Consider the following 56,804-nt stretch of genomic DNA (forward strand, 5'->3'; position numbering starts at 1 on the left):
TTTATTGCTGCAAATTTAATTGGTCGTCCTGTAGCACGTAAATACGCAAAAGGTGCAACTACTAATGTGTCCAAAACGATGACACCAATTAATAAATTAAAATATTTTTGAGAGATACCAAACATGCTAGATAGTTGTTGACTATAAAGCAACATAGCTATTAAAAACAAAAAAGTAGTAACAATTAAACTGATAAACGTAGTAGAAAATATCTTGTCCTTTTCTTTAGATTTTGTAAAAAATCTAAAGAAAGCCGTTTCCATTCCATAGGTAAGTAGCACATTAAAAAATGAGGCGTAAATATAAAATGTAGTATTATCAGAAAAGCTTGTGGTTTTTAAGTTACCTGTGTGAAGAGGTACTAAAACAAAATTCATAAGACGAGGTAATACAGTTGCTAAACCATAAATTATAGTGTCTTTGAAAAACTTTTTTAAAACGCTCAAGAGTTTATTAAAATTTGATTGAAAATATAGGTTGACTTATTTAAATATCGAAACTAAATGAATGACTAAAATTAGTCACTTATTTACCTTGTTTTGGTGGTGCACTAGGAAAATGTTCCATTTTTTTTTCTGGAACTGAATCAATTTTCAGGTACTTAATTGTTCCGTTATCTAAATAGCTTACTACTGCTTCATTTTGCTTTAATTCAAAAGTTGAATCATTTGTGTTTTTTTCTAATGTCTCTTTTTGATTAGCTTCTGTTAAAATACGACCAATATAAAGGTTTGGACTATTAGGCTTAGTCTGTAAAGCTACTTTCTGTCCTCTAAAGTATAAACTATCTAACTTAAACTGTGTGCTAACAGGTATAAAAACATTAATGCCAGAACCTCCACCTTTAACACCTGCTACCCATTTTTGATAGTATGCCTTATCTGTTTTAAAGGCAACATTTTGTTCTAGTTTCTGAGCTGTAGAACATTGCATAAAAAATAAACCCGATAGTATTGATAAACTGAAAAATTTTATAAACTTCATAATAGTAATGTTTGTATAAAGGTAATTAATCAAAATGTATTCCATAAAAAAACCTTATTCAAATTGAATAAGGTTTTTTAAATATTTATTGAATGTATACTAAGTATTAACCTAAGTATACATTTGTTTTAGTTATTTAAAGCTTCTGCTCCACCAACAATCTCAAGGATTTCGTTTGTAATTGCTGCTTGACGTGCTTTGTTATAAGTCAATTTAAGTTGATCTCTTAACTCAGTTGCATTGTCTGTTGCTTTATGCATTGCAGTCATACGTGCTCCATGCTCACTTGCAAAACTATCTCTAATACCCTTATATAATTGAGTTTTTAAAGATTTAGGAATTAATTGCTCAACAATTTCAATTTTTGAAGGTTCAAAAATATAATCTGAATTAGCTTCTTCTTCTGTTTCAACAGGTACAATTGGCAAAAACTGCTCTGTCATTACAATTTGTGTCGCTGCATTTTTAAACTTATTGTAAACGATTTCGATTTTATCAAATTCGCCTGCACTAAATTTATCCATTAGCATCTGTGCTATTTCAGCAACATTATCAAAAGTTAGATTATCAAATATTTGACTTTGATTGTCAATTACAAGACCTGTTTTTGAAAATGCATCATTAGACTTTTTTCCTATTGCTAACACAGAGACTTGTTTTCCTGTATAAACATTAGAAATCAAGTGTTGTGTTTGTTTAATAATGTTTGAATTAAAAGCTCCACATAATCCTCTGTTTGAAGTTATAGATACAATTAATACATTATTAACCTCACGTTGTTCTGCAAATTTACTTCCTGCATCTTCGTTTAAAGTTGCACTTAAACTTTGTAAAAGTTCAGTTAACTTATCTGCATAAGGACGCATTGCAGTAATAGCATCTTGAGCTTTCTTCAATTTAGCAGCAGAAACCATTTTCATGGCACTAGTAATCTGCATCGTTGACGATACTGAAGATATTCTATTACGTATTTCTTTAAGATTAGCCATTCTTTATTTTTATAAAGACTCTTTGATATTTTTCTGCTTAAAGCAGAAAGTCATCCAGAGTGACATTAGTTTAAAATTTAAATTTAGAGTTGTAGCTTATACTACAACTCTAAATCTATAATATTATGCTCTATATTTAGCTGATAATTCTTTACAAACAGTAATTAAAGTGTCTGTAACTTCATCAGTTAATTTACCTGCTTTTAAAGTATCTAAAACACCTCTGTGCTTAGCGTTTAAAAATTCAAGATAGTCTCTTTCAAATTCTTTAATTTTATTAACTGGTACGTCTTTTAATAGGTTTTTAGATCCAGCATATATAATTGCTACTTGATCCTCAACTGTAAATGGATCGTTTTGACCTTGCTTTAAGATCTCTACGTTACGTTTACCTTTTTCAATTACATTTAAAGTAACCGCATCTAAATCTGAACCAAACTTAGCGAAAGCTTCAAGCTCACGATATTGTGCTTGGTCTAATTTTAAAGTACCAGATACTTTTTTCATTGATTTAATCTGTGCATTTCCTCCAACACGAGATACAGAAATACCTACGTTAATTGCTGGACGAACACCAGAGTTAAATAAATCTCCATCTAAGAAAATTTGCCCATCTGTAATAGAAATTACGTTTGTTGGGATATAAGCTGAAACGTCTCCTGCTTGAGTTTCAATAATTGGTAATGCTGTTAAAGATCCACCACCTTTTACGATTGGTTTTAATGACTCTGGTAAGTCATTCATTTCTTTAGCAATACTATCATCGTTGATAATTTTTGCAGAACGCTCTAATAATCTTGAGTGTAAGTAAAATACATCTCCAGGATATGCCTCACGTCCTGGTGGACGTCTTAATAATAAAGATACTTCACGGTAAGCAACTGCTTGCTTTGATAAATCATCAAAAACAATTAAAGCTGGTCTACCAGTATCTCTAAAATATTCTCCAATAGATGCTCCTGTCATTGGTGCATACACTTGCATTGCAGCAGGATCTGATGCATTTGCAGCTACTATTGTAGTATATGCTAAAGCTCCTTTTTCTTCTAAAGTTTTAGCAATTAAAGCTACTGTTGAGGCTTTTTGACCTACAGCAACATATATACAGTATACAGGCTCACCTGCATCGTAAAATTCTTTTTGATTCAAGATCGCATCAATACAAACTGCAGTTTTACCTGTTTGTCTGTCACCAATTACTAACTCACGTTGACCTCTACCAACTGGTATCATAGCATCAATTGCTTTAATTCCTGTTTGTAATGGTTCAGTTACTGGCTCTCTATAGATAACTCCAGGTGCTTTACGCTCTAAAGGCATCTCATAAGTAGTTCCTGAAATAGGACCTTTTCCATCAATAGGATTACCAAGTGTATCTACAACACGACCAACAATACCTTCTCCAACTTTAACAGATGCGATACGGTTAGTACGTTTTACTGTAGACCCTTCTCTAACACCTCTTGCTGTTCCTAAAAGTACGATACCTACGTTATCTTCTTCAAGGTTAAGTACGATTCCTTCTGCACCACCTTCAAGCTCTACTAACTCACCATACTCTGCATTTGAAAGTCCGTAAGCACGTACGATACCATCACCTACTGTTAATACTGTTCCAACTTCGTCTAATGAAGCGCTTGCTTCAAAACCTGAAAGTTGTTGTTTTAAGATTGCTGATACTTCAGCTGGTTTTACTTCTGCCATTTTTTATTTATTTTGAACAGCTATTATAAATCTCTGCTAATTTAACAATGTCGTTTATATCTGAATAATTTAATGAAACAAATTCTTCTTTAAAGCATGCTCCAATATATTTCTTCAAGTTTTCAATATTTTTTTCAGAATTAGAGGTATTAAACTGTAATGCCTTTTTTTCTGATGGTATTTTAATTAAGTATAAATTATCTACAACATCTTTATATATTGTGATATCTCCAATTATTTTATAAACCTCATAAAATTGAGAAGTATCAAAGCTTAAAGAAGATACTGCACCTGCTGCTAATTCTAGACCTTTACCTTTTGAACCAACACCCACAAAACATCTTTCAATGTTATTATCATCTACACAAAACTTAACTTTCTTTTTAGATCGGTAAGAAGATGTACGGTTTTTACCCTTAGCATTTATGTAGTTAATTGAAACAAGCTTACCAATATTTGCTTCATCTAAATCAACAACATTACCCCACTGATTTGGGTCTTTTACGTCTATTTTTTCAAAAACAATAGAAATCTCTCCTTCTACTTTTTCACCTTTACTATCTATAACGTATCCAGGTAATTTGTATAAGTTTTCAGAGTTTTCCTTAGCGGTTTCAAATTCTTCTTTTTGATTTTCTTTAATCTGCTCTACAACTGTTTCAATTTCTTGTTTAGTCAAAAAAGCATAATAAAAATACTCATCAAGCAAATATATTTTTTTCAAGTAGGTATTAGCATCTTTTACTAAGCCTTCGGAATGTGATGAAAAAGACATATTTAAAGGATAAAAAGTATTATTACCTTCTATTCTTCTAAGTTTCTCATTTACTACCGCAATAACTTTACCTGTTAAATTGGTGTAGGTATAAACTTTACCAGATTCTTTAGTTGAAACTCTATTAACTTTACCAATAATAGCTCTTTCTCCTGTATCTGGATCAATTTTAGTATTAGAGACAATTAACATATTTCCTAATACTTCTGGAGAAACCTCTAAAAAATTAGCTTCTAAATCAAGTTGTTGTTTTTCTAATTCTTGAGTTTCTGCTGCAGATTCTCTTTCCCTTTTTTCCAGAAAAAAAGCATCTATTTTATCATAGTTAAAACCTTTTTCATTGAAGAAATCTAATTCTTTAAACAAGAATTCAGTAATTAGCTTTTTTGAATTTAATGAGAAAGAAACAGCTGTAAAATCAATTTCATTAATTCTATCCTTATTTGGCTGTTTCATTGATAACCAAGTGAAAGATTTTGTTTCTGAGATTTTTTTCGTTTCATAGTTAACTAGTAAAACCGTTTCACCTTCAAGTGTCTCTAAAGCGTAATAAAAATCTTCATTTGTTTTATCTTTGGTAATTTTAATAGACTCTTGTTTATCTATCAAAACAACCTCTTTCTTAACTTTCACTTTTTGTGCAACCAAAACATTTACAACAAACAATGCTATTGATAGTAAAAGAATATTTTTTTTCATGTATAAGATTCTCTTTTAGTTTACTGTAAATTCTCTTTTTAACTTGCTTAATTGGTTAGCGATACTTGCGTTATATTGCGTATCTCCAACACGTAATATGAAACCACCTAAAATGCTTTCATCTACAATATTTTTTATTGCTGCTTCTTTACCAGTTAGCTCCTTAACTTTAGCCAAAACTTTAGTTTCTAAAGCATCAGTTAATGGAACAGCTGTTGTAACGGTTGCAATTTGATTACCTTTTTGTGCTTCTAACAAAGTAATGAATTTTGAAGCAACTTGAGGTAATAAATCTGTACGTTTATTAGCAACCAAAGTATCTATTAAATTAACAGTTACTGGGTTAATCTCTTTAAAGATTTCTAATAACGCAGATTTTTTTACACTTGAACCAATTACAGGACTGTAAAGCATATCTTTTAAATCTTTACTTTGCGCAACAGTATTATTTATTAACTGCATATCATTATTTACAACATCTGCTGTATTTTGATCTGTAGCTAAGCTTAAAACTGCTTTTGCGTAACGTATTGCTGCTCTTTCTCCTGCCATGATTTGACTAGTTTAATTTAGCATCACCTAACATAGACTCAACTAATTCTAATTGTTTGTCTTTATTAGCTAATTCTTGACGTACTACTTTTTCTGCAATCTCAATAGACAAACCTGCTACGTGGTTTTTTAAATCAGCCATAGCTGATTTTTTCTCACTTTCAATAGCAGCTTGTGCTTGAGCAATCATAGTGTTTGCTTGAGCTTGAGCTTCCGCTTTAGCGTCATCAATCATTTTATTTTTTAACTCTCTACCTTCTTTAAGCATAGCTTCACGTTCTGCACGTGCTTCTTTTAATAATTTTTCGTTATCTGCTTGAAGATTTTGCATTTCTAACTTAGCGTTTTCAGCTGAATCTAATGCATTTTGTATACCGTCTTCACGTGTTTGTAAAGCGTCTAAGATAGGCTTCCATGCAAATTTTCTCATTAATAATATTAATATTATTAAGATAATACCTTGCATAAAAAACAAGCCTACTGAAAAGTCATTTAATAAAGTTTCCATGAAATATAGATTACTTAAATTTTGTTTTTTGTTTAATTTAAAACAGTTTCTGCAACCAACCGTTGCAGAAAGCTGTTTCTTTTTGTTTTAGGATTATGCTCCTAAGATTAATGCACCGAATGCTAAACCTTCTAATAAGGCTCCGATGATGATCATCGCAGTTTGGATTTTTCCTGCTGCTTCTGGTTGACGAGCAATAGATTCCATTGCTTTTCCTCCAATTTGACCTAATCCGATTCCTCCTCCGATTACGATTAATCCTGCTCCAATTAAATTGTACATACTAATTTGGTTTTATAAATATTAATTAAACAAATTCTTATTAATGATGGTCATGTTCTTCAACTGCCATACCTATAAATAACGATGATAACATCGTGAAAATAAACGCTTGTAAAAAGGCTACTAAAATTTCGATAACCGAAATAAATAATGCTAACACTAATGACATACCTGTTGATGTTACTGCTCCAAAAGATTCTTTCATTGTAATCATTAAAGCAATTAAACTCATAACAACAAAGTGTCCTGCAGTCATGTTTGCAAATAAACGTACTAATAAAGAGAATGGTTTAATTAATACAAAACCAACTAACTCTATCACTGCTAATATTGGACGTAAAATCATTGGCACACCAGGCATCCATAATGTGTGCTTCCAAAAGTCTTTACTTCCGCTAAATAAATATATTACTGCTGTAAAAATTGCTAAACAAGCTGTTACTGCAATTTGTCCTGTTACGTTAAATCCTAATGGTGTTAAACCTAACAAGTTTAATATCCAGATAAAGAAAAACACAGTTAATAAAAAGCCCATAAACTTACGGTACTTTTTCTCACCAATATTTGGCTTAGCAATATCGTCTCTTACGTAGATTACTAAAGGCTCTAAAATACGACCAACACCTTTTGGCACTGTATGTCCTTTTTCATAACCTCTTGCTAAGGCACTAAAACCTAACAACATTAACAACCCTGTAAGTAACATTCCAAACACAGATTTAGTAATAGAAAAATCTAATACTTTGTGTGCATTTGTTGGGTGGTGATCATCATCAAATGCAACAGTGGTTGCACCTTGATCTAATTGATATATCTTACTGTGAAGTTTTACTAAACGTGCATTACCTTTTTCAACAATAACTTGACCGTTATCATCATGGTGAAATGCAGAAGACATAAATGTTTTTAAACCATCTTTAGTCCAAACAATAACAGGTAATGGAAAACTCCTATGTTCACCTGTTTCATTATTTGTATAAAAATGAAAATCGTGAGAGTCTTTTAAGTGATGTTTAATATACTCTTTGATTTCTTGAGCAGTATTCACTGTATTTCCTGGCTCTTGTTTAGTTTCTTCTCCATAAGCAGAAAAAGAAAATAAAGTCAGAACTAATATTGCTATAAAATTGAAATATTTTTTTGCCAACATCATACTTTTTGTAACTAATAAATTTATTGTCTGTAAATTTTGTGCAAATGTAAGTAATAATTTAAAAAGGAAACGCTTTTTTTAATACGAATTTATTTACTAATAAAATTACGCTATAATCCTTTATTACAAAGACTTATTCGCTTTTTAGTAATTTAGCTATACAAGCTGTTTCAATAATTAGAAATAAAAAAAAGGGGATTACAAGTCCTAATCGATGCTCGAGTGTCAGATTTGTAGCCGAAAAAACGGTTGCTTTGAAGATTAAAATAAACATTCCTATTTTAATTAACATCATTGTTAGATAGGCATATCCTAATTGATTTGGCATAACACTATATATGCCTTCAATACTTGAATATACAATTAATGCTGCTATACCATGAAAAAGATATAATTTATTTAAAGAATATGGTAATACCTGGTCGTTTGTGACATATTTATGTATTCCAAAAGAAATTGCTAATACAACAAGCATTAACGATATAACAAACACAATACGTTTATTCATTTTTTTGAATTTTGTTGATTGGTAATTTTAATAACTTGTTTTATTACAGAATACATGGCTAAAAACACAGCTAGTAGTGTGACTATTTTAAAATAAAGTTGATTATTATTTTCTAACTTTTTATCTAACCAGCCACCTAACAAACTACCTAACCAAATGGTGACACCCATTTGAATAGCCATAGTTGTAAATCTAATAAAAGGGTTAAGCTGTTTTTTGTTTTTTTGATCCACCACTAAAATCATTTACTGTTGTTTTCATAACGCATGACACATTAAAAATTGCACCAGGTTCAACAGCTAATTTTTGTGTAATTACGTCACCTTCAATATGTGCGGTAGATTTTAATGTTAAGGTTTCGGTTAGCTCAAGGTTTCCTACTAATTTACCTTCAAAATAAGCATTACTACATTTAAGTGTACCGTTAATTAGGCCATCTTTTCCTATGACAACTTTTCCTGTAGTTTCAATATTACCTTCTACTGTTCCATCAACACGTAAATCTCCTTCACTAAAAAAGTCTCCAGCTATTTTTGTTCCTTTTGCTATTATGTTTTGTATTGAAAACTGTTCTTGTTGCTTATTTTTCATTGTATTTGAGAGGTATTATTTTTGTATTGCTAGATACTTGTTTAAGTTTTTGTGTATTAGAATGGTTTTATAATTATCTGTTGAAATGCCGAAGTAAGGTTTATTTACCTTGTTTTTATCTTCCTCTTTTAATAATTCAACAAATCCTTTTGCTCCTTGTACACTTTTTAATCCATGGATGACTAAAAATGTGGTTTCTGGATTATATATATCTACTGATGTGTCCAAATCATAGTATTCAATTTTTGGAGCAATCTCGTCTAAAATTTCTTTTAAATCAGCAATAGCTTGTTCTTCATTTTGATTAAACTGAAAAACAACTTTAAAACTAGACGACACATTATCTGGTTTAAAGGTTTTATCGCTTACAGATTTTAAGCTAGCAACAATAGCTTCTGCTTGTATTGCTTCTGGTGTATTAGCATAATTTACTGCCACATCATTAAGCCCATCTATGTAGGCCTGATAACCATTTAATCTTCCGTTTGCTGTTGCTTTTAATAACGCAAATTTTGAAACCATAGGATCACCATCAAAAAACCTGATATACTCTATGGTTTTATCTATGACTTGTTGGTAATCTTGATATTGCAATAATTTATAAGTGTCCTCATACAAACTTTCTGGACTGCTTTGATCTCTGGTTGCTGCTAATTCTGGATTTTTTAATATTTCAGCATATCTTGAATCAGGATAACTAGCAATAATTTCGTTTTTAGTACTTAAAGCGTCTTCATTTTGACCTAAAATTTCATAAATTTTAAACAAATTATATTTTGAAGGTAAAACAAGTTTTTCTTCTGGGTTACTTGATAGTAAGTTTAAAAACTTGCTTTTAGAAAGCTTATACTCTTTAAATTTTTCTTTATAAATTAAACCTAATTGGTAATAAGCATAGTTTCGGTCTTTTTTAAGACTGTCCAAAGTTTTTTTAGCTGAAGGAATTTGCTCCAAATAATATTCTGGTTTTAGCAATGGACTCTCTTCACCTTCATCTGTAGTTAAAGCAACATCTGATTGATTTGAAAATCCTCCTGATACATTTGAAGACCATCTCCAATTGTCTTCGTTTTTACGCTCTCCCCAAACACGTGTAAATTGATTTTTACCATAAGCTACAGTACTTGGATTGTAAAAATAAAAACTTGAGCCTACTCCAGGTAAACTGCTACTTCCTGTAATACCATTTACTGATGCATTGGTTGTTGCCAAACCTTGTTTGCGCGCTTCTGCTTCTAGCTTTTCTTGTTCTTTTTCTGCTTTTAATTTTAATTGATTGGTATAGTCTGTAAAAAAGGTAAGACGATCTGCCTTAGACATATTTACCAACCTAAGAATACTGTCATTATTATTAGCAACACCTTCATAATAAATAACGTCGTCTAGATTTTCGCGTTTACGCTTAATAGTTCTGAAGGGTTTACTGTTTTCGACCATACTAGTCATGGTACTATCAAAATATGCTCCTGCAGTTTTATAATTGTTACGATCAAAATAAAAATCCCCTAAAGTCTGATAATTTTTTGCTGTTAAAATTTTGTCTTTAGATTTTTCTCTTAATGACTTATTGTAATAGACTACAGCTAATGAGTCGGATTGAGTATTTAGATAATATTCTGCAATTTGATGATAAATCTTATCAAGAAAAGGACGGTTTTCTCTGTTATTTTCAAGCTTAGTCAAATGCTCTAAAAATGCAAGTTTGTCGCCTGAATCATAATCAAAGTTTTTAGCCTTTTCTACATGAGCAGCCATTAGATAACGACGCGGAGTTTTACGGTTTAAATCTATAACCTCATCAAAAGCCAAATTAGCACTGTCTTTTTGATTTAATATATTATATAATTGTCCTTTAATAAAATTAAAGCGTCCTTTTTCGTCATTATTTTTAGTGGCTTGTGCTGCTATTTTAATTTGCGTTAAAGCACTATCCAAAGCTTTGGTGTTAATGTAAGCTTGTGCTAAAATTGAAGTTGCGTCTGCTAATTCCTGCTTCTTTGGTTCTTCTTGTTTAATTAAACGCTTTAGGTTTTTGATTGCCAATTCATCGTTTTCTAAACGCATGTTGGTTTTTTCTCTCCAAACTTTAGCTGTGTTAATTTTATCTGATGCTGGATATTTGTATAAGATATAATTAAAAGCTTCTAATGCTGGAATAAAACGTTGGTCAAAATATCTGGCTTGACCTAAAAGTAGATACGCTTCGTCAATTTGTGGGTTATACTCTTTACCTTGAATATTCATCCCATGTTTTTGAATTGCTTTTACTGCTTTTTCTTCAGCTCTAGTAAAATCCTGGTTTTTAGATTGTCCAGGCATTACGATGTCTTCAGTAATTTGCATGCGCTCTACTGGTAAGATGTCCCAATAGTTGTCATTATAATTATTGTTTAAGTTGTCTTGACCTTGATTTAAGGCTTCATAACCATTAAACAATGCGTTATACTCTGCAGTAACAGCATGAAAATTACGGTTTATAAAACTATCTGTTTTTCTTGAACAACTAGAAATGGTTGCCAAGATTAAGCCAGAAATTATACAGATTTTAAATGCTATTTTCAATGCGGTTGTATTTTATGTAATACATAACTAAATTACGTCGTAATTATTATTAATAACTACGGACAGGTGCGTAAAAATAAGCATCTTTTTGACTTTTTGCCAAAAAATGAACTGAAACTTGAACTAATAGTAAAATCTAAACTCTATTACACAGGACTAACAGTTCCTGCAAAATGCGCTTCTAACTCTTTTAAAGTTGCTTCGCTAGTTTGAATATCTTTAATTACTTGTCCTTTTTCTAACACTACAATACGCTCACAAACATCTGTAACATGCAATAAATCATGACTTGAAACCAAAACTGTTACTCCTTTCTTTTCGGCTAGATCTTTAATAATTTCTTTTAATCTAATTTGTGTTGTTGGATCTAAATTTGCAAAGGGTTCGTCTAAGATAATAACCTCAGGATTACCTATAAGAGCTGCAACAATACCTGCTTTTTTCTGGTTTCCTTTACTTAAATCACGAAGGTATTTTTTTTGACCTAAGATTTCGCCATGAAAAAAGTCTTCAAATTGTGATACTAAATTATCTACATCTTGCTTATTTTGACCACGTAAATCGCCAATGAAATAAAAATATTCTTCAGGTGTTAAGTAACCTATTAAAAAGCTTTCGTCTATAAAAGCCGACGTAAAGGGTTTCCAATCTTCACTTTGACAAACTAAAACATCGTTATTTTTAATTGTTCCTGTGGTTGGTTTTATTAAATCTAAAAGTAAACTAAAATAAGTGGTTTTACCTGCTCCATTATTACCTACAAGCCCAAAACTTTGCCCTTTTGGTATTTCTAAATTAGAAATATTTAAGACTTCGTTTCCACTATATTTTTTTGAAAGGTTTGTTGTTATTATCATGATGTAGTTGTTGTTAAGTTAGTTGAATTGACTAGTTGTCTTGGTTAAAGGCTTTAATCATTTCGTATTTAGAATTTAAATACTTTTTGGTTATTAATTGCATTAGTTTTTGATGAAAAACGATACCAATAATACCTAATAAGATTAATGCTGAAACACCGGAATAAAAATTTACATAATAGGTTAATGCGCCAAATATTGCTAATGGGACTAGTAACAATGGAATACCAATTAACCATTGTACTGCTCCTGTCCCTTGATAATTAAAGGCTGCACGTTGATTTAAATCTATTTTTTTACGGTTAAAAGATCCACCTAGCATTATAACATAAGTATTGACACCTATGTTATAAATAGCTGCAGCAAAATGGGCTACTAAAATTTTCCACCCAAAATAAACATAAGGTATACTTAGTACAAACATGATAATAACACTTAACATCATTAACGTGTATTTAGATTTTAAATACTGCTCATACTTTATGTTTTGGCTCATTAACATTTTATAATACCCACTATCCCAAGCTGGAATGAATTGTCCAAAATTGATTAAAAATATACCTGTTACAAATACACCAATAAAACCATACATGATTGGCATATCTCTATACATGGGTTGTGGATAAAAAAACAATCCATACAAAAGTCCAATTACCAATATAAACACTGCAGATCTTGGTCTTTTATTACGCCAAATTAATTTTAAATCTAACTGCATAAAAGGGGCTACTTCACCAAAACGCTTTGTCCATCCTAAATCTGAGGTTGACACTTCTTTAATTTTGGTTTTAAGTGAATTGTCTAAGTATAGTTTTTTAATTAATATTTTATGATTAAAAAGATATAGACCAATTAAAATAACCAATAGCACTAGTAAATACAGTGGATTATTAGTTACTGCCAACATTGCAGAAGACAATAATTGCGAAAAATTGACAATATTAAAATGATTTAAACCGAATAAAGTTCCTGCAAAAAGGATGATTGGAAGGAATGAAAACTCGGTTTCAGCAGAAAAACTTTCGATAATAAAATTTAAAAAATTGCTTATTAGCGTTAATATTACCATTGCCACTAACCATGTTGTAACTTTAGTGACCTCATAATCTTTAGTGATTAAAACGACACTAAACGGAACAATAGCAAATAATGGTAAAAAGTTAAAAAAAGATAACGCTGACTTACCTAAAACGTAGTTGACTACACGACTTCTTTTTATTGGCAAGGTTAGTAACGGTTTTACACTCATTACTGGTAATTTTTGCAAGAAAAAACGCAACATTAGGTCGCCTAAAAACCAGAAAAACAACAGCGTATTAACCATTACAAAAGGGTCATTATCAGGAAAAGCTTTTTTAAGTGTTGGATAAATAAATACGCCTAAAGATAAAAACACCAATAAAAAATAGACTGCAAAAAAGCCCATTAATATTTTTATAGCTAAGCCTTTACCAAAATTGGAAGAACGTATAAAAGATTTCCATTCTAGGCTTAAAAATTTAGTAATCATATGCTGATGGTTTAGTTTGGTTTAATAGATAAGTATACAATTGCTTAAAAATGTTACAAACAAAATTCTGGGTAGGTTTCGTTTAGCAGTTTTTCTGCTTTGTTTGGAATGATTTCAAAGCTAATATACATCCAAAGAAAAAACAGTGTCGAAAAAATAGACAGACCCAAAACAATATAAGGATTGCTAAAAATATTATCAGAAAAATTATAAAACTGTGGTAATTGGGATAACAGTATTATAGCAGATCCACCAGCTTGTTTAAATATTATTTCTTCTAACATCCATTTTTTATTAGACAGCGCTTTACGTTGTTTAAATTGCCTCTTAAGCAGAACACTTTTATAGATTACAAAAACGCATATTAAAGCATAAAACCCTATTAATAATGACTTTGCTAACACAGAAGACAATGACATATAAATAATCAAAAACACAGCAATAGTTGTTATTAGTTTAGGAAACGTAAACCATTGTTTTAATTCTGTCCATAAATACTTTATGTAACGTTTATTCATGGTTTTTTGACGACGTTCTAACACATCCATAAAGCCAAAGACTCCAAATTTTTTGAAAGCTTGGTCTCTTGCATCTTCAAAAGATAAATTGGTTTCTGTTTGCCATACAGACTCAATATCGTTTGCTAAGTGATCTACTAACTCGGTTTGTAAATCGTAATGCTCTACGTAATGCTGCCTAGTAAAAGCGTATAGGTTTTGTATTTGAGGTTGGGTTAATTTCATTATCTAACAAAGTTTTTTGAGTACTCTAAAATCTTATTTTTCTTGTTACGAAACTCGATGCCTCCTGCTAGGTTAAATAAAATTGCTAAAAACCAAAAGGCAATAAAAAAATATTGGTTTTCTAACAGTGTTTCAGCTGCTCCCAAACTATATAAAAATAAGGACGGTAAAGTTGTTACTGAATATAAAGGCTGTGCTATTTGCAACTTTTTAAAGGTTTTATAATTTGAATATCCAGAAATAATTGCCCAAAAATGTATAATTGACAGACTAACTACAAGTATTAAAGTAAGAGCTTTATTTGGCTGCAACTGCTGCATCCAATATACTGCAAATCCCATCATTATTGTAAAAGGGATATATTTAGGCTTATAAAAAAACATAGCTAAACGTCGCCACATTTCTCTTTGATAACTCCAATGAATGATTTTTTGACGTTTCTTTTCAAAATCTTGAATAAAAACTATTTTAGATTTTAAGTAGTCTTCAAATTTTACATCGTTTTTAGACTGTTCAAATCCTGATGCTAAATGATCAATAAGTTCTAACCTAACATCTGTAAATTTAACTCCTAACCTTATTAAATAATCGTCAATATATTGTATTTGTTCTTTACTTAACTTCATATTACTCCAAACTTAATTTAGGGTTCATAAACGTTTCCATGGTTTTAATATAATCCTTAAGTTCTTCTAATTTACTAACCGTTTCTTTATTACCTTTTTCGGTAAGTTTATAGTATTTACGTAAACGGTTATCTACTTTTTTAACCTCAACGTCCAGCAATCCTTCGGCTTCTAACTTATGTAGGGCTGGATACAAAGCACCTTCTGTAATATTAAGTTCGCCTTTAGTAATTTGTTTCACTTTTTGTGTCATTTCGTAACCATACATTTTTTCACTTTCATTTAAAAGTTTTAAAATAATAGTGGTCAGACTACCTTTATATAATTTTGAATTTGCCATATTACAAACATACATAATTTTCTTATGCATAAAAAACTTAGGTATTAATTTTTACCTAAATCATATCTTAAACGGTAAAGCTTCATTATTTTTACAAAAAAATAAAACTATGGCTCAATTTCAGACGTTAACAATTTCGGACATAACACGTCAAACAGACCAATGTGTTACATTAACTTTTGACGTACCAGCAAATTTAAAAGCAGATTATGCTTTTAAAGCAGGGCAATATATTACACTAAAAACAAACATAAAAGACCAAGAAGTTAGACGTGACTATTCACTTTGCTCTTCTCCGTCAAGCGGAAAACTGACCGTTGCTGTAAAAGCAGTACCAAACGGAACCTTTAGCACTTACGCTAATAGTAGTTTAAAAATTGGAGATACTTTAGAGGTTGCAAAACCACAAGGACGATTTGTTTTTGAACCTATTGCAACAGAAAAAAGAACCATTGCTGCTTTTGCTGCAGGTAGTGGTATTACACCTATATTAAGTATTGCAAAAACCGTTTTAGATCAAGAACCTAATAGTCATTTTGTATTAGTATATGGTAATAAAACACTAAAAGACACTATCTTTTTACAAGATTTACTGAATTTACAACACCAATACAAAGACCGATTTGATATTCAGTTTTTATACAGTCAGTCTCAAGAAAACAATGCTTTATTTGGTCGTATCGAAAAAAGCACAGTAAACTTAATTGTCAAAAACAAATACAAACATGTAACAATAGACGCTTTTTACCTTTGTGGACCAGAAGGCATGATTAATACTGTAAAAGATGTTTTAGCAGAAAATAATATAGAAGACACAAAAATTAACTTCGAGTTATTTACTGCTGCAACAGTACCAACAGATAAAAACACAGAAGTTGTTACTGAAGGAAACACAGCTATTACAGTTACTGTTGATGATGAAACCCAAACCTTTACCATGTCACAAAAGCAAACCATTTTAGAGGCTGCTTTAAAGGAGGACTTAGATGCACCATACTCTTGTCAAGGTGGTGTTTGTAGTAGTTGTATTGCTAGAGTTACAGATGGTAAAGCTTTGATGAGACAAAACAATATTTTAACAGATGCAGAAGTAGCTGAAGGATTAATACTAACCTGTCAGGCTCATCCTACAACACCAACAATTATTGTAGATTACGACGATGTTTAAACCTAAAAAATACACTTGGTCGTGTTTTTAAAGCAATTCACCGAAAGCACTTTTAAACTCACCTAATTAAAACAAAACTACTAAGCGTAAGATTTATCTTTGACAAAGATTATAACACTAAAATTTGTTAGTTTAAGGGATAATATTAATTTTATGTTAGTAGTTAAAATCATCAAGCCTCAATTAAGTTGAGGCTTTTTTTATGCTTAATAATTACTATTGCTAAATTATTACTGTATTTAAATATAAAACATCAAGTAAAAATTAGTTAATCGATAAAAAAAGCTTTTTATCGAATCTTTTGATTCAACAAACTAAAAAAAATAAAACAGCAAACCTAAGCTCTACCTTTGTAACAGATTATAACACTAGAATTTGTTAGTTTAAGGGATAATATTAATTTTATATTAGTCGTCTATAATCAAAAGCCTTAATATTAATTAGGGCTTTTTTTATGTTTTTAATACAGCTAATACTCGGTTTACAACCTGATCAGACTGTATTGTACCAGCAACATTTTTATAGTCTTCAGGATATTTATTACCATAAATAGACGTTGGTAATTTAGGATACAAGGTTTTATCTGGAATCAAATTATTTATTTCCGGTTGGTTAAAAGCACCAAAACCAGCATAAGGATGCGTAACACCCCAAATAGTAACCACTTTTACACCAAGCATTGCTGCTAAATGTGCATTACCAGAATCCATACTAACCATAACATCTAAATTAGATATTAAATCTAATTCTTGATTTAAGTTGTACTGACCTGCAATATTAAAAACCTTATTATTAATTACTAATGTATTTAATTGCTTTTGATCTGCTTTACCACCAAATAAAAACACAACATGATCTTGGCTTAGACCTTTAACAACCTCCTTCATTTTATCTAAAGGATAGCTTTTTGAGGCATATTGTGCAAAAGGAGCAATACCAATCCATTGTTTTGTATTTTGATTAGCAACCAAATTTAAAACAGCTTGAGGTATAGGTTGTTTTTTAGAAAAAGTTGGACGACTTAAATCCAAAGTAAAACCTAAGGCTTTAAACACATCTGCATAACGTTGATGAGTTGTTTTTAAAGGCTTAAAATATTGACCATTGACTAATTCCTTTTTTTGATTTCGACCTTTATTTATTTGTTTAAATGTTTTTCCAAAGAAAAAAACTTTTAAAATCTTAGTTCTTAAAACATTGTGTAAATCTGCAACAACATCTATATCAAGTGTTTTTAATTGTTTAGATAGTTTGTATAAACCTAAAACACCTTTGTGTTTCTTTTTTAAGTCTATAGCAAACACTTCAACGTTATTAAGATCTCTAAAAAAAGGAGCAAAAAAAGGTCTGGTTAAAACCGTTAATTTAACGTCAGGAAAACGCTGTGTAAATGCACGTAAAACAGGTACAGTCATAGCAACGTCTCCCATTGCAGAGAGACGTATTACTAAAATATGCTTTGGTGTTTTTGACATTTAAAAGCCTTATAACAGCACAAAAGACTGTGCTTATTTTTGGTTTCTTAACACTGGGTTAAGCTCATCGTCATTATACATTTTCATTTGCTTGTACACTTTCATGTACTTATCACCTTTTTCAATATCTGACAATAATGTATCAATTGCTGTACTTAAGTCTACACGTTGTTCTAGTAAAATATCTAATTTAGTTTGGCAAGCTGCTTTATGTGCAGCAGTAGCATCAGCACGCGTAGCTTCTTCTTCCATATGATACACTTTTAATGCTAAAATAGATAACCTGTCAATTCCCCAAGCAGGACTTTCAGTATTTATAGTTGCATCACTTTTAGGAGTAACCTCCTTATATTTTTCTAAAAAATAGCTATCAATATACTCCACCATATCTGTTCTATCTTGGTTAGAAGCATCAATTTGGCGTTTTAAAGTTAATGCTGCAACAGGATCTATTTGTGGATCACGTATAATGTCCTCATAATGCCACTGTACTGTATCTATCCAACATTTACGGTACAATAAATGCTCTAATAAATTAGTACTTTTATCATACTTATTAGTAAACGGTTGATCTACTGTATTTGTAATATGGTACGTTGCAATAACGTCTTGAAATATTTTATTTGCTATATCTGTAAACATCTTGTAATTATTAAGTCTGTAAAATTACATAAATTAAACCGAATTTTAGTTAGTGGACGTTTTGGCTTTTTAAATAATACATTAACTTTACTATTTAAAAGACAAAACACCTATGCAAATTCATAATTTATCTAAAGAAAACTCTGTTTTAAATCAATTTATTGCTGAAATTAGAGACGTTTCCGTCCAAACAGACAGTATGCGTTTTAGACGAAATATTGAACGTATTGGTGAAATTTTAGGTTATGAAATTAGTAAAACACTAGATTTTGAAACTAAAACCATTACAACACCATTGGCTACTATTGAAGCTACTGTACCTAAAAACGATGTCGTTTTATGTTCTATACTAAGAGCTGGAGTGCCTTTACACAATGGATTATTAAATTATTTTGACCAGTCTGAAAATGCTTTTATTAGTGCTTACAGACACCATAAAGATAATCCTGAATCTTTTGAAATTGTAGTAGAATATCTAGCATGTCCTGACTTAACAGGAAAAACATTAATCCTTGCAGATCCAATGCTAGCCACAGGACAATCTTTAGTCGCTACATTTAAAGCTTTAGAACCTTTTGGAACACCAAAAAGCATACATATTGCAGCAGTTATAGGAGCTGAAGCTGGAGTAGATTTTTTAGAAAACAACTTACCTAAAGACACCACTTTGTGGATTGCTGCTTTAGACAAAACTTTAAACAGTAAAGGCTATATTGTTCCTGGTTTAGGTGATGCTGGTGATTTAGCTTTTGGCGAAAAACTACAACATTAATAGTACAAAAGGAATAATAACCAATAAACCTAAGTAAATTTCTTTAAACCATTTTTCTGTAATGGTCTCTATATAATTTGTTATGATCACTGCTAAAGGCGCGAACAAAAATAGTAGTTCGCTTCCGTTTTTTTGAGGAGCTAAAACTGCTAATGCTGAAGCAAACATACAGGTAAAAAACAAGATTTTATAAGAAGGTCTGTAGCTACGTTTTTTCTTTTTAATATCATTTAAATAAAACACAGAAGACCAAATCCCAAAAGACAACAACATGGTTATGGCTACTATAAATTGTAAAGAATTATAGCTGCTAAAATCTAAATTTGATTCTGGATTAATATTTAAAGCACTTAAAAAATTGTTATTCATTAATATGGAATAACAAATAGCTAAAATAATTATTGCCAATAAGCCAATAAAAGGAACAAAATAAGATTTAACTGCGTTTACCGAAAACAACAATAAGGCTATAAATATTAGTGGAAAAAACAATATTGCCCAAAAATAAAAGAGACTAGCTAAGCCTATTAAAAAAGCTGAATCAAATATTTTTTTAACGACCTGTTTTTGCGATCCTATACTAATTAAGCGTCTTAAAGCTAAAAGCACAAAAAAATTAGAAACTACTATATTAAATCTTATAAAAACCTGAGGAACAGCTAAAACAAACAAACCGAATAACAAAATCTCATAGTTGTTTTGCTGTGACAATAAGTTTTTTAACACTATAAAACTAAGTATTAAAACTGACAAAAACAGTAATAAAAACTCTGGGATTTTAACCCAAATAGACAAGTCTGGATTAACTGCATTTGGGTATTTAATGTGTAAAACAACAAAAGCAATTAGTGTAATACTAAAAACAATTAAAAAATTAATTGGTTTGGATTTGCTAAAAATAGTTGTAATCATTAACTCTTTTTGTATTTTTGTACTATAAATATACTATTCTATAATTATGAAAGATTTTTTTGAAGCTATAGCAAGCCTTTTTGTTGATGTATTATTTGCTCCTTTTGATATGCTTAAAGCATTAGAATTAGAAAACTGGTGGGCAGCAAACTTTATGTCTTGGATTTTTATCATTATTGGTTTTGTAGCTTTTGTATACTGGATTATTCAGTTAAAAGGTTACGCTGCAAATAACGACGACGACAAAAGCATTAGCTCTCACTCTTACTTATAACAGTTATAGGTCAAAACCTATATCGTTTCTATAATTCATCTTATCAAAATGTAGTTTTTCTATACTTTGGTAAGATTTTTTTATGGCCTCTTGGTACGTTTCACCATAACTAGTTACAGCCATAACACGACCTCCTGAAGTTACAATCTGATTGTCTTTTTGTTGTGCTCCTGCATGAAATACAATCGAGTCTTCAATAGCATCAACACCTGTAATAACTTTACCTTTTTGGTAAGCTTCAGGATAACCGCCAGATACCAACATAATAGTTGTCGCTGCTCTAGGATCTACCTTAATATCTATTTGATCTAAAGTTTGGTTTGCAACCGCTTCAAAGACCTCAACTAAATCATTTTTAAGTCTTGGTAATACAACTTCTGTTTCAGGATCACCTAAACGTACGTTATACTCGATAACCTTAGGCTCATCTCCTACTTTAATTAAACCAATAAAGACAAACCCTTTGTAAGGTAAATCATCTTTTTGCAAACCAGCAATCGTTGGTTTAACCACTTGCTCTTCTACTTTATCTAAAAAGGCTTGATTAGCAAAAGGAACTGGAGACACTGCTCCCATTCCGCCTGTATTTAAACCTGTATCACCTTCACCAATACGTTTGTAATCTTTTGCAGTTGGTAAAATTTTATAGTTTTTACCATCAGTAAGTACAAAACAACTTAACTCGATTCCGTCTAAAAATTCTTCAATAACCACTTTAGTACTAGCGTCTCCAAACTTAGCATCTACAAGCATGCTTTTTAATTCGGCTTTAGCCTGATCTAAATCTTCTAAAATAACCACACCTTTTCCTGCTGCCAAACCATCTGCTTTAAGAACAAATGGAGGATTTAAGGTTTCTAAAAAGGCATAACCATCTTCAACTGTATCTGCATTAAAACTTTGGTAAGCTGCTGTTGGAATATTGTGTTTATATAAAAATTGCTTAGCAAACTCTTTACTACCTTCAAGTGTTGCTGCTGCTTTTTGAGGCCCAATAACTGCCACGTTTTTAAGCGCATCGTCGGCTAAGAAAAAATCATGAACACCTTGCACTAAAGGATCTTCAGGACCTACAACTACCATTGTAATGTTATTGTTTAAAACCACTTCTTTTATGGCATTAAAATCTGTAACACTAATTGGTACGTTTTTAGCTATTTGTGCAGTTCCTGAGTTACCAGGTGCTACAAAAAGCGAATTACATTTTGGGCTTTGATTAAGCTTCCATGCAATTGTGTGTTCTCTTCCTCCTGATCCTAAAATTAAAATATTCATTGTGTAAAAATGTTGTGTCGTTGTTGTTTTGACAAAAATAATTATTTAAAAGAATTTGATTGACTTTAAATCCAATAGTTTTTTATTTCTTTATTTTACAAAAAATTTAATAGTATTGAAACGATTTGAATGGTCTTTAAGGTTAAAGGGATTTCCTGTAAAAGAAGCTAAAAAAACTCAAGCAATAATTGATGAGTTTGATACTACAGATTATGGCAATTACTTAAGTAAACAACTACAATCCATTGTTGCGTTTCATTTAAAACACACCCCTTTTTACAGTACTTTATGTCAAGATATTAACACGTCTAATTGGGCAGAAATACCTGTAATTACTAAAGGCAATTTACAGCAACCTTTAGCAAACCGCTTGTCTGATAAGTACACTATAAAAACGGTACACAAACACAAAACATCAGGCTCATCAGGTACACCTTTTGAGTTTGCTAAAGATAACTTTGCGCATGCTATGACTTGGGTTACTTTTATGCAACGTTACAGCTGGTTTAATATAGATTTAAACACATTTAAACAAGCACGATTTTACGGAATACCATTAGATACCAAAAGTTACTACAAAGAACGTTTAAAAGACTGGTTGGGTAACCGTTATCGTTTTTCGGTATTTGATTTAAGCGATGTTGCTTTAAACAAAATATTACAAAAATTTAAACGTACTAAATTTGATTATATCAACGGTTACACTAGTGCAATTGTACAATTTGCTAAATTTTTAGAACGAAAAAACATTATTTTAAAAGAGGTTTGTCCAACCTTGAAGGTTTGTATCGTAACTTCTGAAATGTTATTTGATGATGATAAAAAACTCCTTGAAAAACAGTTTAATATCACTGTGGTTAACGAGTATGGTGCTGCCGAATTAGGTTTGATTGCTTTTCAAGACCAACAAGACCAATGGTTAGTTAACAGTAACCATTTATATGTTGAAATTTTAGATGACAACAATCAACCTGTACCTTATGGTACAACAGGAAAAATTGTAATTACAGATTTATATAACAGAGCACATCCTTTTATAAGATATGAACTTGGTGACTTAGGGAGCCTATCCGACAAAAGCACATTACAACATCCAATTTTAGAGTCTTTAACTGGACGAACTAGTGATTTTATTTCGCTTCCAAGCGGAAAAATTGCAGCAGGACTAACCTTTTACTATGTGACTAAAACCGTTATTGATAAAGAGGCAAATGTTAAAGAATTTATAGTTGAACAAACTGAAATTGACACCTTTAAAATAGATTATGTTGCTAACGAAGCTTTAAACTCATCACAGCAAAAAGCAGTACAAACAGCTGTTGACAAATACCTTGAACCTAATTTAAACTTAGTTTTTGAACATAAAGCCATTTTAGAACGTGAAATTAGTGGTAAACTGAAACAGTTTAGGTCTGAGTTGTAGCAACAATTAACTTTGATTTTATAAAAAACTGTTCCCAAACAAAAAGGCACATATAGTAGATAGATTTTACGTATGAAAAGCCTAAACCCTTTTTATAAACTAAAAAATTATATTTAAGTAATCGGATTTTATTTGAAGAGATAGAATTGGATCTTACACGATAATATGCTAAAGGTTTTGAGATACCCAAAGCTGGTTTACCGGACTTTTTAATAGCAGACAACCACAACAACCAATCTTGACGTTTACGTAAGTTAGGTGACGTTATTTTACCTAAAGTAGCAACATTATACATTCCTGTTAAGTTACCAATGTAATTGGTTTTTAAATATTTATTATAACTTAACTTTGGTAAAGCTTTTACAAGCTTGTTTAACGGGTTACCGTTTTCATCAATCTGATAATAACTAGTATAACTTACGTCACAGTTATGTTGTTGCATAAAATCAACTTGAAATTCTAGCTTATTACTTATCCATAAATCATCTGCATCTAAAAAAGCAATAAATTTACCGTTAGCTTGGAGGATTGCCTTATTACGAGAAATTGCTGCTCCAAAATTAACTTGATTTTTTAAGAGATACATATTGGAATATTGCTTTGTATACTCTTCTACTATCTGCAAAGTAGCATCTGTTGAACAGTCATCAACCAAAATTAACTCCCAATTGGTATAAGTTTGATTTAGAATACTATTAATGGTTTGAACTATAAATTTTTCTGAATTGTAAAGCGGAGTAATTATAGAGACTAAAGGTTTCATTGTGAGTAAATATTAATACGCTTCTTTTTGACCTTTAAATACATTAATCAGGGTTTGTAGTATGATTTTTAAATCTAAAACAATTGACCAATTTTCGATATAAAAATTATCATACTTAATACGGTTAATAATGTCTTCATCATTTTTAATTTCTCCTCTGTAACCCTTTATTTGAGCTAAACCCGTTACGCCTGGTTTTACATTATGCCTAAAAATAAAATTTAGTTTATCTATTTTTTTAGAATAGTCATCTGTGTAAGATAGCATATGTGGTCTTGGTCCAACAACACTCATATCTCCTTTTAAGACGTTATAAAACTGAGGAAACTCATCCAAACTTGTTTTACGTAAAAACTTACCAATTTTTGTTACCCTATTGTCATTTTGAGTAATATAGGTCCCTTGTATTTCTTTATTTGTTTTTAAAGATCTAAACTTAAAACAGGTAAACTCTTTATAATTTATACCATTACGTTTATGCTTGTAAAACAATGGGCCTCTAGATTCTAATTTAATTAAAATAAATAACACTGGTGTTAACCAAGATAATATTAGCACTAATATTAATAAAGAAAACAGGACATCAAACATACGCTTAATAGTCTTATTAACTGCATTATTTAATGCAACTTCTGGCATTGATAATACAGGTAGGTAATTATAATAATCTGTTTTAAGTCGTTTGGTCAACAACTTATTGGTTTTAGGAATAAACTTTATATTACAGTGGTTAACCTCAGCATATTTAACATAATCATTAACCTGCTTTTCAGTTAACTCATCAATTGCGCAGTATATCTCATCTATACCTGAACTTTGTTTTAAAAAATTAAAACTATCCTCTATAAATCCGTTAATCTTTTTATTATCACTATCGGCAAACACACCAACTATTTGATAGCCTAATTCTTTACGATTACTAAATAGTTGTCTAAGCTCTTGTGCTCCTGGACCGTTACCCACAATTACTACACGTCTAACATTACCTTTTAACTGTAGTCTATAAGTTTTCAGGGCATAAAAACTAACTAATTTAAGAGTTGATATTAGTAAAAAACTATATAGTAAAAACTGTAAGGTTTGAAATACAGGAACATCTACACTTTTAAAAATACCAAAAAAGGCAAATACAGTAGTACTAAAAACGACAAACTGCTTGATTATTGATGATATAATATTTACAATTGATGTATACCTATATACTTTATAAAACTTAAGAAATGATGTTGTAATTAGCCATAATATTACTGAATAAATAATAAATAGTAAATACTTATTTTTTAAAGCTGAAGCTGAAAAAAATGCAAGATTAGATTTGTTAAAATTAAAAAAATAAAAAGCAAAAACATTGATAGTTAAACAGTCAAAGACAATAAGTATTGGCCTTAAAAGCCAAGAGTACCTACCACGTTTATACTCCATAATTTATTTATTATAATTTGAAAAGTCTTTATGTTCGCTTTTGTGAAGCTCTGCTTGAGTTAAACTTTTAAAGTAATCAAAGGTCTTTTTCATACCTTCCAATCTATTTACTTTAGGCTCCCAATTTAATACATTTTTAGCTAGTGTAATGTCTGGTTGTCTCTGCATTGGATCATCTACAGGTAAATCTTTATAAATTACTTTTTGTGTGGTACCTGTAAGTTTAATAATTTCTTCTGCAAAGTCCTTAATTGTTATCTCGTGTGGATTACCAATATTAACTGGATTTGAGTAATCGCTTAATAATAAACGGTAAATACCTTCGACTTGATCGGTAACATAGCAAAATGACCTTGTTTGCATACCATCTCCAAAAACTGTTAAATCTTCGCCTCTTAACGCTTGACCCATAAAGGCTGGAATAACACGACCGTCATTAAGTCTCATCCTTGGTCCATAAGTATTAAAAATTCTAACAATACGCGTTTCAAGTCCATGAAATCTATGGTAAGCCATGGTTATAGATTCTTGAAAGCGTTTAGCCTCATCATACACACCTCTTGGTCCTATAGTATTGACGTTACCGTAATAATCTTCGGTTTGTGGATGCACTAAAGGATCTCCATACACCTCTGAAGTTGAAGCAATTAACAACCTTGCTTGTTTCGCTTTTGCTAAGCCTAATAAGTTATGCGTACCCAAACTCCCTACTTTTAAAGTCTGAATTGGAATTTTTAAATAATCTATAGGACTTGCTGGAGAAGCAAAATGAAGGATATAATCTAAGTCTCCTTCAATATTTATATAATTTGTAACGTCATGTTGAATGAATAAAAAGTTTGAATTAGAGGATAAATGTGCAATGTTTTTTTGGTCTCCTGTTATAAAGTTATCCATACCAATAACAAAATAACCTTCGTTTAAAAAGCGATCACATAAATGAGATCCTAAAAAACCTGCTGCTCCAGTAATTAAAACTCTTTTTTGATTCATTTACCTTCCTATTGATATGTAATTAAATCCTTCGTTAATAACATCTTTAACGTCATATAGGTTACGTCCATCAAAAATAGTTGGACTAGCCATTTCATTTTTAATTTTATTAAAATCAGGTGTTCTAAAAATACTCCATTCGGTAGATATAACTAATGCATCAGCATTTTTTAAAGCGTCATACATACTACTTGCGAACTTAATTTTATCACCTAATTTACGTTTTACATTTGGCATAGCTTCAGGGTCAAAAGCTGTAATATTACAACCTGCCTCTAATAAAGCATCAATCATGTATAACGAAGGTGCTTCACGTATATCGTCTGTTTCTGGTTTAAAGGCTAATCCCCAAATTGCAATGTTTTTTCCTTTAAGATCATTATTAAAATGATTTTCTATTTTAGGAATCAACACTAGTTTTTGTCTTGCATTAACATTAATGACAGCATCTAAAATTTTGAAGTTATAATTATTGTCTAGTCCAGATTTATGAAGTGCTTTTACGTCCTTTGGGAAGCAAGAACCACCATAACCTATACCTGGAAATAAAAAGCGCTTACCAATCCTTGAATCGGTCCCCATACCTATTCTAACCTTATCTACGTCTGCTCCAACTTTTTCACAAAAGTTAGCAATCTCATTCATAAATGTGATTTTGGCTGCTAAAAACGAATTGGATGCATATTTTGTAAGTTCGGCAGATTTTTCGTCCATTATAATTATGGGATTGCCAGACCTTACATAAGGCTTATAAAGTTTTTCCATCAATTTAGTGGCACGTTCACTACTGGAACCTACAACTATTCTTTCTGGTTTTAAAAAATCATCTACAGCAAAACCTTCTCTTAAAAATTCTGGATTTGAGACAACATCAAAATCTACTTTAGCATGTTTAGCTATGGCCTCTTTTACTTTATCTGAAGTCCCTACAGGAACTGTACTTTTATCGACTATAACCTTATAGTCTTTAATAAGTTTACCTATATCATCAGCGACTCCTAAAATATATTTTAGGTCAGCTGATCCATCTTCATCTTCTGGTGTAGGTAATGCTAAGAAGATAATATCACCATGTTCTAAACCTTCTTCTAAGCTTGTAGAAAATTTTAATCGGTTAGCTTTTATATTTCTTTCAAATAAGACATCCAAATGAGGTTCGTAAATAGGAACCTCACCTGCTTGCATTTGTTTAACTTTATTTTGATCTATATCGATACAAAGTACTTCATTACCTGTTTCGGCTAGACATGTACCTGTTACTAGTCCAACGTAACCTGTACCTACTACTGCTATTTTCATTTAAATTATACTATTTTCTTATCAAAAACCTCAAAATCTGAATTCATGCTTAAAAACTCTGGCACAATTTCTTTCATTTTTTTGACCATTATATTTTTGTCTTCTTCCTTTGCTAAAAGTAATAGTTCTTGAATATCCTTATTTATTTGGAGATGCGAACAATTTTCTACTTTAGCAATCATTATTTTATCATTATAGGTTGGTAGTGTTGTAGATTTGTCACTTAATAATTCCTCGTATAATTTTTCTCCAGGCCTTAAACCAACAACTTTTATATCTATTTCTTTGTAGGGTGTAAATCCAGCGAGTCTAATAATTTTTTTAGCAAGGTCAATAATTTTAACAGCTTTACCCATATCAAATATGAATATTTCTCCTCCATTACCCATTGCACCAGCTTCTAATACTAATTGACAAGCTTCTGGTATTGTCATAAAATACCTAATAATATCTGGATGAGTAATTGTAAGTGGACCACCTTCTTCTATTTGTCTTTTAAATAGAGGGACAACAGATCCATTGCTTCCTAATACATTTCCAAATCTTGTGGTAACAAATTGAGTTTTATTTTTTGTGTCTAAAATAGCCTTATTTTGTAAAGCCTGTACATATATTTCAGCAATACGCTTAGAAGCTCCCATCACATTACTTGGATTTACAGCTTTATCTGTTGATACCATTACAAATTTTTCAACCTTAAATTTATAAGATAAATCAGCAACATTTTTAGACCCTAAAATATTGGCAAAAATAGCCTCTGAAGGATGCCTTTCCATTAATGGAACATGTTTATAAGCTGCTGCATGATATACTACTTGCGGTTTATATTTTTTAAATATATCTTCCAATACTTCAACTTTTCTAACATCTGCTATTATGGCTTCATAATTTAAATCTGGAAAATTCTGTTTAATTTCTAATTGAATGTTATAAAGTGGAGATTCTGCCTGGTCAAGAATCAATAACTTACTAGGTTTATAGCTTGCTACTTGTCTTACAATCTCGCTACCAATAGATCCTGCACCTCCAGTAACTAAAATACACTTATTAAAAATTTCTTTAGCAACTAATTTGTTATCTAGTTTTATAGGATCTCTTTCTAGAATATCTTCAATCTGAATTTTTTGTATCTGATTAGAAAGATTGGTTGTTGTTTCAATATCTGATATTAAAGGTGCTCTAAAAACTTTATAATTATGCTCTAGGCAGCTATCTACAATCTTAATATTTTCTTCTTTAGTAAGCGTTCCATCAGCAATAATTAAAGCCTGAGCATTAAATATTCTTAATAGAACAGCTGTTTTACGTTTTAAAAATATTATTGGTAAACCTAATATCTCTTTACTTTTATTTTTACCTTCTTTATCAATAAAACCTAGAACTTTGTACCTAGAAGGCTTTTCAGATCTTAAAGCGCTTGCTATTGCTATAGCATTTTCATCTGTCCCATAAATTAAAACATTTAAGTTTGCTTCAGATTCACTGTAACGTTGATAAACCTCAAATACTTGCTTAACCATAATTCTGAATAAAAATAATCCACAAAATGATACAATTGAATAAATAAATAATTGAGGAATAGAGAATAATTCATCACCTAAAATTAACAAATAACCATAATAAATGGAGATAGCTGCTAAAATTGTAGCTGTAGTAGCTAAAAAAAACTTAGCTGCATCGATAAAAGTAGAATGTCTTATTAAGCCAGCATAAGTCCTAAACAGTATGAAAAATAAAATATTTAATAAAACAATAATTAACTCTTCATTTGAAAAACCTAAACTAAAAAAAGCTGCTTTTTGTATTTTACTAACTATAATTTTAGTAAAAAACAATGACATAATTAAAATAATACTATCAAAACAAAGTATTGCCCATCTAGGTAAATAATTTACGTTTTTAAAATCTATTTTTTTCTTAGTAGATTTTAATACTTGAATTAAAGCTTGTTTTAATTGTTTTAACATTTATGATTTTAATAAAAATAGACAACAAATATCCTAAATTTTAATGACAATATAATCAAAATTAAACTTAAAGCATCAAGTTGACATATAATGAAACTACTATAATAGACTATTTACTGCTCTAGAAATTCTATCTAAATCTATTTGCGTTAAATTAGAGCCACTAGGTAAACACAATCCTTTACCAAATAAGGTCTTGCTAAAATCATCTCCAAAATATAAACTGTCCTCAAATATTGGTTGCATATGCATAGGCTTCCATAAAGGTCTTGTCTCAATGTTTTCTGTATCCATAGCTTTTTGAAATTCTGCTTTTGTAAATGGTGCATCTTTATGGATTAATATACAGCTTAACCAAAAATTTGAATAAAAATCTGAATTAGGCTGCTTTTGAACCTCGACACCTTTTATATCTTTAAAAAGATTAGTGTAAAACGCATTCATGTCGCGTCTTAATCCAATGTGTTTATCTAAGACTTCCATTTGTCCACGTCCAATACCTGCCGAAATATTACTCATTCTATAATTGTATCCAATTGTAGAATGCTCATAATGCGGCGCGTTATCTCTTGCTTGGGTTGCATAAAAAATAGTTTTATTTTTATCTTTTTCTGTATTGCAAACCATTGCTCCTCCTCCAGAGGTTGTAATAATTTTGTTACCATTAAAGGATAAAATTGAGAAATCACCAAATGTTCCGCATTGTCTTCCTTTGTATGTAGACCCTAAAGCTTCTGCAGCGTCTTCAACAACAGGTATTTGATATTTATTAGCAACTTTTAATAGTTCATCTATTTTAGATGGCATTCCGTATAAATGTACAATAATAATCGCTTTTGGCTTTACTCCATTAGCTAATCTATCTTTGATAGCTATTTCTAAATGCTTTGGACACATATTCCAAGTCTCTGGTTCACTATCTACAAAAACCGGAATTGCACCTTGATAAGCTATTGGGTTGGATGATCCACAAAAAGTAAAGGTTTGACAAATCACCTCATCGTTTAATACGACACCAAGTTGTACTAGAGCTAAATGTATTGCTGCTGTACCAGAAGATAAGCAAGCTACTTTTTTATTTTCTCCTAAATATGTTTCTAAGTCTTTTTCAAAACCATTGACGTTGGGTCCTAATGGTGCTACCCAATTAGTATCAAACGCTTCTTTTATATAATTCTGCTCCGTGCCTCCCATGTGCGGAGAGGATAGCCATATTTTTGTGTTCATTTTCTAAAAATTATTTTAACAACTGTTTTTAATATGATTTTAATATCACCAATAAAGGACTGCGTATAATAGTACTCTAAATTAAGTCTTAATTTATCGGGATATATAACAGAATCATTATAATGTTTTGGGTTATCACTCTTTAATAAAATTTGTTCTTCGTTAATATATTTTAAAGTTGCTGAACTGGTTAAACCTGGTTTTAATTCTAATATTTTATTGAACTCACCTGTTAGTTTATCCAAATATATTGGTAATTCTGGCCTTGGTCCAACAAAACTCATATCACCTAAGAGAATATTAATTATCTGTGGAATTTCGTCTAATTTATATTTTCTTAAAAAAAAACCCACTTTATTAATTTTGTTAGTCTTTAAACAGAAAGTTTGCAGTTTATAAATAGTAAATAATTCACCCTTTTGACCTAACCTTTTTTGTTTAAAAATACCTGTTCCTCCATTATATGTTTTTGCTATAATTATTAAAAAAAATAATGGTAGTAACAAGACTACAAGTAACATTAAAGATAATAATTTGTCAAAAAAAGCTTTCATTTTTTATGCTCTATACAATGGGAAAAAGCCACCACTTGTATCTTTATTTTTTATTTCAACTAAATTGTCATAGACTTCTTGGTCTGATATAAATTGCCAAATTTTATAATTAAAATTTAAATCTGAAAAACCTGCTTTAAATTTGTAAAGTGAGTCTGCATCACTACCTCCAACACCACCTCCAAGATGTAAGTAATCTAAATCTAAGGTGTTTCCCAATAATCTTGCCTCGTCTAAAATTAACTTCATTGGTGTATCTTTAGAAAACTCAGCTTTTGTTCCAGCCAAATGATATTGCATTACTTTATTTGTTACTGTAAAAATAGCCCCAGCTGTAATTATATCGTCTTTTTTAGCTAAAAGTAATTTAGCTTCAAAGGAATCGTTTTTTAAAAATGAATAGAAATAGTCTTTGGTAAAGAAGTAATTATCCGAAGCATTTACCCTTTTCATGGTATCACTATAGATTTCAATAAATTCATCTATTTCCTCATTAGTAGTGGCTTCAATGACCAAGAAATTATTTTTTTTAAGCTTATTTATTTCATATTTATTAGACTTTCTATATTTCTGTCTTTGTATATCAATAGGTAAATTTAAATCTATTGCTATCGTATTGTTTAAGCTAATTGTTTTACCAAATCCGTCTAGCATTTTATGGTTTTCAAAGATTGGATGTAATCTAGAAAAACAGGATACAATTTTAGTTTGTTTAAAAAAGGATAATACATTGTTGTGAAACATGTCTAGAAGAGCCTTACTAACTTGATCAAAAGCGATATTAGAGATTGGTCCTGCATAGCCATACACCGATGTACAGTCTTTAAAATCTGATTCTGGAATATCCCTAATAATAATTGGCAAAGCAATGTATGCGTCATCTAAAGATTGCACCAATAATATAGGTTCTCCTTCTGTCTCTAATACATTATAGGCAAGGGTATGATAAAAATCATAATTTACACTATTAGTAATTATATTAGACCATTCTTGGCTTTCGCTTAGTTTGATTATTCTAATACTATTCATTACTGAAATAACAATTTAATTTATTTATTATATGATTAATATCCTGTGTATTATATCTGTAATCTAAATGTAAAAAAAGGACTCTATCTTCAATTTCTATATCTCTTTTTGTACGTTGGCCAGGCCATAATACTGCCGGATATATTTTATTACTTATTAAATAGGATTTAAGATTGTCTCTATTATTTTTTGACTTTAATTGTAATACTAATCCGGCCCCAAGTCTAACTTTTTGGATATTTAAAACTATGTCTTGATTAATATTTAAATTACTTAAAACTTGATTAATATTTTCTTTTTTTGCTTTAAGTATTTTGGTAATATCTAAATTTTGTAAAATTACCTTAGCTGTTTTAGGTATTTTAGCACTTTTTAATTTGCCCTCCAAGTTTTCTTCACTTTCAATAAATATCCCTCTGTAGGTGTCTTTATCATTAGATAAACCTTCTAAATATCTTTTTTTTAAATACATTGCTGTCAATTTTTTGATAGCTATACTATTTGCTATACGACTTTGTTTTCCCTTAGGTAATTTAAAACCATCAGAGCTTGCTAAAAAGCCACCAGAAGGTATTGGCAGCTCCTTACGTAGAGAACCAAAAATAAAGTCAGCAGTACTAGTCTTTATGGCTTGTAAATTATGAGTTAAATCATCAACTAAAACTGCTTTTTTGATTGCTGGAAACAGGTGATGTTTTAATCCAAAAAAATCTACATTAATAATTACAGACGTAGGACTATCAATAATATTAAAGTCTTTATCTAGTGTGTCTAAAAAGGGATTAAAATCATAAATCTTAACGTCTATAGTTAAATTTTGTATAAACTTTACGACCTCTTGACAATAGTAACTAGGAAAATATACTATTTTCCAATTATGCTTTTTAATGCCTTGCTTTAGCAAGGCATAAAGCGCTGTTCTGCCAGATAAAAATAAGGTTGTGTTTTTTAAGAAAAAATTTTGGTTATTGGTTTGCCACTTGGACTCAGTGCAAAGATGGAAATCTGAACCAAATTCTTTATTTTTCATTTAAAACTAATTAATATAATAAACCCCTTTTTTAATAACAAAACTTAGAGTAGTACTACTTTTTATCAAATCTTTTATTAAACTTATCTCTAGTAACACCAACCATGATTCTGTTATGAAATTTACCATGAACAAAGACGTCATCGATTAGTAAACCTTCTTCCTCAAAACCTGCTCTTAAATCCATTTTTACTGCACCTTTATTGAAGTCCAATATGAAGCCATATTGTCTATTAAATCCTAGTTCATTAAAACCGTAATCTAATAAATAATGTACAACCTCTGTACCGTATCTTTTACCCCAAGCTTCAGTATCACCAATTGCTATAAAAGGTTCTGCTTTACGGTTTAACCAATCAATATTTACATAACCAGCAAACCCTATTGCTTTACCTGTTTCTTTTTCCACTAACATTAGGTCACGTCTAGAGTTGTCTTGTACAACTCTTTCATACCAGGCTTCTGTTTCTTTTAAAGACAGTGGGAATTGAACAAATAGTGTATCTCTCACTATTTTGTTATTTAGCCATTCAACTCTAAGCGGTAAGTCTTCTTTTTCTAGTGCTTTAAATAAAATTCTTTCTGATTCCATAGTTATATAATTGCTCCGTTTAAATCTATGTTAGCTCCATTTAAGTAAGAAGTATCTTTAATATAATTTATCGTTTTAATTATATCTTCTGGGTTACCAAATGATTTAGTAGGAATTTTCTCCATTATGATTTTTTTGTAATCAGCAGGCATATCTAGCCCCATTCCAATTTCAAAATAACCTAAATTTATATTATTTATGGTAATATTTTTTGTTGCATTTTCTATAGCAATTGCTTTAGTCATTCCCCATAAAGCTGACTTAGATGCTGCATAAGCGCTTGTACCATGCACCCCCATTTGTGCTACAACAGAAGAAAAATTGATAATTCTACCAAATCCATCTTGCCTCATGTAAGGAAGTAAGTTTCTAATTATATTAAATGTTCCTTTAAGGTTAACATCCACAACACTTTCCCATAAATCTATATCAGATTTATGAGCAAATGAACTATATGAAGTACCTGAACAAGAGATTAAAACTACATTTGATAATTTATCCTTAATACTTTCTACAAATTGCTCAACTTCTAATTTATTTGATATATCTAATTTATATAAACCTTCTACTTTTGATGAATGGTATGTACCAATTACATCAAATCCTTGAGATTTATAAGATTCGTATAAAAATTTTCCAATTCCTTTTGATGCTCCTGTAATTATAATCATATTATATCCATTTAATTATTGCTGCTCCATACGTCCAACCACTTCCTACTGCTGCAAAAAGTAAATAATCTCCACTTTTTACTTTACCAGATCTTATGGTTTCGTCTAATACTATTGGTATTGTACCACCTGACGTGTTAGCATATTTATCCATGTTAGTCATTACTTTTTCAAAAGGGAGACCAATAATATCTGCTGTTTTTTTCAAAATACCAATACTTGGTTGATGAGGAATCATGTATTTAATGTCATTAATTGACAAGTTAGATTGTGCTAAAACATCATTTATAACCATTGGTAACACCTTTGTTGCTGTATCAAATACTGCTTTACCATTCATCTGAAAATAATGAAGACCTTCTTCAAGAGTTTTTTTAGAAGTTGGTGTTTGAGAACCTCCAGCTGGAATAGTGAAATTGTCTTTTCCAGAACCATCTGATCCTAATTTAAATGCTAAAAACCCTTCAGAATCATTAGCGTTAGATATAACTGCTGCGCCTGCACCATCACCAAAAAACACACAGTCTCTTCTTGTCCAATCTGTGATTTTAGAAAATGTATCTGCTCCAATAATTAATACATTATTATAAACTCCGCTTGCTACAAATTGACTAACTACAGACATACCATATAAAAACCCAGAACATACTGCGGATATATCAAAAGCAACTGCGTTATAAGCCTTTATTTTGTCCTGTACTATACATGCTGTAGATGGTGCTAATCTATCAGGAGTAGATGTAGCGACAACAATTAACTCAATATCGTCTACCGTTAAACCAGCAGCTTCGATAGCTTTTAAACCTGCTTTTGCTGCTAAATCACTTGTTGCTTCATCATCAGCAGCTATGTGACGTTCTTTAATTCCTAAATTTTTATATATCCAATCAGACTTTGTGTCTACAATAGTTTCTAAAAATTCGTTAGTATAAATTTTATCTGGGGTATAAGACCCTGTTCCTTTTATTTTTGCTCTTCTTACTAATTTACTCATAAATTTTTATACTATTTATTAAAACCTAAATCATCGACATCCGTTACATCTTGTCCAGAAACAATACCTTCTGATGATATTATTTTTTTAATGGTTAAAAACACAATTTTTATATCTAACACAAAGGTAAGATTTTCTACATACCAAGTATCATTTATAAAACGCTGACTAAATTTCATTAAGTTTCTACCTTTAACTTGAGACAATCCTGTAATCCCTGGTCTAACTAGATGTCTTTTTTTTTGTTCGTCTGTATATAACTCTAAATAATGTGGTAGTAAAGGTCTAGGACCAATAATACTCATATCTCCTTTTATTACATTTATTAACTGTGGTAACTCATCCAAGGATGTTTTTCTTACAAATTTACCTAAATTAGTTAAGCGGTCAACATCCGGTAATAACACTCCGTTTTTATCTTTGTCCTCTGTCATCGTTTTAAACTTAATAATATTAAAAAGTTTACCATTTTTACCAGGTCTAGTCTGGAAAAAAAAAGGATTTCCTTTATTTACATATGCCAATGACAAGTAGACAATAATAAATATTGGGCTAAAAACTAATAAGCATAGTAATGCTGCTATAAAATCAAAAAATGGTTTAAAGACGTTTTTGTACATTCTATTTTTTTGTATTTTCAATAACTTTAACTACTTGTGGCACTAGGATAGACTTATCGTATTTAGTCTCTGCTAACTGTCTAGAGTTAATAGAAAACGTATTATATAAATCTATATCTTTCTGTAAAACCTGTATTTTTTCAACTAATTGCTGTGGACTTGTAATGTCAGCATAAAAACCACAATTATTATCCTCTACCATGGTTTTAGTCCAACCTGCAGAATTAACTATTATTGGTTTACCTGCAGATAAAGAATCAAATAATTTGTTAGGTGAATTAGTTTTTAAAATTTCAATATTAGCGAAACTAACAAGTGACACGTCACATGCATTTACAATTTCTGACACTTCAATCAATGCTTTTGTGCCTAAAAATTTTACATTATCTAATGCGTTGTCTTGTACATATTTTTTAAAGGTTTCAAATAAAACACCTTCACCTAAAAACACAAAATTAATGGTCGTTATATTGTTGTCTTTTGCATATTTTGCTGCTTCAAAAAGGTGTTCTAAACCGTTAGCCCTACCCATTGCTCCAAAATGAATACAATTAAACTTTTGCGGATTTAAACCTAAGTTTGTTTTTTGCTGGTCTGATACTGTTCTAGGAAAAAACTCATGAATCTTAGACATGTTTGGTATCATGCTAACTTTTGTGCGGTCTTTAATAAACTTTAACACGCCTTTTTCCATGCCTGGTGATAATGCAATAATATGGCTAGCATTTTTATATATTGTTTTTTCAAACCCTACAGCTAATTTTATTAACAGTTTGTTTTTTAAAGCACCCATTTGGATTGGCACTTCAGGCCATAAATCTCTAACTTCAAAAGTATATGGAATCTTTTTAAACCATTTACCTATTAATGCAGGAAATCCAACTGTTAAAGGTGTCGATGTTGCAAAAACAGCATCTACATTTTTTTCTTTTAATAAGTAATAACTTGACATAAACATAAATGACAAGAAAGACTTAATTCTAGCTATGATTGATAAGTTGTTAGAGTATGGTACGTTTAAGTATAATACTTTAATCCCATCAACAATTTCGTGTTTTTTTGAAGTATGCATGTTGTTTTTAGTACTTATAACTAAAACATCATGATTTTTCTTAATTAACTCTTTGGCTATCCAATATGATCTAGTACCTCCAGACTCTGTTGGTTTTCTAAAATATTGATGTATGTAAACTATTTTCATTTCTGTAAACTTTGTTCTCTATCGTAGTTAATAAATAGTACAGACACAAACATGATTACCATTGTATTAACACTTGAAAGTAAATTCCCCGAGAATAATGATGCGAAAATAAGACTAAATATTATGAAATTAGAATACTTAGTAGAACTTGTACAAAGATTTTTGAAGAACGAAACATATGCAACAATGCCACCAAGCCCAAAAAAGAGTATTAAATCAAATAATTCTAACTCAACTCGACTATTTGCAAATTTTGGTCCTCCAAATATATAATTTAAAACACCCCAATTATCATTAATATAAGGAATAAAATACTTTTGTAAAAGTACATTCCTATAAGAAGTGAAAGATGTAAAAAAGCCTTCTTCTGAATACAATCTTACAAATAAAGAAAACTGTTTAGTAAAAATATCTACAATTATATGTCTAAATAAAAAGGTAATAATTAAAATACTTGCTAAAAAATAATAAGTTCCTCTTTTTTTTAGCAACTTGATATTGTCAATAAAAAAATATAGAAAAAATATTAAAGATAGAAATGATGCTTTTTTTGTCCCAATTATAAATGAAGTAACAAAAAGTAAAAGTAACACTCCTCCTAAAAACGCGTTACTATTTTTAAGGTATAAATAATAAGCCATACATATAGCTATAAAATAAATATAACCAGCTTCACTATGATATAATAACAACCCTTGAAACCCAAACCTAGTTCCTCCAAAAAAATAAGATTTAAAAATATTTAAGCTAAAAAAATAGCCTATCAATATTGCCACAGAATTTAATGCCATAAACCAAATGAAAAATTTTATTTGGTAATTTAAAACCCTTAAAATTATCGTTTTATTAAACATATAAACAAATAATAATGCAAATACACTATTTAAAAAATAGTGTCCATTAAATAAAATATTTGCTTGATTTAATGTAGAAGAGAAGGATAATTGACTAACTAAAAACGAAATAGATAGTAAAATTATTGGAGTTAAAAACTTGTAATCAACTTTATATTGATGGTAAGAGATGTAAGCACTAATTATAATTAATATTTTAAAAACAATACCATATCTATAATATGTAAGATTGGCTATATCATAAGATACAAATAATTTTATAATAAAATCGTATGTCAAAAAAAACAGCAAACTATTTTTTAATAGAAAGTTTTTATTATAAATTTTGTCCGTTATTTTACCCATTATAGATACTTACATGTTTATTTCCGAAACTTTCCCATGACAGATTTTGAGAAACTTTAATAACATTATTCTTATAGTGGTTAATTTCATTATTAACAAGTAAACAGGCGTCAGCAAAGTCCTTAGCATTATGCTTTTTTGCTACCTGACCTACTTTATTAATATTTACATACATTTCTAGTTGTCCTTTGGGAGGTACTACTACAGGTACACCGTAGGATCTGGCATCACTTACAGGTCCGCTAGCAGAAGGGAAACTATCACTATGTGTTGATAAAAAAATATCTGAAGCCTTAAAATTATCTTCATATTCTTTTAAACTCAAATATTTAAATGTTCTGGTTACTCTGCTTTCTATTTTAGCCTCTTTTATTAGGCTTTCAATCTCTTCTAACTTATAATCAGATAAACTTCCTGCTATAACAAAATGAAAATTATCTGGTAATTGTTTAATAGTTTGAATTGCAACCTCTATTTTTTTGTCACGTCTTATCATTCCTAAAAATGATATAATAGTTTTATCTAAAGGTACTCCAAGTTCTGCTTTAAGGTTGTCTTTATCAATTTCTGTATACGCATTACTTGGGTAATCAATACCAGAAATTTTGTTTTTTAATTTTGGAAATGCCAAAACTAATCTATCCTTAATCCACTCTCCATGACATACAACATGGGCTGTTTTACTAAAACTTTTGTTTAGCATAGTTTTAATTAGATACTTGTAAACCGATCCAATTGTAAAAGATTGCAAATTAAAATCTGAAGCATGTAATGTGTAAACTAATCTTACATGCTTTTTTTTTAGTTTTTTAGCTAAATACCAATACGATATATATTCTGAATCAAGAATATGGACAACATCATAGTTTTTAATTTTTAAATGTTTTAGTAAATCTTTGTGAAATTTAATACCATTAAAAACCCTGTCGAAACCCCTTTTAACTATACCCAATTTACCATACTTAGCATAGTTTTGCCTTGATAATTTAGAGAAGGTTAAATCACTTTTATGTATGCTGTTTACATCAATATCCGTGTCTCCTAAAATAGCATCTTTGGGTACAAAAATATCTGTATCAATATCCTTTAAGTTTTTATGTATATTGTTTAAATACACTGTCCCATGACCTGAGTTACTTACACTACCGCTTACTAATAAGACTTTCATGTTTTACTTTTTTTGATTGAATAATAATGACTAACAAACAATAATATAAAAAATATTTTGCGGATGTCAAACCTGAAGACACATTAAAGGGAACAAAATAGAATATTGAAAAATATACTAAAACATTGTTTTTATGATTGTAAATAGTCTGTATAAAAAGATATATAATAAATATAAAAAATAGACTTCCAAGAAGATAACCTGAGGTTACGAAATATTCAAGAAAAAAATTATGTGGTAACAATGAATCTTTATTTGGAGAAAAAGAAAGGTTGGGTAAAAAATTAATTTCTTGAATCAAATTTTTATAAATGTCAAATCTTACTTGTACACTCGCACCTCCATTAGATTTAATTGCATAAGTCATACGTATTAGTGTTGCTATATTTTTTTCATGAGCAAACAATTCAATTTTTTTAAAAATATAATCCCAATTTAAAAATATAATTAAACCTACTATAGTAGCGTACATAACGCTTTTAAAGTTAGATACTAACAAGTACACCATTAAAGTAAATACTAGCCCTACAAGTGCTTGTCTAGAGCCTGATAAAAGCAATAAAAAGAAAATTATAGAAATAAAAATCCATTTATACCATTTAGATTTAAGACCAAAAAGTAAAATTGTTAAACCCGCCAAGATATTACCTACATGCTGATATCTATTACTATTTATTAAACCATTAGAATGTAGAAAAAATATAAAAAGCCCAAGTATAAAGTAGGACAATAATAAATTTTTATATGTGGTTTGTAAATCATGTTTATCTACTTCACAATAAAAAATATAACTCATTGGTATAAAAAATAAAGCAAGATACATAGCTGATTTAACTCTAACTAAAAAATCAAAATCAATTAGACCTCCAGCAAATAATAAAAGTGCAAATGATATTAATAAAAAGTAAAAGATTAAAGCTTTAAGTTTTATTTTAAAATTTCTATTAAAAAAAAGATAGGCAATAAAAAAAGCTAAAGGTACAATATAAAGTAAAAAACTAAATCTAAATGAAAATGAATACAAGAAGAATGTCAAAATGAAGATTATAACAAAAGACTTCCTAAAAAGGTTTTCGCTAAGAAATTTAAAGAACTTCATTTTTCCTCTTCTTTATAACGTTAGAAATAATAATTAATAATTCTGGTTGTTGATTAAAATACCAAATCACTAATAAAACAATTGCAATTAAGGCAAATAAAGAGTTTAGATAAACATTATTAACCATTAAAATTAAACTAATTGTAATACTAAAAATTAGTATTGGTTTAAAGATATATTTAAACCATTCAAACGGTTTTTTTACAATAATCTTAGCTGTAATAATATTAAACATTAAAGTTATAATTAATCCAATATTACCAATAATTACACCGTATAAACCATAAGATTGACCAAATAAATAAATACTAAATAATGCTAGAAAAGAACCTGTCAACTGCCAAATCCCAATATACTTTGTCTTTTTAATTGCCATAAGTGTGTAAAACCCTGGAATACTTAAAGAATTAAATGCATATATAAAAATAGCTAATTTGAAAGCTAAAATAGAATCTGGATAGATATCTAAATTAATATTCATAATATTTTCTAATAACACCTTATAAATGATTAGCATTAAAAGGGATGCAAAGAATATCAAGAAAGTATTAAATTGGATAGCGTGTTTATACTCATTTACAAATTCTTCCTTTTTTGTTTTAACTTTGGTCCAAAGCTCTGTAAGCCTCGGAATTATTGGTTGTAACCCAACAGTTGCAATTGAACTAATATAACTAGTGATAGAAATTATTGCTGCATAAATACCTAGTATTTCTGGTGTTGTTATTTTACCTATGATTATTTTATCAAATTGGGTAAAAATAACACTTCCGAAATAACCTACCCAAGTTGTTCCAGAATAACTTATAATGTTTTTTGTAGTTTGATAATCAAATTTGGGTTTTATTTTAAAAATATTTAACTTTTTTGAGGCTAAATAAATGTAAGTCAATAAGGTTAAAATACTAATTGAAAACATGTAAAATGTAAGTGTTACAAAGTCTTCTTCTAAAAAACTAAAAACCAATAACCCAATATTTATAACAAAAATATTAATAAATTTAATAATGTTAACTGTCAAAAATTGATTGTAAGCTTGCATAATACCTGAAAACAAATGTTGAATTAACATTATTGAAGAGTATAAACCAATCCATCTTAAGGCAATAATAATATCATCACTGACTATACTATTATTTAAAAAAACATGTGCTATTTCTGTAGTAAAAAACAAAAAAGATATCGCTACAATTGCACTAAGCAAAACATTAATTATAAGTAAAATGGGTATCACTGTTTTAGTTTTATGCTCTACCTCCTCCTTAGTTTCCAGAGCATTAATTTCTGAAACAAAGTGCATTGTTGTAGAAGCAATACCGACATCAAGCATTAAGGCTATGTTACCAATAGAAGTAATTAGAGCCCAAACACCAAATTTTTCCACACCCATATAATTAACCATCAATGGGATGGTTAAAAGAAACAGAATAGCTCTACCTGCTCCCCCAAATATATTATATAGATTATTTTTAATACTCATTATTTAATTTTTGAAAATTTGAAACGTAATAATAATACAATGAATTAAAGGCTGAAAAAAATATAATCCCGTTTAATCTTTCAAAAAATGTCTCTGTTAAAAACACCACCATTAATAGGGTTAAAACAAAGAAATAAGCATAATTTTTAGTTTTTATGGACAAAATCATATTGTTAATTATTAAAACTAAAAATGCAAAAAGAGTTACTAAACCGCCCGATAGTAATAGATAAAAATAGTTATTATGTGTGTTTAAATTATTATAATATAACCCCATAAACTCCATATCCAAATAACAATTACTTAAGTTATAACTTACATCTCCAATTCCATAGCCTAAAAATGGATTATTTAAAAACAAATTGGTATTACATTGGTTTATAAAATACCTACCATCTATACCACTTGTAGACACTGTAGCGTCTGTCAACCAAGTATAGACTTTCTCTAGTTGCAGTACTAACCTATAATTTAAAGAAAAATTATTCATCAATAAATAATAAAATCCAACTAAAAACGGAATACATAATAAAAGAAATATAACTCTACCTTTTAGAGTTTTGGTTTTTATAAATATATATACAGGTATAATGATAATATAAGAATATACTACTGCTCTAGAATTAAGCATAAATAAAAACAAACTAAGTGCTATTACAATTACTATAACTAATGCTTTGTAAGCCTTTTTACTTACAGAATAACAAGACTCAATCAATAATATTATACTAGTCAATATAAACGCGCTAATATACGTTGGATGCCAATCCTTATAAGTGCCTGTATTAATTATTGATCTAAAATCAAAATTATTAGTAGCGACTTCTAAAATAGAGACGTTTTCAGAAAGCTTAAAACACAAATAAAGAACAGATAATACGTTAGCTAAGACAAATAATTTAGCTAAAATAATTAGTTGTTTTTTTGTAAGATTAATGAAATAAAAAACAATTATTGGAAATAAAATAAACGATAATTGTCTGGTAATAACTTTAAGCCCTGTGTTTTTGTCCGAAGTATAAATTATAGAAACTATTAATAGTAAAAAAAACAAACTATTTATTACCAAGCCTTTTAAAGGGGTATTCTTAATAGAGTTAATTCCTTTTTTAAAATTTAATACGACACTAAAAATAAAAAAAAACAGTATAATTTTAGAGTTTGTTTTAACCTCAAACATCGGGAAAAACATTAATAAACAAATAAGCAGAAAAGAAATTTTCTGCTTATTATTATTAATTTGAAATAAAACTGAATTCATTTATGACACTATTTTATTCTCTATAAAAAACCTCTAATTTAGGCCTACTATCTTCATTTAAATGATTACTGGAGCAAAATCGAATACCTTTATAAGGCTTTTCTTCACTCTCTAGCCTAAATATATATCCATAATTAGGATAGGTTTTATTAATTACATTTTCAACGTAATTAGTAACGTCTATTTTGTAGGATTGCATTTTATCTGTTGGAGCATCTATTAAAATTTGATCAGTTTCGTCTCCTTCTGGTTGATTCTGCCAATTGACGTCTTTATTAATCCAAACTGATTTAGAGCGTTGTATGTAAAACGAATTTTTCTCTCCAAAATGTCCAGGTTCGATTGCTTTCAAATATATAAAAGCTGAATCTATTTTTGCAGTTTGAGGAATTGAAGCAAACCCAAAACGAATTAAAAACCGACTATCATTGTCTATAGTATCTTGAACTGTCAACGATAATAAATGTAATCTCTCTAAATGCGAGTAGTTTCTCTCTTCATATGCCTCGGATATAACTACATCCTTACCCAGAATTTCATCTGGTTGAAAAACTGCTTTTATTGTTTTGTTATTATTACAAGAACAAAACGATAAGATGCTTAGTGAAATTATTATTTTAAAAAACTTCATTTTGTAAAATTTATCTTTGTTTTTCTTGTTCTAAAAAAAATTTAAAGGTTTTTTCTAACCCCTCTTTTAATTCAACAGAGTGTTTCCAACCTAACTCATGCATTTTAGAGCTATCCATTAGCTTTCTAGGCATACCGTCTGGTTTTGTAGTATCTTTAACTATTTGACCTTCAAATCCTGTGATTCCTTTAATTATTTCTGCTAATTCTAAGATTTGAACATCCTCGTCTGAACCAATATTAATATGTTGATTCTCATTGTAGTTATTCATTAAAAATAAGCAAGCACTAGCTGCGTCATCAACATACATAAACTCTCTTTTAGCACTTCCCGTACCCCACATTACTACCTCTGAATCGTTGTTTGTTTTGGCAGTGTGAAATTTTCTTAAAAGAGCTCCTATAACATGAGAATGTGCTGGATCAAAATTATCATTTTCACCATACAAATTAGGTGGCATTGCTGATATAAAGTTTGTCCCATATTGCTTATTATAATACTCGCAAAGTTTAATTCCTGCAATTTTGCCTAAGGCATACCCTTCGTTAGTTGGCTCTAATTTACCATCTAAAAGGTACTCTTCTTTCATAGGTTGTTGAGATAATCTTGGGTATATACAAGAACTACCTAAAAATAGTAATTTAGACACTTTATTTTGGTATGCAGCTTCGATGATATTGGAATTAATCATTAAATTATCATATAAAAACTCAGCTGGCCTTTCAATATTGGCACCAATTCCACCAACTTTTGCAGCAACTAAAAATACATATTCTGGCTTTTCGGTTTTAAAAAAACTATTAACTGCTTCTTGTTTTTTTAAATCTAATTCAAAAGATCTTCTAAAAACAATGTTGTGATAACCTTCTTTTTTTAGTGCTCTTACAATAGCAGAGCCCAACATACCATTATGTCCAGCTACATATATTTTAGCATCTTTATGCATTTGAAAAAGATTTAAGACAACTTATTAAACGGTCTACATGCTCTTTATTGTCTTTAGAATGATTACCTACAAAAAAAGCTTCGTCATGAATGTAGTCAGCATTTTCCAATGAATTATGCACACTATAATCTAAATACTCAACTGCTTTATTTCTCACAAAATTACCTGCAACGACTGGTCTTGCATCAATATTATTTTGATCTAAAAGTTTCACTAATTGGCTTCTCTTACCTTTGTTTTTTCCTTCTAAAATTATTGCAAACCCAAACCAAGAACTGTCCTCTGTTTCTTGTTGAAATCTATATCCTTCTAAGCCATTAATTTGAGATTTAAAATATTTAGCATTTTCACGTCTTTGGTCAATAATACCATCTAATTTCTTTAATTGCTCAACCCCTAAAGCCCCTTCCATTTCGATTGGTCTTAGGTTATATCCTGGCATTATAAAATTGAAGCTTTCGTAAAAAGCATCTTCTTTTTTCTTATATATTTTACTGTCTTTTGGTAGGTTTCTTGTCCAACCATGCGCTCTAATAGATAACATGTAATGATAAAGCTCTTCGTTATCTGTAACTGTCATCCCTCCCTCCATTGTGCAAAGATGATGAGAGTAAAAAGTAGAGTATGTCCCCATTTCTCCAATTGTTCCGGCAGCTTTACCTTTATAAAAAGCTCCCATTGATTCACAATTATCCTCTAAAAGGATTAAATTATGTTTTTTACATATATTATTTAATGTGTCAAAATCATTTGGATTACCAAGTAAATTTACTGCAAAGATAGCTTTAGTATTAGGGGTAATTGCTGCTTCTACTTGAGTAACGTCTATATTTAAAGTTTTTGCATCTATGTCAATAAACTTTAATTTTAAATTATGTTGAGATAAGGGAAAGTAGGTTGTACTCCAAGATACAGCAGGTACTAAAACCTCATCACCAGCGTTAAGTTTTTTTGAATAAACTAAAGCTGCTATTGCTAATAAATTAGCTGATGATCCAGAGTTAGACATCACTGCATATTTTGAATTGAATTTTTTAGCAAAGTCCAGTTCAAAAGCTTTTACTTTTTCTCCCATTGAGAAGAATCCAGATGCTATAACTTCATTTAAAGCTTCAAACTCTTTATTATCCCAAGTATTATCAGATAAGGTATATCTCATTATAAAATATTTTTAATCAAATGATTTTTTTATAGTGTGTTCTTTTTTTGCTAATTGAAGGTCATGTTTGATCATAATTTTAACTAACTCTTCAATTGGGGTTTTACTAGAGTTCCATCCTAATAATTTGTTTGCTTTTGATGGATCACCAAGTAAAGTTTCAACTTCTGCAGGCCTAAAGTATTTTGGATCTACTTCTATTAATACTTTGCCTGTTTTTTTACATTTACCGATTTCTTCTACACCTTTACCTTCCCATATAATATCAATTCCTACTTCTTTAAATGATAATTCACTAAAGTGTCTAATTGAATATTGCTTTCCTGTTGCTATTACAAAATCTTCTGGCTCTGGGTGTTGTAACATTAGCCACATACACTCAACATAGTCTTTAGCATATCCCCAATCTCTTAACGAATCTAAATTTCCTAAATATAATTTATCTTGAGTTCCTTCCGCAATCCTAGAGGCTGCAAGGGTGATTTTTCTAGTTACAAATGTTTCCCCACGTCTTTCAGACTCATGATTAAACAAGATACCGTTAACAGCATACATACCGTAAGATTCTCTATAATTTTTTGTAATCCAATATGCGTACATTTTTGCAACTCCATAGGGAGATCTTGGATAGAAAGGAGTCGTTTCCTTCTGAGGGATTTCTTGTACTTTTCCATAAAGCTCTGAAGTAGATGCTTGATATATTCTAGTTTTCTTTTCTAACTCACATATCCTAACAGCCTCTAATAAGCTTAACGTGCCTAAAGCATCTGTTTTAGCAGTATATTCTGGCAAATCAAAAGAGACTTTAACATGCGATTGTGCTGCTAAATTATAGATTTCATCTGGTTCAATTTGCTTAACTAATCTTATTAAGTTTGAAGTATCCGTCATGTCACCATAATGAAGTGTTATTTTTCTGTTAGAGTGCAGGTCTCTAATTAACTCATCAATATACAAGTGTTCTATCCTTTCCGTATTAAAAGAAGAACTTCTTCTGATTACACCATGTACTTCATATCCTTTTTCAATTAATAACTCAGCTAAGAAAGATCCATCTTGACCAGTTATACCTGTTATTAGTGCTTTTTTTTGTTGCATTATATTTCTATTTTTTAACTAATTGGTTATGAAATTACCATAATATGGGTCAAAGATATTGTTTTTAAAGTGAAAACCAATTATTAGTCTTTCTTGTTTACTCTTAAATTAAATTAGTACTAGTGTTTATGTCATGTACGGTAGGAATTCTTCTTAAAATACAGAACGTACTTATTTGTTTTAAATATTTAGTTATGAATTAATTTTAAATAAATGTTTTAATATAATTACATTTTAGTGATGTTTTTTTCTAAACTTTTAGACCAATTTAAAATCTCTAAATCAAAGGTGTCTATTATTTTTGATTTATCCATGACGCTATATTTGGGTCTTAATGCTTTGGTTACATATTGAGCTGTAGTTATAGGTGTTAATTTGATTTTAGTATTTGTTAAATCAAAAATTTTTTGTGCAAATTCATACCATGTTGTTTCTCCTAAGTTACTGTAATGATACAAGCCGAATTTGTTTTTATCACTCCTAATTATTTTTGCTATTACGTCTGATAAATCATTAGCGTTAGTAGGTGTTCCTATTTGGTCATTAATTATACTTAACTCAGTCTTTCTAGTTGCTAAATTAAGCATTGTTTTTACAAAATTATTTTTAAATTCTGAGTAGAGCCAAGAGGTTCTAACTATATAGTACTCATTTAAAATTGATTGAATTTCTTTTTCACCTTTTAACTTCGTAGCTCCATATACACCTAAAGGGCTTGTTAAATCTGTTTCTTTATAAGGTTTTTTAGCCTTACCATTAAAAACAAAATCTGTTGATATATGAATTAATATGACCTTAAATTTTTTAGAGGCTTGAGCTAAATTTCTGGCTCCAAAGACGTTTATATTATATGCTTTGTCATTATCATCTTCTGCTTTATCAACTGCAGTATATGCAGCACAATTAATGCAATAATCAAAGTTATTGTTTTTAAAAACTTGGTTTATTTGATTAACATTAGTAATATCCAATTCTTTACTATCTAAAAAAACAAAATCTAAAGTATTTAGCTCTTTAGATTTTGTTTTTAAACATAATCCTAGTTGTCCTTTTGAACCTGTTACAAGGATTTTTTTCATTAATATAATTCTTTTATTGTTGGAAGGATTTTATCTTTCTCTGAAACAATAAATAGCTCAGGATTAAGTTTCCAGTCTATTTTTAAGTCTTGATCACTATAGATTACACCACCTTCTGATGCTTTATTATAAACATTGTCACATTTATAATTAAACATTGCTGTATCGCTTAAAACGACATAACCATGAGCAAATCCTCGAGGCACAAACAATTGTTTTTTATTGTCCGAAGACAACTCTACAGCGATGTGTTGTAAAAAGGTTTCAGAATCTTTTCGCAAATCTACTGCTACATCCAATACAAGACCATGAGTCACTCTTACTAATTTTGCTTGAGCAAATTCTCCTTTTTGAAAATGAAGTCCTCTTAAAGCACCTTTATTAGAAAACGCCTCATTGTCTTGAATAAAGTTAACGGATTTACCTATTAAAGACTCAAATTTTACTTTATTATAACTTTCAAAAAAATAACCACGATTATCACCAAATACAGTTGGCTCAAAAATATAGCAGTCTTTAAGTTTTGTTTGGACTATATTCATGAATTATTGATTTACTAAACTAATTAAATGCTCTCCATAACCACTTTTAAGTAATGGTGTTGCTAAATCTATTAATTGTTGCTTTGATATAAATCCGCTTCTATATGCCGCTTCTTCAATAGCTCCTATTTTTAGACCTTGACGTTCTTCTATAACTTGAACAAATTGTGACGCTTGCATCAAAGAATTAAATGTACCTGTATCCAACCAAGCGGTACCTTTATCCAAGATTGATACTTGTAGTTTACCTTTTTCTAAATACACTTTATTTACATCTGTAATTTCCAATTCTCCTCTATAACTTGGTTTTATATTTTCAGCTATCTGTATAACACTATTATCATAAAAATATATTCCAGGAACTGCGTAATTAGATTTTGGTTTTTGAGGTTTCTCTTCAATAGATAATGCTTTACCATTTTGATCAAAATTTACAACACCATAACGCTCAGGGTCTGTAACATGATAAGCGTAAACTATACCTCCATCGAGATCATTATTTGATTTTAACAAATCGGATAACCCTGTTCCATAAAATATATTATCACCTAAAATTAATGCTACTTTGTCTTTACCAATAAACTCTTTCCCTATAATAAAAGCTTCCGCTAATCCGTTAGGAGCAGCTTGAACTTCATATTGAAACTCACAACCTAAATGCGAGCCATTCCCTAATAATTGTTGAAATAAGGGTAAATGATCTGGAGTTGAAATAATTAAAATCTCTCTGATACCAGCGTTAATTAAAGTCGCTAAAGGATAATATATCATCGGCTTATCGTAAATAGGCATCAACTGTTTACTTAATACTTTAGTTAATGGGTGAAGTCTAGTGCCTGAACCACCTGCAAGTATTATTCCTTTCATTTTTAACTCTTTTAATTAATATACTTCGCTAAATACCAATCTATTGTTTTCTTAATTCCAGATTCAAAATTCTCATCAGCTTTCCAACCTAATTCTTTTTCTATTTTAGATGCATCTATTGCGTATCTAAAATCGTGTCCAGGTCTATCTTTAACAAATGTTATTTGTTCTTTATAGGATTTACTAGATGGTCTAATTTTATCTAAAATTGAACATATACTGTCAACAATTGTTAAATTATTACGCTCATTTCTTCCTCCAATGTTATAAGTTTCCCCTGCTTTTCCTGTTTTATAAACTAAATCAATCCCTTTACAGTGATCAACTACATATAACCAATCTCTGATATTTTTACCATCACCATAAATTGGAATATTTTCACCTGAAATAGCTTTTTTTATAATAGTAGGTATTAACTTTTCATCATGTTGTTTTGGTCCATAATTATTAGAGCAATTTGTAGTCACTACATTCATTCCATAAGTATGAAAATAGCTTCGTACAATTAGATCTGATGATGCTTTTGAAGCACTATAAGGACTATTTGGAGCGTAAGGTGTCTCTTCTGTAAATAAACCGATTTCTCCTAAACTACCATAGACTTCATCTGTAGATATATGGTGAAAACGATTATTCTCCTTACCTTCTCTAAACTTGAAGGGAGATGTCATCCAATGTACTTTGGCAACATCAATCAAATTGAATGTTCCTGTTATATTTGTATCTATAAAAGCACTAGGATTAGTAATTGAATTATCAACATGAGACTCTGCAGCAAAATGAATCACTCCTTCAAATTGATATTTTAAAAATAATTTTTCAATTAACTCCTTATTACAAATATCCCCTTTAATAAAGGTATAATTTTTGTGATTTTCAATAGACCTTAAATTAGATAAATCTCCTGCATAAGTCAAATTATCAATGTTCACAATATTTTTTTGAGGATAACGATCTAGAAAATAATTAATATAATTAGACCCTATAAAACCAGCTCCTCCAGTTACTAATATTGTTGATTTACACATAAAACTTAAATTACTCGTTATGTTGTTTTAAAAAACGATTTAAATTAAGTAACATAATTACAATAAAAATAAAAATAAGTGTTAAAATGGGTAATGTATATTTTTTATAATCAGTCCATTTTGAAACATCGTAACCAGATGGTGGAAAATCAGATACAACATCTATAATATTTTGATTTAGGTTAAGTTCGTTTTCTAATTCTGTTTTTTCTTGTTTTAAAGAAAATAAAAGGGATGTAATCTTAGATTCATCAACTAATAATTCGTTTGGTTGGGAATTACCCATATAAAAATTTGTACCATTACTTCCTTTAGAATTCACAGATTTGTCAGACTCTTTAATTCTAATTGATAAATAACTATTATTTAAAGAGTCAAGTTTGTTTATTTGACTTTTTAAATCAGTGATTTTAGCCTTGATATTTATAATATTTATATTTTTTAGAGAATCTAAATATGGGTTTTTTCTTAAAAAGGCAATAAAATTATTTTTTAAATTTTTATAAATATTTTTATCTGTTGATAAAACAGCTAATTTATGAGCTGTAAAACTATAATTGTTTAAACCCTTTAAATAATCTTTAAAAGTTGACTTTAATTTTGAAACGGAATCTAATGTTGACCTATATTCAATATACATTTCCATTTGCGTATTTTTGTCAATATCAGGAACTATGTAAAAGTTTTTTATGTGACTAGCTTGTTCTTCTGTTATTTTTAATTGTCTTGCTATTTCCTTACTATCATGGTCTATTGATGCTAACTGTTTAAGATTTCGTATATTTTCATAAACTTGTCTAGTTGAATTAAAGTTTGTTTCGATAAACATATTAGCTCCATAATAATTTTCTTTATAACTATCTATTAAACAACCTAAAGAAAAACTTAGAATTAATCCTAAAGCGTACCATTTAGCAGAAGCAAATAAGTGTTTTAGAATAGCTATAATCAATTTATAAATAGTCATTACAATCTTCTCAAAGAAAGAATAAACTTTACCAAAAGCACTCCCTATTAAGTTAAAAAAGACTAATAAATCTACTTCTTCTGATTTATTATTATCGTTCTTGTTAGGTGATTCTTGACTCATTTTGTTTATAATTATTAATTAAATATTTGTTGTAAGATTTTTCTTGTAATTAGATAGGTTGGTTTGACACCAGAGGTTCCTAATCCTCCAGATGCTAGAGTACCTCCAGTTTCTAATGGGTTATCACTAGCGTAATAAGCATACCTTACTTTAACATCAGGACTTATACTAGCTCTAACTTTTGATGCTGCTTGTATGGCTTTTTGATAATGTGCTCCTTCCATTTCTAGTCCAATGACATTCCATGTTGAATTATAAAAGAATTTTAAAATATCCTTATTTTGTAAAGATGTTCCTAATACAGTTATCATTGACCCTTCAAAAACCTCAACACCTTGACCTTCTAAATCAGATTTACAAAGTTCGTTTTTAAATGGATAATTATCTGCTGTACCTTCAAAAATATGAGCAGAAGGAATCATAATATCTCCTTTTCCGCCTTCTAAAATACCTGCTTTTCCCATTATAGAAATAGACTCGATATTTAAATGCGTTTTTTCATCTTCATCAGTAAAAGGCTTTAAAAACTCGTCAATAGTCTCATAAGCTTGTTCACCAAAAGCATAATCCATCACAAAAAGCACAGGTGCTTCTGATTTATTATCTTGCTTAGGTAGATTTAAATCTGTTTTAGATAAGTCTATTTTTGAAGTATCAAAAATCTGAACATCAATATTTGTTCCTGATGTATCTTTAATATAAATCATCCCTTGCTTTTCAGCTTTTTGGATCACTTTATTTCGTAAGGCTTTATTATCACTTTGACTTAATGCTTCATAAACCTTAAAAATTTCTGATTTAGAGGTTTCTGCTTTTAAGGCTATTGGTGCGTAAAGCGTATTCATTACACTATGTAAATTTGCACTAATAATATGGATTGGTCTTTCTAAAAGTCCTTCTTTTTTAAGTGTTTCTTTTATAGTATTTGCCCAAATTTCGCCATGAATATGGTGTCCTAAACGCTCTCTTAAAACAGGGCTAAACGTTACAGTACGTTTATTATTACTAACCACTTCTTCAATAGCTAATTTACCTAACCAATATACAATTTGTAATAAACGTTCTGGTTTATTTGGAAGAGCAAATACATTGTATACACTTGATAACTCTTTAAACGTACGACCTAAAATATTAGCAGTATGTGTGATTGCTATTTCGCGTTCTTTTTGGGTTAACTTTTTCTTGTTAAGTACTGCAGCTTCTAATTTTTGCCAATCACGTGTTGTAGAACCGTTATCATCAATAATAACGCGTTTGCTTATTTTATGAGACTCGACAAATAAAAAGGTTAAATGGGTTAAAATATCGTAGATTTCAGATCGTCCTCTTGTAATCTCAATATTCATTTGCTCATCGTCAATTCTGTAACAATTTCTTCTACGTTTAGGCGGAATTATTGATTCAAAATGAGAGTCTTTATAACCTTCATCACTGGTTAAATTTATAAATCGGCATTCTTCAATACCATGAGGTAACCTGTCTACGACGTAAAGTAAGCCTTCAAGTTCTGCTTTTTCGTCAGCAATAGATCCATAAATTTCTGGTCTAAGCACTAATAATGCTTCTCTTAAGGTCTCTCCAGACACACCCATTGGCTTATAAAAACCTCTATTAAACAAGTGACGCATAGTTATATACATGCGCTCTATTGCATTTGAGCTTTCTTGAGCTCTCGTTCTTTCATGTTTCTTTATCATGCTACTCATATGGAATATTTAACGTTCAAAGATAATATTATTTAGGTAATAAATACCCTTTTAAAGCGTCTGCAATTTTACGATCATTGGCAAGACGTGGTATTTTATTTTGTCCTCCTAATTTTCCTATTGACTTCATATAGTTTTGAAATCCATTTTTTTCGACTTTACTAATCTGTAAAGGTTGCAGAACTTTGCCTGCTATTAAATCAAAATAGTAACTGTTTTGTTGTTGTAAAGACTGGTCTATTTTTTTCGCTAAAGCGGAAAGATCTTCAGGTTGATTTTCAAATTCTATAAACCATTCATGATACGGTAAACCTGATTTTGGGTTAATTTGAGGTGCAACTGTAAACTCGTTAATTCTAATATTTGTGTTTGCTGTTGCTTCTTTTATAGCTTGTTCTACTTCTTTACCAATAACGTGTTCGCCAAAAGCAGAAATAAAATGTTTTATACGTCCAGATACAATAACTCTGTAAGGTTTTGTGTCTGTAAACATAACTGTGTCACCAATATTATAAGCCCAAAGTCCAGCATTTGTTGAAATTAACATAACATAATTTACGCCAACCTCAACATCTTTAATGGTGATACGTTTTGGATTATCATCAAAAAACTCGTCCGCTTTTACAAACTCATAAAACATACCAGAATCCAATTGAAGTAACATCCCTTTTTGGTTTTGTTTATCTTGATATGCAAAAAAACCTTCGCTTGCTGGATATAATTCTATACTATCAACTTTACGACCTATTAGATTTTCAAATTTAGCTCTGTAAGGTTCGTAATTAACACCTCCGAAAATAAATAGATTGAAATTTTTAAATATATCACCAACCTTTTTACCTGTTTTAAGCTGTAGTTTTTCAAAATACATTTGTACCCAAGATGGAATTCCTGAGATAATAGACATATCTAAATTGACTGTCTCTTCTACAATTGCATCTACTTTAGTTTCCCAATCGTCAATACAATTAGTTTCCCAAGAAGGCATTCTATTTTTTTGTAAATATTTTGGAACATAATGTGCAACAATACCTGACAAACGACCTAACTGAATTCCGTTTTGCTCTGTAAGTATTGGGCTTCCTTGTAAAAAAATCATTTTACCATCTACAAACTTAGCGTTACCAGTTTCATGTATATATAATAGTATTGCATTTCTCGCTGCATTTACATGATTAGGCATACTTTGCTTGGTTAATGGTATGTATTTTGCTCCTGAGGTTGTTCCTGAGGTTTTAGCAAAATAAATAGGTTTTCCTTTCCAAAGCACATCTTCTTCTCCTGCAACTACACGATCTACGTAAGGTTTTAATGCTTCATAATCTCTTATCGGAACTCGGTTAACAAAGTCTTGGTAGGTCTTGATACTTACAAAATCGTGATCTTTACCAAAAGCGGTCTGAGTTGCTTCGCTTATTAATTCTTTAAAGACTTTATCTTGAGTTTCAATAGGGTTGTTGGCCCATTTTTGAACTTTTTTATATATGCGTTTTGCAAAGGGTTTTGCTAAAGCTGCTTTTATTGATAGCATTATTTAAAATCTATAAAATTAGTTGGGTTTACAGAATAACCATCACTCCATAATTCAAAATGTAAATGAGGTCCTGTAGTTAATTCTCCTGTATTACCAGACGTTGCAATTACCTCTCCTGCTTTAACTAAATCACCTTGTGCTTTAGTTAAAGAAGCATTATGCTTGTAAACAGATATTAGTCCATTACTATGCTCTAGAATAATTACAAAACCTGTTTGTGCTGTCCATTCTGCAAAAATTACTGTTCCGTCTGCTGTGGCTTTAATTGGTGTGTCTTTAGCTAAAACAACATCTACAGCAAAATGCTTGGTTTTACTGTTATAGCTTTGGCTTATGGTACCACTTGCCGGTGGAAATAGTACAAAGTTTGCTCTTGATGTAGCAGTTTCAAATAAATTATATTTATCCTCTTTATCTACTTTTTGTCTTAATAACGAATCTTCTTTGATTGGACTTAAGTCAATCTGACTTGCTTCTAATTTTGCTGCTTGTATTATTGAGTCTCTGTCAAATTGCACTGTACTTACTTCGCCTTTTAATACTTGTTTTATTGAAGCAAAATATTTTTCGTTTAAATCAATAACACGTTGTAAAGAGTCAGTTTTAGAACTTAATTTAACCGCTTTCTTTTTAAGTGAAGTAGAAGAATATCCAGGTATGTATTCTTTTAAAGGCGTAAATGCTATTAAAATAGTAGTAAATACAATTAATATAATTGCCGATAATGTACCTATTATAAATACATTTAACCGGTTTAAATTAAGAGATAAGCGCTCTTCAAAAGTATCTTCGTTTAATATTACTAAGCGATATCTGTGAAGTAATTTCTTCTTAATTTTTTTAGATTTTTTTTCGGGTTTTGTCATATTAAAAACAAAAGTAAATAAAATTTAGTCTAACAGCTTTAGCTAAAGCTAAAGTTAATGTTTTAACGTTATTATTAAAGTTTAATTATTAACTTTGTGATCTAAATTTAAAGTTATGATTTCAGCAAGTATATTTTTAGCAATTGGACCTTGGCAAATAGCTGTAGTAGTCGTTTTAGTATTACTATTATTTGGAGGAAAGAAAATCCCTGAATTAATGCGTGGTCTAGGTAGCGGAATTAAAGAATTTAAAGACGCTAGTAAAGAAGAAGAAATTAACGATAAAAAGTAATCTTACTTAATTATTATAAAAAAACCCAATGCATGATTTGATCATTCGGTTTTTTTAAATTGAATCCTTTAAA

The 56,804-nt window shown here is 29.8% G+C and carries 58 protein-coding genes (1 of these 58 only partly in view); 5 read left to right on the forward strand and 53 right to left on the reverse strand.

What is annotated here, in order from left to right; all coding sequences use genetic code 11:
* The 18 genes from ITB9_RS10905 to ITB9_RS10990 all read right to left on the reverse strand — a co-directional run.
* Positions 1-446: the 5' end (the start) of a polysaccharide biosynthesis C-terminal domain-containing protein gene (locus ITB9_RS10905; protein WP_054852247.1), read on the reverse strand. Its footprint begins 982 nt before the window's first position; the window shows 446 of its 1,428 coding nt (coding positions 1-446); it begins with the start codon at positions 444-446; its stop codon lies off the left edge, out of view.
* A 79-nt stretch (positions 447-525) separates the two neighbouring features.
* Entirely contained in the window at positions 526-984 is a 459-nt protein-coding gene (locus tag ITB9_RS10910; protein WP_054852248.1) for a hypothetical protein, read from the reverse strand.
* Positions 985-1,112: 128 nt separating this feature from the next.
* Positions 1,113-1,973 (reverse strand): ATP synthase F1 subunit gamma, encoded by an 861-nt coding sequence (gene atpG, locus ITB9_RS10915; RefSeq protein ID WP_054852249.1) that lies wholly within the window; start codon positions 1,971-1,973, stop codon positions 1,113-1,115.
* 123 nt (positions 1,974-2,096) lie between these two features.
* The gene (gene atpA / locus ITB9_RS10920) at positions 2,097-3,677 is read right to left on the reverse strand and encodes a F0F1 ATP synthase subunit alpha (protein ID WP_054852250.1); all 1,581 of its coding nucleotides are present in this window, start codon (positions 3,675-3,677) and stop codon (positions 2,097-2,099) included.
* 7 nt (positions 3,678-3,684) lie between these two features.
* Positions 3,685-5,151: a hypothetical protein gene (locus ITB9_RS10925; protein WP_054852251.1), complete on the reverse strand. Its 1,467-nt coding sequence runs from the start codon at positions 5,149-5,151 to the stop codon at positions 3,685-3,687.
* A 15-nt stretch (positions 5,152-5,166) separates the two neighbouring features.
* On the reverse strand, positions 5,167-5,703 hold the full coding sequence (gene atpH / locus ITB9_RS10930) for an ATP synthase F1 subunit delta (RefSeq protein ID WP_054852252.1): 537 nt from the start codon (positions 5,701-5,703) through the stop codon (positions 5,167-5,169).
* Between the two features lie 7 nt (positions 5,704-5,710).
* Positions 5,711-6,211 (reverse strand): F0F1 ATP synthase subunit B, encoded by a 501-nt coding sequence (locus ITB9_RS10935; RefSeq protein WP_028606685.1) that lies wholly within the window; start codon positions 6,209-6,211, stop codon positions 5,711-5,713.
* Between the two features lie 93 nt (positions 6,212-6,304).
* Complete coding sequence (atpE, locus tag ITB9_RS10940; protein ID WP_028288795.1) at positions 6,305-6,493, reverse strand: ATP synthase F0 subunit C; 189 nt, start codon at positions 6,491-6,493, stop codon at positions 6,305-6,307.
* Positions 6,494-6,533: 40 nt separating this feature from the next.
* Positions 6,534-7,646 carry a F0F1 ATP synthase subunit A gene (gene atpB, locus ITB9_RS10945; protein WP_054852253.1) on the reverse strand — a complete coding sequence of 371 codons (1,113 nt, stop codon included), beginning with the start codon at positions 7,644-7,646 and terminating at the stop codon, positions 6,534-6,536.
* A gap of 133 nt (positions 7,647-7,779) precedes the next feature.
* Positions 7,780-8,154, reverse strand: a complete 375-nt coding sequence (locus ITB9_RS10950) for a DUF6168 family protein (RefSeq protein ID WP_051419112.1) — start codon at positions 8,152-8,154, stop codon at positions 7,780-7,782.
* Positions 8,151-8,399 (reverse strand): AtpZ/AtpI family protein, encoded by a 249-nt coding sequence (locus tag ITB9_RS10955; RefSeq protein WP_054852254.1) that lies wholly within the window; start codon positions 8,397-8,399, stop codon positions 8,151-8,153. Before ITB9_RS10955 ends, ITB9_RS10950 begins: the two co-directional genes overlap by 4 nt.
* On the reverse strand, positions 8,359-8,745 hold the full coding sequence (locus ITB9_RS10960) for a polymer-forming cytoskeletal protein (protein WP_028288799.1): 387 nt from the start codon (positions 8,743-8,745) through the stop codon (positions 8,359-8,361). Before ITB9_RS10960 ends, ITB9_RS10955 begins: the two co-directional genes overlap by 41 nt.
* A gap of 15 nt (positions 8,746-8,760) precedes the next feature.
* Positions 8,761-11,307, reverse strand: a complete 2,547-nt coding sequence (locus ITB9_RS10965) for a hypothetical protein (RefSeq protein ID WP_261975625.1) — start codon at positions 11,305-11,307, stop codon at positions 8,761-8,763.
* Between the two features lie 146 nt (positions 11,308-11,453).
* Positions 11,454-12,164 carry an ABC transporter ATP-binding protein gene (locus ITB9_RS10970; protein ID WP_054852255.1) on the reverse strand — a complete coding sequence of 237 codons (711 nt, stop codon included), beginning with the start codon at positions 12,162-12,164 and terminating at the stop codon, positions 11,454-11,456.
* A 31-nt stretch (positions 12,165-12,195) separates the two neighbouring features.
* On the reverse strand, positions 12,196-13,674 hold the full coding sequence (locus ITB9_RS10975; RefSeq protein WP_054852256.1) for a DUF5687 family protein: 1,479 nt from the start codon (positions 13,672-13,674) through the stop codon (positions 12,196-12,198).
* Between the two features lie 53 nt (positions 13,675-13,727).
* Positions 13,728-14,417 carry a hypothetical protein gene (locus tag ITB9_RS10980; RefSeq protein WP_054852257.1) on the reverse strand — a complete coding sequence of 230 codons (690 nt, stop codon included), beginning with the start codon at positions 14,415-14,417 and terminating at the stop codon, positions 13,728-13,730.
* Positions 14,417-15,043, reverse strand: coding sequence for a hypothetical protein (locus tag ITB9_RS10985; protein ID WP_054852258.1), 627 nt, complete (start codon positions 15,041-15,043; stop codon positions 14,417-14,419). The genes ITB9_RS10980 and ITB9_RS10985 overlap by 1 nt, the downstream gene beginning before the upstream one ends.
* 1 nt (position 15,044) lies before the next feature.
* Entirely contained in the window at positions 15,045-15,383 is a 339-nt protein-coding gene (locus tag ITB9_RS10990; RefSeq protein ID WP_028288806.1) for a PadR family transcriptional regulator, read from the reverse strand.
* A 109-nt stretch (positions 15,384-15,492) separates the two neighbouring features.
* Between ITB9_RS10990 and ITB9_RS10995 the strand changes: the two genes are divergently transcribed.
* Positions 15,493-16,551: a ferredoxin--NADP reductase gene (locus ITB9_RS10995; RefSeq protein ID WP_054852296.1), complete on the forward strand. Its 1,059-nt coding sequence runs from the start codon at positions 15,493-15,495 to the stop codon at positions 16,549-16,551.
* Positions 16,552-17,003: 452 nt separating this feature from the next.
* Here the strand turns inward: ITB9_RS10995 and ITB9_RS11000 are convergent, their stop codons facing one another.
* Together ITB9_RS11000 and ITB9_RS11005 are read right to left on the reverse strand one after the other, a co-directional pair.
* Entirely contained in the window at positions 17,004-18,026 is a 1,023-nt protein-coding gene (locus tag ITB9_RS11000) for a glycosyltransferase family 9 protein (protein WP_261975626.1), read from the reverse strand.
* Between the two features lie 33 nt (positions 18,027-18,059).
* Entirely contained in the window at positions 18,060-18,668 is a 609-nt protein-coding gene (locus tag ITB9_RS11005) for a DUF4254 domain-containing protein (protein ID WP_028288809.1), read from the reverse strand.
* A gap of 112 nt (positions 18,669-18,780) precedes the next feature.
* On the opposite strand from ITB9_RS11005, the gene upp reads away from it, so the two are divergent.
* Positions 18,781-19,440 (forward strand): uracil phosphoribosyltransferase, encoded by a 660-nt coding sequence (gene upp / locus ITB9_RS11010; RefSeq protein WP_054852259.1) that lies wholly within the window; start codon positions 18,781-18,783, stop codon positions 19,438-19,440.
* On the opposite strand, the gene ITB9_RS11015 is transcribed toward upp, so the two are convergent.
* Positions 19,429-20,352, reverse strand: a complete 924-nt coding sequence (locus ITB9_RS11015) for a DUF6427 family protein (protein WP_054852260.1) — start codon at positions 20,350-20,352, stop codon at positions 19,429-19,431. The two genes, upp and ITB9_RS11015, sit on opposite strands and share 12 nt — an antisense overlap.
* A gap of 46 nt (positions 20,353-20,398) precedes the next feature.
* Here ITB9_RS11015 and ITB9_RS11020 point away from each other — a divergent pair, with 46 nt between their 5' ends.
* A complete protein-coding gene (locus ITB9_RS11020) occupies positions 20,399-20,626 on the forward strand; it encodes a hypothetical protein (protein WP_054852261.1) in 228 nt (75 codons plus the stop codon).
* A 3-nt stretch (positions 20,627-20,629) separates the two neighbouring features.
* On the opposite strand, the gene purD is transcribed toward ITB9_RS11020, so the two are convergent.
* On the reverse strand, positions 20,630-21,901 hold the full coding sequence (purD, locus tag ITB9_RS11025) for a phosphoribosylamine--glycine ligase (protein ID WP_054852262.1): 1,272 nt from the start codon (positions 21,899-21,901) through the stop codon (positions 20,630-20,632).
* Between the two features lie 115 nt (positions 21,902-22,016).
* Here purD and ITB9_RS11030 point away from each other — a divergent pair, with 115 nt between their 5' ends.
* Positions 22,017-23,324 carry a phenylacetate--CoA ligase family protein gene (locus tag ITB9_RS11030; protein WP_054852298.1) on the forward strand — a complete coding sequence of 436 codons (1,308 nt, stop codon included), beginning with the start codon at positions 22,017-22,019 and terminating at the stop codon, positions 23,322-23,324.
* On the opposite strand, the gene ITB9_RS11035 is transcribed toward ITB9_RS11030, so the two are convergent.
* From ITB9_RS11035 to ITB9_RS11185, 31 genes are all read right to left on the reverse strand, one after another.
* Positions 23,308-24,087, reverse strand: a complete 780-nt coding sequence (locus tag ITB9_RS11035; protein WP_054852263.1) for a glycosyltransferase family 2 protein — start codon at positions 24,085-24,087, stop codon at positions 23,308-23,310. The two genes, ITB9_RS11030 and ITB9_RS11035, sit on opposite strands and share 17 nt — an antisense overlap.
* Before the next feature lie 12 nt (positions 24,088-24,099).
* Positions 24,100-25,509, reverse strand: a complete 1,410-nt coding sequence (locus ITB9_RS11040; RefSeq protein ID WP_054852264.1) for an exopolysaccharide biosynthesis polyprenyl glycosylphosphotransferase — start codon at positions 25,507-25,509, stop codon at positions 24,100-24,102.
* Positions 25,510-25,512: 3 nt separating this feature from the next.
* Positions 25,513-26,502, reverse strand: coding sequence for a UDP-glucuronic acid decarboxylase family protein (locus ITB9_RS11045; protein ID WP_054852265.1), 990 nt, complete (start codon positions 26,500-26,502; stop codon positions 25,513-25,515).
* Positions 26,503-27,801 (reverse strand): UDP-glucose/GDP-mannose dehydrogenase family protein, encoded by a 1,299-nt coding sequence (locus ITB9_RS11050; RefSeq protein WP_054852266.1) that lies wholly within the window; start codon positions 27,799-27,801, stop codon positions 26,503-26,505.
* Between the two features lie 5 nt (positions 27,802-27,806).
* The gene (locus ITB9_RS11055) at positions 27,807-29,768 is read right to left on the reverse strand and encodes a nucleoside-diphosphate sugar epimerase/dehydratase (protein WP_054852267.1); all 1,962 of its coding nucleotides are present in this window, start codon (positions 29,766-29,768) and stop codon (positions 27,807-27,809) included.
* Positions 29,769-29,867: 99 nt separating this feature from the next.
* A complete protein-coding gene (locus ITB9_RS11060; protein WP_054852268.1) occupies positions 29,868-30,995 on the reverse strand; it encodes a DegT/DnrJ/EryC1/StrS aminotransferase family protein in 1,128 nt (375 codons plus the stop codon).
* The gene (locus ITB9_RS11065) at positions 30,992-31,549 is read right to left on the reverse strand and encodes a sugar transferase (RefSeq protein WP_054852269.1); all 558 of its coding nucleotides are present in this window, start codon (positions 31,547-31,549) and stop codon (positions 30,992-30,994) included. The genes ITB9_RS11060 and ITB9_RS11065 overlap by 4 nt, the downstream gene beginning before the upstream one ends.
* 3 nt (positions 31,550-31,552) lie before the next feature.
* Entirely contained in the window at positions 31,553-32,578 is a 1,026-nt protein-coding gene (locus ITB9_RS11070) for a GNAT family N-acetyltransferase (protein WP_054852270.1), read from the reverse strand.
* Complete coding sequence (locus ITB9_RS11075) at positions 32,571-33,608, reverse strand: hypothetical protein (protein ID WP_054852271.1); 1,038 nt, start codon at positions 33,606-33,608, stop codon at positions 32,571-32,573. The genes ITB9_RS11070 and ITB9_RS11075 overlap by 8 nt, the downstream gene beginning before the upstream one ends.
* Before the next feature lie 55 nt (positions 33,609-33,663).
* Positions 33,664-34,200, reverse strand: a complete 537-nt coding sequence (locus ITB9_RS11080) for a GNAT family N-acetyltransferase (protein ID WP_054852272.1) — start codon at positions 34,198-34,200, stop codon at positions 33,664-33,666.
* A gap of 2 nt (positions 34,201-34,202) precedes the next feature.
* Positions 34,203-34,871, reverse strand: a complete 669-nt coding sequence (locus ITB9_RS11085; protein WP_054852273.1) for an SDR family NAD(P)-dependent oxidoreductase — start codon at positions 34,869-34,871, stop codon at positions 34,203-34,205.
* Position 34,872: 1 nt separating this feature from the next.
* The gene (locus ITB9_RS11090; protein WP_054852274.1) at positions 34,873-35,865 is read right to left on the reverse strand and encodes a beta-ketoacyl-ACP synthase III; all 993 of its coding nucleotides are present in this window, start codon (positions 35,863-35,865) and stop codon (positions 34,873-34,875) included.
* Positions 35,866-35,876: 11 nt separating this feature from the next.
* Complete coding sequence (locus ITB9_RS11095) at positions 35,877-36,485, reverse strand: sugar transferase (RefSeq protein ID WP_054852275.1); 609 nt, start codon at positions 36,483-36,485, stop codon at positions 35,877-35,879.
* 1 nt (position 36,486) lies between these two features.
* The gene (locus ITB9_RS11100) at positions 36,487-37,686 is read right to left on the reverse strand and encodes a glycosyltransferase family 4 protein (protein ID WP_054852276.1); all 1,200 of its coding nucleotides are present in this window, start codon (positions 37,684-37,686) and stop codon (positions 36,487-36,489) included.
* Positions 37,683-38,819 (reverse strand): hypothetical protein, encoded by a 1,137-nt coding sequence (locus ITB9_RS11105; protein WP_148638436.1) that lies wholly within the window; start codon positions 38,817-38,819, stop codon positions 37,683-37,685. Before ITB9_RS11105 ends, ITB9_RS11100 begins: the two co-directional genes overlap by 4 nt.
* 58 nt (positions 38,820-38,877) lie before the next feature.
* Positions 38,878-40,053 (reverse strand): glycosyltransferase family 4 protein, encoded by a 1,176-nt coding sequence (locus tag ITB9_RS11110; protein WP_054852278.1) that lies wholly within the window; start codon positions 40,051-40,053, stop codon positions 38,878-38,880.
* Positions 40,028-41,152: a hypothetical protein gene (locus ITB9_RS11115; RefSeq protein ID WP_187294267.1), complete on the reverse strand. Its 1,125-nt coding sequence runs from the start codon at positions 41,150-41,152 to the stop codon at positions 40,028-40,030. The genes ITB9_RS11110 and ITB9_RS11115 overlap by 26 nt, the downstream gene beginning before the upstream one ends.
* The gene (locus tag ITB9_RS11120; RefSeq protein WP_054852280.1) at positions 41,139-42,632 is read right to left on the reverse strand and encodes an oligosaccharide flippase family protein; all 1,494 of its coding nucleotides are present in this window, start codon (positions 42,630-42,632) and stop codon (positions 41,139-41,141) included. The genes ITB9_RS11115 and ITB9_RS11120 overlap by 14 nt, the downstream gene beginning before the upstream one ends.
* Entirely contained in the window at positions 42,622-43,893 is a 1,272-nt protein-coding gene (locus ITB9_RS11125; RefSeq protein WP_082396173.1) for an O-antigen ligase, read from the reverse strand. Before ITB9_RS11125 ends, ITB9_RS11120 begins: the two co-directional genes overlap by 11 nt.
* Positions 43,894-43,906: 13 nt before the next feature.
* Positions 43,907-44,524: a DNRLRE domain-containing protein gene (locus ITB9_RS11130; RefSeq protein WP_054852282.1), complete on the reverse strand. Its 618-nt coding sequence runs from the start codon at positions 44,522-44,524 to the stop codon at positions 43,907-43,909.
* Positions 44,525-44,534: 10 nt separating this feature from the next.
* Positions 44,535-45,470 carry a GDP-L-fucose synthase gene (locus tag ITB9_RS11135; RefSeq protein ID WP_054852283.1) on the reverse strand — a complete coding sequence of 312 codons (936 nt, stop codon included), beginning with the start codon at positions 45,468-45,470 and terminating at the stop codon, positions 44,535-44,537.
* Positions 45,463-46,629 (reverse strand): DegT/DnrJ/EryC1/StrS aminotransferase family protein, encoded by a 1,167-nt coding sequence (locus ITB9_RS11140; RefSeq protein WP_054852284.1) that lies wholly within the window; start codon positions 46,627-46,629, stop codon positions 45,463-45,465. The genes ITB9_RS11135 and ITB9_RS11140 overlap by 8 nt, the downstream gene beginning before the upstream one ends.
* Before the next feature lie 12 nt (positions 46,630-46,641).
* Positions 46,642-47,727 (reverse strand): GDP-mannose 4,6-dehydratase, encoded by a 1,086-nt coding sequence (gene gmd / locus ITB9_RS11145; protein WP_054852285.1) that lies wholly within the window; start codon positions 47,725-47,727, stop codon positions 46,642-46,644.
* 227 nt (positions 47,728-47,954) lie between these two features.
* Positions 47,955-48,806 carry a dTDP-4-dehydrorhamnose reductase gene (gene rfbD, locus ITB9_RS11150; RefSeq protein ID WP_054852286.1) on the reverse strand — a complete coding sequence of 284 codons (852 nt, stop codon included), beginning with the start codon at positions 48,804-48,806 and terminating at the stop codon, positions 47,955-47,957.
* Complete coding sequence (rfbC, locus tag ITB9_RS11155) at positions 48,806-49,348, reverse strand: dTDP-4-dehydrorhamnose 3,5-epimerase (protein ID WP_054852287.1); 543 nt, start codon at positions 49,346-49,348, stop codon at positions 48,806-48,808. The genes rfbD and rfbC overlap by 1 nt, the downstream gene beginning before the upstream one ends.
* Before the next feature lie 3 nt (positions 49,349-49,351).
* Entirely contained in the window at positions 49,352-50,215 is an 864-nt protein-coding gene (gene rfbA, locus ITB9_RS11160; protein WP_054852288.1) for a glucose-1-phosphate thymidylyltransferase RfbA, read from the reverse strand.
* An 11-nt stretch (positions 50,216-50,226) separates the two neighbouring features.
* On the reverse strand, positions 50,227-51,243 hold the full coding sequence (gene rfbB, locus ITB9_RS11165; RefSeq protein WP_054852289.1) for a dTDP-glucose 4,6-dehydratase: 1,017 nt from the start codon (positions 51,241-51,243) through the stop codon (positions 50,227-50,229).
* 10 nt (positions 51,244-51,253) lie between these two features.
* Positions 51,254-52,333 carry a hypothetical protein gene (locus tag ITB9_RS11170; RefSeq protein ID WP_054852290.1) on the reverse strand — a complete coding sequence of 360 codons (1,080 nt, stop codon included), beginning with the start codon at positions 52,331-52,333 and terminating at the stop codon, positions 51,254-51,256.
* Between the two features lie 14 nt (positions 52,334-52,347).
* Entirely contained in the window at positions 52,348-54,039 is a 1,692-nt protein-coding gene (locus tag ITB9_RS11175) for a hypothetical protein (RefSeq protein ID WP_054852291.1), read from the reverse strand.
* A gap of 28 nt (positions 54,040-54,067) precedes the next feature.
* The gene (locus tag ITB9_RS11180) at positions 54,068-55,570 is read right to left on the reverse strand and encodes a GH3 auxin-responsive promoter family protein (protein WP_054852292.1); all 1,503 of its coding nucleotides are present in this window, start codon (positions 55,568-55,570) and stop codon (positions 54,068-54,070) included.
* Positions 55,570-56,439, reverse strand: a complete 870-nt coding sequence (locus ITB9_RS11185; protein WP_028606661.1) for a M23 family metallopeptidase — start codon at positions 56,437-56,439, stop codon at positions 55,570-55,572. Before ITB9_RS11185 ends, ITB9_RS11180 begins: the two co-directional genes overlap by 1 nt.
* Positions 56,440-56,554: 115 nt before the next feature.
* Here ITB9_RS11185 and tatA point away from each other — a divergent pair, with 115 nt between their 5' ends.
* Positions 56,555-56,731 carry a twin-arginine translocase TatA/TatE family subunit gene (gene tatA, locus ITB9_RS11190; RefSeq protein WP_054852293.1) on the forward strand — a complete coding sequence of 59 codons (177 nt, stop codon included), beginning with the start codon at positions 56,555-56,557 and terminating at the stop codon, positions 56,729-56,731.
* Positions 56,732-56,804 lie beyond the last annotated feature (73 nt).

Source organism: Olleya sp. ITB9 (assembly GCF_001315805.1).
GTDB lineage: Bacteria > Bacteroidota > Bacteroidia > Flavobacteriales > Flavobacteriaceae > Olleya > Olleya sediminilitoris.

Coding starts and splice junctions, on each gene's coding strand:
- ITB9_RS11090 (WP_054852274.1), bottom strand. CDS start 35,865: ATGAGTAAATTAGTAAGAAGAGCAAAAATAAAAGGAACAGGGTCTTAT.
- ITB9_RS11070 (WP_054852270.1), bottom strand. CDS start 32,578: ATGAATAGTATTAGAATAATCAAACTAAGCGAAAGCCAAGAATGGTCT.
- ITB9_RS11185 (WP_028606661.1), bottom strand. CDS start 56,439: ATGACAAAACCCGAAAAAAAATCTAAAAAAATTAAGAAGAAATTACTT.
- ITB9_RS10990 (WP_028288806.1), bottom strand. CDS start 15,383: ATGGCAAATTCAAAATTATATAAAGGTAGTCTGACCACTATTATTTTA.
- ITB9_RS10970 (WP_054852255.1), bottom strand. CDS start 12,164: ATGATAATAACAACAAACCTTTCAAAAAAATATAGTGGAAACGAAGTC.
- ITB9_RS11130 (WP_054852282.1), bottom strand. CDS start 44,524: ATGAAGTTTTTTAAAATAATAATTTCACTAAGCATCTTATCGTTTTGT.
- ITB9_RS11135 (WP_054852283.1), bottom strand. CDS start 45,470: ATGCATAAAGATGCTAAAATATATGTAGCTGGACATAATGGTATGTTG.
- ITB9_RS11085 (WP_054852273.1), bottom strand. CDS start 34,871: ATGATTATAATTACAGGAGCATCAAAAGGAATTGGAAAATTTTTATAC.
- ITB9_RS10910 (WP_054852248.1), bottom strand. CDS start 984: ATGAAGTTTATAAAATTTTTCAGTTTATCAATACTATCGGGTTTATTT.
- ITB9_RS11110 (WP_054852278.1), bottom strand. CDS start 40,053: ATGAAAGTCTTATTAGTAAGCGGTAGTGTAAGTAACTCAGGTCATGGG.
- atpB (WP_054852253.1), bottom strand. CDS start 7,646: ATGATGTTGGCAAAAAAATATTTCAATTTTATAGCAATATTAGTTCTG.
- ITB9_RS11050 (WP_054852266.1), bottom strand. CDS start 27,801: ATGAAAATAGCAGTAGTAGGTACAGGTTACGTTGGACTAGTAACAGGT.
- atpG (WP_054852249.1), bottom strand. CDS start 1,973: ATGGCTAATCTTAAAGAAATACGTAATAGAATATCTTCAGTATCGTCA.
- atpH (WP_054852252.1), bottom strand. CDS start 5,703: ATGGCAGGAGAAAGAGCAGCAATACGTTACGCAAAAGCAGTTTTAAGC.
- ITB9_RS10935 (WP_028606685.1), bottom strand. CDS start 6,211: ATGGAAACTTTATTAAATGACTTTTCAGTAGGCTTGTTTTTTATGCAA.
- rfbB (WP_054852289.1), bottom strand. CDS start 51,243: ATGTGTAAATCAACAATATTAGTAACTGGAGGAGCTGGTTTTATAGGG.
- ITB9_RS11175 (WP_054852291.1), bottom strand. CDS start 54,039: ATGAGTAGCATGATAAAGAAACATGAAAGAACGAGAGCTCAAGAAAGC.
- gmd (WP_054852285.1), bottom strand. CDS start 47,727: ATGCAACAAAAAAAAGCACTAATAACAGGTATAACTGGTCAAGATGGA.
- ITB9_RS10955 (WP_054852254.1), bottom strand. CDS start 8,399: ATGATTTTAGTGGTGGATCAAAAAAACAAAAAACAGCTTAACCCTTTT.
- ITB9_RS10985 (WP_054852258.1), bottom strand. CDS start 15,043: ATGAAGTTAAGTAAAGAACAAATACAATATATTGACGATTATTTAATA.
- upp (WP_054852259.1), top strand. CDS start 18,781: ATGCAAATTCATAATTTATCTAAAGAAAACTCTGTTTTAAATCAATTT.
- ITB9_RS11060 (WP_054852268.1), bottom strand. CDS start 30,995: ATGAACACAAAAATATGGCTATCCTCTCCGCACATGGGAGGCACGGAG.
- ITB9_RS10925 (WP_054852251.1), bottom strand. CDS start 5,151: ATGAAAAAAAATATTCTTTTACTATCAATAGCATTGTTTGTTGTAAAT.
- ITB9_RS10960 (WP_028288799.1), bottom strand. CDS start 8,745: ATGAAAAATAAGCAACAAGAACAGTTTTCAATACAAAACATAATAGCA.
- ITB9_RS10980 (WP_054852257.1), bottom strand. CDS start 14,417: ATGAAATTAACCCAACCTCAAATACAAAACCTATACGCTTTTACTAGG.
- atpE (WP_028288795.1), bottom strand. CDS start 6,493: ATGTACAATTTAATTGGAGCAGGATTAATCGTAATCGGAGGAGGAATC.
- ITB9_RS11170 (WP_054852290.1), bottom strand. CDS start 52,333: ATGAGTCAAGAATCACCTAACAAGAACGATAATAATAAATCAGAAGAA.
- ITB9_RS11045 (WP_054852265.1), bottom strand. CDS start 26,502: ATGAATCAAAAAAGAGTTTTAATTACTGGAGCAGCAGGTTTTTTAGGA.
- ITB9_RS11095 (WP_054852275.1), bottom strand. CDS start 36,485: ATGTACAAAAACGTCTTTAAACCATTTTTTGATTTTATAGCAGCATTA.
- ITB9_RS11005 (WP_028288809.1), bottom strand. CDS start 18,668: ATGTTTACAGATATAGCAAATAAAATATTTCAAGACGTTATTGCAACG.
- ITB9_RS11035 (WP_054852263.1), bottom strand. CDS start 24,087: ATGAAACCTTTAGTCTCTATAATTACTCCGCTTTACAATTCAGAAAAA.
- atpA (WP_054852250.1), bottom strand. CDS start 3,677: ATGGCAGAAGTAAAACCAGCTGAAGTATCAGCAATCTTAAAACAACAA.
- ITB9_RS11180 (WP_054852292.1), bottom strand. CDS start 55,570: ATGCTATCAATAAAAGCAGCTTTAGCAAAACCCTTTGCAAAACGCATA.
- ITB9_RS11080 (WP_054852272.1), bottom strand. CDS start 34,200: ATGGAATCAGAAAGAATTTTATTTAAAGCACTAGAAAAAGAAGACTTA.
- purD (WP_054852262.1), bottom strand. CDS start 21,901: ATGAATATTTTAATTTTAGGATCAGGAGGAAGAGAACACACAATTGCA.
- ITB9_RS11125 (WP_082396173.1), bottom strand. CDS start 43,893: ATGAATTCAGTTTTATTTCAAATTAATAATAATAAGCAGAAAATTTCT.
- ITB9_RS10975 (WP_054852256.1), bottom strand. CDS start 13,674: ATGATTACTAAATTTTTAAGCCTAGAATGGAAATCTTTTATACGTTCT.
- rfbC (WP_054852287.1), bottom strand. CDS start 49,348: ATGAATATAGTCCAAACAAAACTTAAAGACTGCTATATTTTTGAGCCA.
- ITB9_RS10995 (WP_054852296.1), top strand. CDS start 15,493: ATGGCTCAATTTCAGACGTTAACAATTTCGGACATAACACGTCAAACA.
- rfbD (WP_054852286.1), bottom strand. CDS start 48,806: ATGAAAAAAATCCTTGTAACAGGTTCAAAAGGACAACTAGGATTATGT.
- ITB9_RS11015 (WP_054852260.1), bottom strand. CDS start 20,352: ATGATTACAACTATTTTTAGCAAATCCAAACCAATTAATTTTTTAATT.
- ITB9_RS10950 (WP_051419112.1), bottom strand. CDS start 8,154: ATGAATAAACGTATTGTGTTTGTTATATCGTTAATGCTTGTTGTATTA.
- ITB9_RS11000 (WP_261975626.1), bottom strand. CDS start 18,026: ATGTCAAAAACACCAAAGCATATTTTAGTAATACGTCTCTCTGCAATG.
- tatA (WP_054852293.1), top strand. CDS start 56,555: ATGATTTCAGCAAGTATATTTTTAGCAATTGGACCTTGGCAAATAGCT.
- ITB9_RS11140 (WP_054852284.1), bottom strand. CDS start 46,629: ATGAGATATACCTTATCTGATAATACTTGGGATAATAAAGAGTTTGAA.
- ITB9_RS11055 (WP_054852267.1), bottom strand. CDS start 29,768: ATGTTAAAACAATTAAAACAAGCTTTAATTCAAGTATTAAAATCTACT.
- ITB9_RS11065 (WP_054852269.1), bottom strand. CDS start 31,549: ATGAAAGCTTTTTTTGACAAATTATTATCTTTAATGTTACTTGTAGTC.
- ITB9_RS11075 (WP_054852271.1), bottom strand. CDS start 33,608: ATGAAAAATAAAGAATTTGGTTCAGATTTCCATCTTTGCACTGAGTCC.
- ITB9_RS11100 (WP_054852276.1), bottom strand. CDS start 37,686: ATGAAAATAGTTTACATACATCAATATTTTAGAAAACCAACAGAGTCT.
- ITB9_RS11020 (WP_054852261.1), top strand. CDS start 20,399: ATGAAAGATTTTTTTGAAGCTATAGCAAGCCTTTTTGTTGATGTATTA.
- ITB9_RS11115 (WP_187294267.1), bottom strand. CDS start 41,152: ATGAAGTTCTTTAAATTTCTTAGCGAAAACCTTTTTAGGAAGTCTTTT.
- ITB9_RS11040 (WP_054852264.1), bottom strand. CDS start 25,509: ATGGAGTATAAACGTGGTAGGTACTCTTGGCTTTTAAGGCCAATACTT.
- rfbA (WP_054852288.1), bottom strand. CDS start 50,215: ATGAAAGGAATAATACTTGCAGGTGGTTCAGGCACTAGACTTCACCCA.
- ITB9_RS11120 (WP_054852280.1), bottom strand. CDS start 42,632: ATGAGTATTAAAAATAATCTATATAATATATTTGGGGGAGCAGGTAGA.